The organism is Hoyosella sp. YIM 151337 (assembly GCF_026041215.1).
In the GTDB taxonomy this organism is placed as follows: Bacteria; Actinomycetota; Actinomycetes; order Mycobacteriales; family Mycobacteriaceae; genus Hoyosella.
In genome coordinates, this window is the sequence record NZ_JAPEIQ010000048.1 from 1 (window position 1) to 57671 (window position 57671).

A 57671-nucleotide genomic window follows, 5' to 3' on the forward strand; every position below is an offset into this window, starting at 1 on the left:
TGCGGAGCTTGACGGCGACGAGGCCCCGCCGAGAATCGGCGTGTCAGGGAAAGCAACCGCGCCAATAAGCACTGCCCCGGCCGTCAGGCCGGGTCCAAACAAGCCACCACGCGCAAGCGTGATGATCCGCCTAAGGCGCCCACCAGATCACATCCTTGCGCTCCGTGGCCGTGCCCGCGCTGACTAGAGTCGCGGTCACCTGCTGCAACTGGAACCAAATTCCCGCCCTCCTCGGAACAGGTGCCGCTCCAGGCCGACGGTGCTCACCGACACGGCCGCACTGGCTGCCAAGATGCGTAAGCCGCATGAGCACGGAGACAATTTGGTTTCTCCTTCAGATGTGATGCGGAGCTTTAAGTCATCTGGCTTAGCTTCCCGACCTGACATAGTTGCGCAGTGCGAGGATAAAAATCACAAGCGGCACCGCGATGAACGCCCGTACGAGGTACTGCCACGAGTCGATTTCGGTTCCGGTTCCTGACCCGACGATGGCACCGAACGGGCTGGCAGCGCGTTCCACCCATCTGAACATGAAGTTGCCGACATCAGGCCATCCCGTAGGGAAAACTTCAGCCCATGTCGTTGGGAAGTTGGCCACGCAGACAACAACAAAGGCGAGTAACAGCCAGGTGACAAATGGCGGTCCAGGCCGCTCACCGTAGCCGAGCACGCGATACACCCAAAGTGCGGCACGCTCCGTTCTGCCTTGCGTGGTCTCGTGCCTAAGACGTTGCGCGCACCACCCCACTTTGGTTCTGGCTGCCCCTGATGCTCCCTTCTCACGAGTTAGCTCACGCATTTTTCTCATCAGCTCAGCATCATGGCGAAGTGCAGCACCCGACTGCCTCACGCGGGCTTCCGCTCTGGTCTTCCCCGATGTCAGCCACCCTGTAATTCCGAGTTCCCAGCCGGGCAATGACTTAGTCGATGGCTCGATGTGGTGCGCGTCGTCCAGGAGATTGAGCATGCTGCGGCCCCTCAGTCCGTCTGGTACACGAAACCCGCTAAGAAGGGCCCCTTTACACGGAGTATCGAGAGGCTGACCGCCGATCTTGTGAGTGTCCTTAATTTGCTTAATAAGGAATCCCCCTGGGGCACCTGATATCTGGGCGCCTTGGATTCCTGCGATGGTCAATTCACCTTCAACGCCTTCTATCACGGCACCGGGCTTCGCACTCACGGACGGTGCCTCGTTTCGATTGCTCTCAAAGATCACGCGATCACCAACAGATGTGCCGTCAAAGTCCACATTTACTGAGCCACGGAACCGAGTGTTCGCAGCTTCGTCCTTCACCGCGATGGTCATCGATGAGTCTGCAGCCACGATGATGTCTCGGATCTTGTTGACAGTAAGGGGTCGGGTGTCGCGGCGCTGGCCTACCGACTGCACACTTAACACCGCTGGGCGGTCTCCAGATGACTCGATCAGATCGAGTTTTGACTGACCGTTGTTTCCTGCCAAATTCAGGATCGCGTTGTCATTCCGGACGATGAGTTTTTCGATGGATAACACGCCACTCGATGGGAAGATCTCCCCCCGGTGTGTCAGGTGTACCGTCCTGAACTCACCTCCCGCGAGCTTCCCTCCGTTGAGTTCCACACGGAGCCCGCCGAGTCCCTTAGAACCGGCTACCAGTGCGCCGTTCTTGTGGACCAGCGTGCCTGCACAGTGTTCGTCAGCAGTCGCCTCGATCTGCCCATCGTCCAAATCAAGCTCTACACGGCCTTTGACTGACTCATCGAAATGCAGAGCACCCTTCACGCCGTATGAAGTCTTGTACAGCTTCAGATGTACTCCTGAATCCGAGCGGACATCTGAGATTGTCCACTCAGCCACGGAAGGTAAGTGAATCGATACCGACTGCCCTGCAGGAATTGCATCTGCGGAGATGTTTCCCGCCGCACCGGAGCGAACTCCGCCGGATATCTCGAAGTACACGCACACCCCATTCGGCGCGTCAGGCGCATCCTTCACCTTCGGGATAAGGCCTCTCTGGCTCTTGTTATCTCCAAGGAACGTACTTAGCCAATCAGGGCGTGCACTCGCCGCGGGCGACCTTGTCATCCTTTGTCCTCCGCAGGGAATGCACCGTGCCTAATCACGAGGACTAACTCCTTATTCCAGGACGAACACACCGACATAAAAGTCCATCTTGCTATGTTCGAACACGCGGAGCACGCTCCGACCGCACCAGTCCGCGCTGACCGTGGTCTTCGCCGGGTGGGTAGCTCACCGGTTTCTGGTTTGATTTCTGTTCAGCTGCACTAACGGGTCGCAGGTCGGCGTTGACGGTCCGGCAGGCTCGGCCGCTTCCCTCGATCACCCCTGCCGCACCGGCCCTACCGTATCGAACATAGGTTCGATAAGGGTTAGGATGGGGTGTGTGTCCCCGCTGGTTGAGTGGTCTCCACGCATGTGCGGGAACGGCCACAAACTGGGCCCGGGAACGATGCTGGTGGGCTGGCAAACCACCGAGGAACCCTACTGCCGGATATGGGTATGCCGCCGGTGCGGATGGACACTCCTCGACCGCTCCCGCTACTCACACAGGAGCCGCTGACTCGGCGCCAGTATGGGCTTAGAGTCCGGCTTCGCTGCACTTTTCTTGTTGTAGTTGTGGTGTGTGCGAGGTGTGGTGTTCGCTGAGCTGCTGGTGGTGGGTGAATTTGGGTTTCACTGCGGCAGTGTTCCCGAGACCGGCAGCGCGGAGGTCGTTTTCGAGGTTGTCCTTGTTCGGGGAGGTGTGTGTGCGCGCGGTGTAGCGGCGGAGACTTTCGCGGGTGAGGTCTGCGTGGGTCAGCTCTTTTGCGGGGGTTTTCAGTTGTCCGTGCAGTGCTGACTCGGCATTGCTGCGGGCGCGGACTTGGGTATTTGCGGCGCCTGCGGCGAGTTCTCCTTCGCTGTTCCAGGCTTGCCAGTGCCATTGGTGTGCGTGCCAGTAGGTGCGTGCGCCTGGTTTGCCGCTGTCGGGGTCGTGTCCGTAGCGCAGTTCGTGTGCGCTGGGGCTAGTGGCCTGCCATGGGCTGGTGCGTGCTCGTTGTTCACGGTCCGCTGCGTCTGCGTGCCAGCGCTTTTGTGCGTCTGCCATGCGTTGGGGGACGGAGGCGGTGAGTTGTTCACGGGTGGTGCCGCGTGCTTGTGCCCATCCTTCGGTGGGGTTGAGGTCGCGAGTCCAGCCACGGTATTGACCTTCGGAACGTCGGCGTTGTTCGTCGGCTGCTTGCCGCTCGAGGGCTTCGGGGGAGTTTTCGCGGGCGTTGACCTCGAGTCGGAGTTCGTGAGCTTGGAGTCGGGCGAGTTCGAGTTCTTCTGTTTCGGTGAACACGGCTTCGGGTTCTTTGAGTGCGGCGTCGAGTTTGGCGTTGTTTTCCTGGAGCTGGCGGTGCAGCGCTTCGGTTCGTGCGGGGACTTCTGCGGCCATGTTCCGCATAATTTTGAGCATGCCGTGTGCTGCTGCGTCGTTACGCAGGGTGTCGGTGACTTTGTCCCGGGCGAGGTAGCGGGTGCGTCCGTGGAGGGTGAGTCCGTACATCGCTGTTGCTGAGTTGTACGAGAGGGTGACCGCTGAGTCTTTGGTGATTGTTGCGACGGTCGGTTGCTGGTCGAGTGCGTGTTTGTTGCGGATTATTCCGGTGAGGGAATCGCGTAAGCCAGTGATGAGGCCGTTGGTGTCGTTGTCGGCGATGGAGCGGCCGTTGAATTGCCAGTGTTTGCGGTCGCGCTGGGAGTTGATCCATGTGTCGATGTGACCGGTCGCCTCTTGTAGTTCGGGCAGCTGGTTTTCGATTGTCTGGATGCTGCGGCGCAGTGCTGCGATGCTGGCGCGGCGGGCTGCGTTCGCGTTGTCGACGGCTTTCTGCCGGGCTTCGAGGGTTTCTGCTTTCTGGTCAGCCTCGACTTGTTTGATGTAGACCTGGTCTCCGGTTGCTGCTGCTTTGGTTTGGGCCCAGGAGAGGGTGAGGTCCGCGCCGATGTCTTCCATTGTGGGCGGGAGGTCTTCGCTGCGGATCTGGGCGACGGCGCTGGCTTTGCGTTCGACGACTTGATACATGGTGGCGTCGTAAGAGCGGCGGGCGACGAGGTTGACGATGTTGACCTCGTCGTTGACGTTGCCTTGCCGGATACCTCGCCCGATTCGCTGTTCCATGTCGGCTGCTGTCCAGGCGGAGTCCATGTTCAGCACGGTTTTTAGTAGTCGCTGCGCGTTGAGTCCGGTGCCGCCTTTTTTGGTGGAGGTGATGAGCACACGGATGCGGCCGTCGCGACATGCTTCGATCATCTGGGTCTTGGCTTTTGCGGTTTTCGCGTCGTGAAGGAACGCGATCTGTTCTTGTGTCATTCCCCTGGCGATCAGTGCGTCGCGCAGTTCGGTGTAGACGTTTTGCGCGCGGGGCCCGTCGCCGGGTTTGGGTGTGCCGCGGTCACAGAAGACCAGCTGGAAGACACCGTCGGCGGCGGGGCCGTGTTTGTCGGCGGGGGTGTGCAGGGATGCGTTGTCGCTGTGGACTTTCCATAGGTAGTCGGCTGCTGCTTCGACACGGGATTTGTCCGGCGGCGGTGGGGCGAGACCTGCGAGACGCGGGTGCATGGTGGCGTTGCGTCCGTCTGTCGCGATTTTGAGTGTGTTGTCCCATGTCGGCTGTATCGGTTCGTGCAGTTCGGGGTGGCCTTGTTTGAGGTCGGCGAGACGGTCGTCGAGGTCGGCCATGAAGTCGAGGACTTCTTGTGGCATGTCGAATTCGAGGTTGTGCGCTTGTCCGCTTGCGATTGCGGGCAGCTTTACCGGGATGTCGTCGCGGGTGACGACGTCGCGGAATTGGTCGACCATCGCGACGAGCTGGGGAACGTTGGCGTACTCGGCCATGCGTGAGACCATGCGCAGTTTTGTTCCGGTGACGTTCATTTCGGCTTTGGTGACCGATTCAGCGAATGTTTGCGCCCAGTTGTCGATGCGACCGAGCCCAGTGTCGGTGAGCAGGTCGGGGCGGAGGAATTTGTTCATGACCCACAGTTCGGACAGGGAGTTGCTGACGGGGGTTCCGGTGGCGAACGCGAGGGCTTTAACTGGTGCGCCGGGACGGCCCAGTGCTTCGTTGCGGCGGGCACCTTCGGCGCGCAGGTAGCGGGCTTTCATCTCGAGGTCGGAGGCGCGCTGGCTGCCGTCGTTGACGGCGAGGTCCCGTGAGGCTGATGCTCGTGTGAGGTTTTTGTATTCGTGTGCTTCGTCCACCCACAGCGCGTCGCAGCCGGATTGTTCGAAGGTGAGGCCCTCATCGCTGCGGGTCTGCTCGATGATCTTTCTGATGCGGTCCTCAGTGGCTCGGATCGAGCGTTCGATTTGTTTGACGGTGAAGTCGGCGCCGTTCTGGTTAGCGGAATCGAGGGCCTGGCGCATGTCGGAGATCTCGTTTTCGAGGTACTCGATTTGCGCTTCTCGTTTCATGCCGATGAGGGTGAACACGCTCTGGGGGACGATGACGAGGTCCCAGTCCGCTGCTGCGGTCTGGCCGATGAATCGCTGTCGGTCTTCGGGGCCGGACATGTCTGTTCCGATGAGAATCTTGGCGTTGGGGTATGCGTCTCGGGCTTCGTTGGCCCATTGGCCCAGCAGGTGGTTCGGGACAACTACCCAGGGCTGGCGGACCTGTCCGAGTCTTTTTGCTTCCATCGCGCTGACGGTGATGGTGAGGGTTTTCCCGGCACCGACCACGTGGTCGAGCAGGATGGTTTCGTCGTTGAGGTATCTCTGCACGGCGCGGGCCTGATAGTCATAGAGCCGGTACTTCGGGTTCAGTCCCGGGTATGTCTTGTGGGCGCCGCTGTAGACGGGCTTGACGAAGCTGTTGAACTTCTCGTTGAAGATGTGTTTCAACCGCAGGTAGCGGTCGCCGTCCGCCCACATCCAGTCCGCGAATTTTTGCTGTAGCCCGGTCGCGGAGGCGCGGGCGGCGGCGGTGTGCTCGGGATGGTAGGAGGGGTTTGGGTTCGCTTCGAGTTCCTCGGCGGTTTTGTTGACGACGACGGGTTTGTTGTTGGCGATCATGTTGAAGATGTCGATCCCGCTGATGCGGCGGCTGCCGTACGGGTCGGGGTAGCCGCGGATGTCGTCGACGTGCCGGTTGTTCTGCTCGGTGGAAAAGGACCACTGTCCGGTGACCGGGTCAAGCTCTGTGGTGAGCCGGTCGGCGTCGAGTGTGAACTCTTGGGTGAGGAACTGGCGGTAGTACTCGACTGGTACCCAGGTCGCGCCCGGCCGGATGTGAATATTGGCGGGTTCCACGTCGGGCGGGATGACAGCTTCGAGCGCCTCAACTACTCCGTCGTAGCGAGCAGGGTTGTGCTGTGCTCGCTGCCGCGCGAGCGCGAGTTTGTCGCGGATATGCCCGGAGAGGAACGTCGCCGCGAATTCCCAGCGGTGGTCGTCGTCGAGGGAAGGGTATATCGCCCCTTTTGCTGCGGTGAGGGTGTCTTCAGCGCTGCGGCCGAGCAGCTCGGCCATTCGTTCGGGCCTGATCTCGCCGGTCTCGTCGAAACTGATCGCGGCGGCTTCTTCGACTGTTTCCGCGCTGACGGCGGGGTCGGTGAAGGGTGTGACGTCCTCGGTGAAGATGGGGCCTTTGCTGGCGGTGGCGTTGCTGCCGTCGTAGTCGGAGGTGAAGTCTTCGGCGCCGAGCACCATTCCCAGCCGGGGATCGCGGGCGATCGCGCCTTCGAGGTGACTGCGTACTTTTCTCGGCGTGCGGGGTGTTGATGCTTCGTCGAACAGGCGGTCCCGTACTTCGGCTGGGATTTCTCCGGTGTACGGCCTGGCGGTGGTGGGGTCAAGCCCGTTTTCGCGGGCTTCGGCTTTGCCTGCGTCGGTGCGCCACTTGGCGATCTTTTCTTCGAATGCTCTGTTGATCGCGTCAGCGCTGAGTGCCTGCACTGCTTGGAGTTTGAAGCGGTTTACCGGCCCGAATTCGGCAGTGTATTGGTCATGCAGTGTGTTCAGTTGCTGGCGGAGGGCGTCGCGGTCAGCGCGCAGCGAATGGGGATCGCGGCTGGCTTCGTTTAGGTCAAGGATGGTCTGGCCCATATCCGTGATGAGCCGCCACTGCTGCTGCTTGGCTGCGCCGCGGCAGGTGACGGTGTTCCATCCGCTGCCGATGCTGAACTGTTCGAAGGTGTCAGTGACTTCGTTGTAGCGCAGTGTGCCCGGCAGGGTGTCGGTATCTCGTTCGGTTGCGGACGTATCCAGCAGCCCCGGCTCCCGCAGTGTGTCCTTGCCGGGGCCTGGCTGTGCGGTTAACGCAAGTCCCGTGTTACGGGCCTGCGCGATCAGTGGATCAAGCTGGGTGCGCAGTTGCGCGGACAGTGGCGTGTCTGTGCGGGGTGTGACAGTCAGCCCGGTCCGGCCGTGCAGGCCGCTGCCGAGTGCGAGTTCCCCGAGCACACGCTGTGGGTGTTCGGTGAAGTACCGGTTGATTCGCAGTGGTTCGAGATGGCCGGATCGTTCATTGCGGACTTCTGTCTCATCGATAGGACCTGCCCATAGAAGAGTGTCCGCGCTGGCCTGACGATCGTGCTCGCGGCGGCGGAAGATCAGAACATCGGTGACGACATCGGTTTTGGCTTGCCGGTCGAACGCTCCGGTTGGCAGCCGGACCGCGGCGATCAGGTCACCGAGTCCGGCCATCCGCGCGCGTGCCTCCGGGCGGACCGCGTCGCTGGTGTGTGCTGAGGTGATCATCGCGACGTAACCGCCCGGGGCGGTCAATGCCAGGCTTTTGACGATGAACTGGTTGTGCAGGGAAAACCCGTCAGGGTTGTGGACCGGGTCGTAGACACCGGTTTTCGCGAAGGGCACGTTGCCGATGGCGCCGCTGAATGCGCCGTCGGGGGCGAAGCTACGTTCAAAGCCGTGGTTCCGGATCTGTGCTGAGGGATACAGGTGATGCGCGATGTGCGCGCTGATTTCTTCGATCTCGACGCCCACCATGTGCACACCGGCAGGTGCGGTGCCGATGAAATTTCCGCTGCCGCAGCCCGGCTCGAGGATAAGGGCACCCTCTGGCAGGCCCGCCCGCTGCAGGGCCCGCCACATTTCGTGCACAACAGCCGGGTCGGTGTAGTGGGCGTTAAGAGTGGTGGCTCGTGCTGCCCCGAAACCTTTGTCTCCGAGCAGCTCACGCAGTTCAGCTTGTTCGGCTTCCCATTCCTGCGCGAATCGCTGCCGGTTATCGAATACCTCTGGGGTGGCGCCCCAGCCTGACCACTGCGCGAGGATGGATTGTTCCTGCGCGGTTGCGGCGCGGCCTTGTTCATCGAGGAGACGGATCAGGCGGACAGCTTCGATGTTCGCGCGTACTCGCGCTTTAGCCCCTGACGGGACAACGACCTCAGCGCCCAGGGCGAAGTTACGCCCGGCTGGCGCGCCCTGGCCCAATGCGGCGTGATGTTGCGGGGCGGCTGCCGGATCTGGGGTGGGCTGGTTCTGTGATGTGTGTTGTCCGGATGGTTTCTCAGCCTGGCCCGGCTGGTGTTCTGCGGCTGTTTCCCGGTACTGCGCGGCCTGCTCGGGGGTGAGGTAACGGATTGACCCGGATTCTGTGATCGCGGGCACGAGGGTGCGCTCGCGCCAGGCCGGGTGCGTGAGCGGCGGGCCCCACACGTCGTCCGGGATGACAATCTCCGGCCGTGGCGCGGCTATGCCCTCAGCTGGCTGCTGTGTGTTCTCCGCGGCGGCGATATCGATGGCGTCTTGCTGTTGTTCCACCTGTTCAGAGCGCTGCGCAGCGGCGGCTCTGAACGCGTCGGTGTCGTCGCTGATCTCCGCTTCCGCAGCCACGGACTCAGCCTCTGGCGGCGCGGTGGTATCGATGATGTCCTGGAGTGCGGACAGGAGCGGCTCGCCTGGTTCGCGTTGCTGCTCAACTCGTTCACGCAGCTGCGTAATCGCGGGGTCAGGCTCTGCGGCTCCGCGGCGCTGCTCCCAGTACGCGGCGGCGGCACGCTCACCAGTTTTCTGCCATCTCGTCTGGTCGTTGAGGAATGCGTGCAGCTCGTCGCGCAGCGCCAGAGTCGTGCCAGGATCGAGCGCGAGTTCCCCGGCCTCAAGGACTGCACGCTGGGTGAAATGTGCGTGAGCGATTGCAGCGTACTGATCGAACGTGTTTGCCGGAGACGCTGCGACAGCGTCGATCTCCGGGTCATGCTTGCAGAGACGCTGGATAAGCAGGGTTTCCGCCTTAACCGGTGGTTCGTGCCCGGTCTCACTGGCTGGCCCCACGGATTCGCTGCGTGCGGTAATCGTGTGTGACTCGGCCGGGGCCTGGCGGGGCGCTGGGGTGGTGAGGGCATGGATTAGATCGCTGGCTTCACCTTTCGTCAGATCTAGCTCAGGGGCGTAGTCCTGGCCAGCTTCACCGCTGAGGCGCTTGAGTGTCCGTAACTGGAGATCGGTTGCGGGCTCGGCCCGCCAGTCACGTCCCCGCTTGCGCCGCGGGGCCTGGATAGCGAGGGACTGCGAGACCTCAGCGGGGTCAATTCCGGCTTCGCGCAGCTGGTGTGCAAGCTGGGCGTCACGGTCAGCAAGTGCGCGCCATTCGTGACGCAGCCGCTCCAATTCACTGCGGAGCTGTTCGGCGCGGGCCGCATTGGTGGCAACGCCCTCGCTGAGGCCGCGAGCTTCAGCGGCTTCTAACGCCCGCTTAGCTGAGGCGAGACGCTTCGCGACTGTGCGCCCGCGCTCAACAATTCCCAGAACGTCGCGGTGCGCAACGGCCCACGCGTGCTGCAGGTCTAGAACGGAAGATCGGGATTCTCGGGCGGGTTCGCCTGCAGTTCGTCCAGGATCATCTCCTCCAGCTCGTCCGCGAGCGGATCGTGCGGTGTCGCCGGGACCGGCTGATTGTCCTCGATCCGCTGCGCTATAAGCGCTTCCGCTAACGCTTTGAACGCCCCTGGCTTGTGCATCCAGACCCGGTCCACGACCTTCGCTGCGACCGGATTCGGCTGAACGTTCTGCGTCTTCCACCGGTCGGGCTCGCGGGCTTTGAGCGCCCGGTCGTACTCCCGCTGGATCTGCTGCTCCATTGCCGCGAGATACGTTTGCTTGTCCTGCTTCATTTCCGGCGTCACCAGGGAATACAACTCCTGGGCGAGCACCATTTCCCGCGCTTGCCTCCACGCGCTCTCCCGCGCCTGGATTTTCGTGCGGAAGCTCGGTGTCTGTCCCGGCGGAGTCCACTCCTGCAGCGCCTGATGCTCGAACGCCTCGGCCGCGTCCTCGGTCATCTGCTGCAGCCGCAGCGCTTCCCGATCGATCTGGTCCTGCTTCTCGGACGGACTCAGCGCCGGGTCTAGCCCGACCCATTCGGTCAGAATCCGGTGCGTCTCGCTCGCTATCTGCGGATCGATTCCCTCGATCTGGTCCCTGTCCACCATCCCCGTCGCTCCCCTCGCCGTAATAAAACTCGAATGCGCCCTGGCTCTCGCTGCGCTGCGCCACCCGGCCCCCTCGTACTCACCCCTGCACTCCGGTTGCATCCCCCTCGCGAGCACTGGAGGGGCACGACACGCTCCAGACCCTACCAGCCGGTAACATGAAAAATCGCTTTGACCAGGGTTAACCCTCGACGAGGGGGTGAAGGTTGTCAGAACCCGGTTTCTAGTAGTACATCGTCTGGTAGCGCACCGGCCGAGATGCGGAATAGACGACCAGCATGATGATCGCGGGAATGATGAAAACCCCCGCGAAGGCTCCGAGTACAGCGCTTGTGGCTGTTCCGTGCCTGCGGTATGCGAGGAACGCAAGCCCACCAGAGCACAGTCCGATAACCGCGTGGCCGGCAAGCAGAAACAACAGCCCTATCAGTAGGTCCATTCAGGTGCCCCTTTATGTAGGTGGTCTGCCTGCCCCTAAAACTGGGGGCAGGGTTCGCGGCCCTCTCTCAGTGCCAGGGTGTGGTGTCCCAGCTATGGCGACCGCCCCCGTAGCGACGTGAGACGAGATCTTTAACCGAGGTCTTGACTCGGTCAATGTCGTGAATGGCCCGGAGCTGAACCGGGGCCGGTTCCGATGGGTCATACAGGACCAGCGTTCCAGTTCCGAACACACGGTCAATGAGGGTTCTTTCAGACTCCACACTGGTGATCCTTCCCATCGGAAGCGTCCGTTCGGTACGCCGCAGTATCCCGGATCGGATCACGATCCGGTCCGGGTAGATGGTGAAAGTAGTTGCTAGCCAAGCAATGATCGCCAGGACACCGTTCGCGAGCCCAACGAGAACCAGAACTACCGTGAGGGCTCCGGGCACGTACTTCATGACAGGGATGTCTATCCCGATTTCCTCCGGGGCCAGCAGCGCGGGCATCAAGAATCCTGTCATACCCGCGAGAATCAGAAGTACCACCGTAGCGGCAGCTGGACCTGCCAGGGTGCGGGCGTGCGGGCGCCCACGGAATAAGACTCCCCCCGCTAATGGCGAAGTCGGTGGTTGCCCCCAGTTCATTCGATGGTCTCCTTTTCGCATTGATGCACCGCCATCTGTCCTGGCAGCAGCTTTTCTATCAGCTCGGACTGACACCATTCCGGGAATGTAGCATCGCTACATAACTAGCGCTACTTGCACGATTATGCTAGCAGCGCTAGATCACTGAAGGATGCACGCACACGACGCATTCACTACGCCAATGAAGCCGCGGTACCGGCTCAACCAACTTGTTTGAAGCCGGGGGGCATCCGACGGGCCCCACCGGGTCACCCATAATGTCGGTGCCTGCTGGTTTACTGAACGGGAGCGTGCGAACTACCGCAGCCGTTCGTCACGGACCGCACCGCACCACCCCATCTATGCAAGTCAACAAGGGAGCGCGTCGTGGACGATGTGACAGAGCTCGAGTCGCTGCCGGTCGAGCAGCTGATCGAGATGATTCGAGAGAGGACTGGGGCGGGGGTGAACCTCTCGTTCCCCGGCAAGGTACTGGCGCGCCAGCTCGGCCGCCGGGTGCGACCGCGGAACCAGCGGACGGTGAAGACCCACAGTGCAGGTGACGAGCACGGCCGCTCGCGCAACCTGGTGATCGAGGGCGACAACCTCCAGGCGCTGGCATCTCTCTACCGGGAACGCGGCCAGATCGACATGATCCTTACGGACCCGCCGTACAACACGGGCGGCGACTTCCGGTACAACGACAAGTGGGACAAGGACCCCAACGACCCAGACATGGGTGAGTTCGTGGGCAGCGACGACCCCGCGAAGCACACCAAGTGGATGAAGTTCATGTACCCGCGTCTCCAGATGATGCGGGCCATGCTCAAGCCCTCCGGAGTGCTCGCGATCTGCATCGACAGCCGCGAGCTGTTCCACCTCGGCCAGATGCTCGACGAGCTGTTCGGCGAGGAGAACCGGCTGGCGATCATCAATTGGCAGAAGTCGTACTCGCCGCGCTCCGACAACAGGCACGTCTCCACAGCGACCGAGTACGTCCTTGTGTACGCCAAGAACGAGAAGGTCGGAAAGACCGGGCTCGAGCCCAGGACGGCCTCGATGGATGCCCGCTACCAGAACAGGGACGGAGACCTTCGGCTCTGGAAGCCCGGAGATTTCTCCGGCCCCAAGGCGTCGACGCACCAGGGCATGGTTTACGGCGTCCAGTCGCCGTTCACTGGCGAGGTCCACTACCCGCCTGCGGGCAAGTGCTGGCGGTCTCCGCAGCGAGAGGCCGAACGCTGGCTCGAGGAGTGGGGTGTGTCCTACGTCCTCAAAGCGATCGACGACGCGTCAGTGCGCGCTCGAATAATCGGGGTGGACGCGTCGGACGTCCGTCCCGTCAAGGCGCTGATGCTCGCGACGCCGCTTGCAGAGGCAAAGGAGAAAGCGACCAAGCGGTGGAAGGATGGCCCGTGGCCAAAGATTTTCTTCGGCGTCAAGGGGACTGGTCGCCCGCAGCAGAAGAACTACCTCGAAGACGTCAAACAGGGCCGCGTGCCGATGACGTACTGGGCCGACGAAGACCTCAATGATCCCGAGATCCTCGGCGACGTTTCGTGGGACCACGAGGAGTCGGGGCACAGCCAGACCGGTGTGGACGAGCTCACGGCGGTCGTAGGCGAGGGTCACGGGTTCGAGACCGTGAAGCCGATGAAGCTCATGACCAAGCTCATCCAGATCTGGTGCCCTCCAAGCGGGACGGTACTCGACCCCTTCGCGGGCTCCGGCTCCACCGGTCACGCGGTGCTCAAGCTCAACCGTGACCAGGGGGCCGACCGGCGCTTCATCCTCATCGAGCAGGGTCGTCCGGACAACGGGGACTCGTACGCGAAGACCTTGACTGTCGACCGCCTCCGCCGCGTGATCGACGGGAGCTGGAGCAAGAAGAAGCACGCACCGCTCGGCGGCGGCTTCACCTTCAAGAGGCTCGAGAAGAAGGTTGACGCCAAGACTCTTCTGCTGATGGAGCGCGACGAGATGATCGACACGGTCATCGCGTCGCACTCCAGCACCGGCAGCCGGCGGAACGCCGTCCTCATCCCGCTGGGCGACGACGACGAGCCGTACACATACCTCGTGGCCAAGAACGCGAGCAACGAGGGCATCTACCTCGTCTGGTCAGGCGCGGGCTCGAACACCGATCTCACGGAGGAGGCGTATGAGGAGATCACAGAGGAGGCGGAGGCCGCGGGGCTGGCCGACGTTTATCACGTGTACAGCAGGCGGAACCTCATCGTCACCGACGACGTGATCTGGTACCAGATCCCCGACCGCATCCTGTCCGACTTCGGTCTGGACATCCGCACCGAGTCGTTCACCGAGGAGGGATGACCATGGCGATCGAGCTCTTCCAGTTTCAGCAGGACGCGGCCTCGCAGATGGCCGACCGCTTTATCGAGTACTCTGCGGAGCCCATCGTGATGGGGCGGCGGGCGAGCGTGCGCGACGTGCCGTTCTACCAGGCGCTCTCGTCGATCACCGGGTCCGGCAAGACCGCTATCCTGGCGCAGGCCGCCAGCGAAATCGTCGCGATGTCGGAGATACCGCCGGTCATCCTGTGGCTGTCCAAGGGCAAAGTAGTCGTCCAACAGAGCTACGCGAACTTGGCCGACGGCGGCAAGTACGACCACCTGCTGCCGGACATCAATGTGCGGCTGCTCAGCGAGTACACCCCGGAGGACGTCGCCAACTCGAAGGAGGCACTGCTCTACTTCGCGACGGTCGGCACCTTCAACCAGAAAGACCGCGAGAACAGCAACCTCCGGATTTTCGCGTTCGACACCGACGACATCGAGTCGACGCGGTGGGAGGCACTGAAGGTCCGCGAGACTGCGGACGGCAAGCGCCGTCCGCTCGTGGTGGTCTACGACGAGGCGCAGAACCTCAGCGACCAGCAGACGAACCTGTTGCTCGAGCAGCAGCCTGCGGTGTTCCTCCTCGCGAGCGCGACTCTTCAGTTCCCCGCCCAGTTCGAAGCGGAGGTCATACAGCCGCTGAGGCAGCAGGGTGAGTACCGGGACGAAGACCTCATCACCTCGGTGAAGTCCTCCACAGTAGTCGCGTCTGGCCTGGTGAAGGGGATGATCTCCCTGGATGGCCTCAACGCACCGATGGAGGAGACCGTCTCTGAGATGCTATCGGACATGCGCGAAGCAGAGGACGATGCGCGGATCGAAGGGTTGAATTTCTCGCCCAAGGCGATCTACGTCTGCAACACGAACATCCTCGCTCATGACGCCAGCCAAACGGACGACCCGAAGCAGCCGTTCGACCAGAGGCAGGCGCCGCCGATCCTAATCTGGCGATACCTTACTGAGCAGTGCGGCGTCCCCGCCGACGAGGTAGCGGTGTACGCGGACCTAAAGACACACAAGGACTTCCCACTACCGTCGGACTTCAAGTTCTTCAGCGGAGGAGAACGAGACTATGAAGACTTCGTGGCTGGCGACTATCGGCACATCATCTTCAATCAAACCCTCCAGGAAGGCTGGGACGACCCGAGCGTCTACTTTGCCTACGTCGACCGGACCATGGAATCGTCGGTGCAGATCACACAGGTGGTCGGGCGCGTGCTTCGCCAGCCCGGCGCGATACACTACGAGTCTGATCGCCTGAACACCGCGCACTTCTACGTGCGGGTGGACCGGAATGACTCTTTCGCGCAGGTCGTGGACGACGTGCGGCGAGGCCTGGGAGGGGACGCGCCGGAGGTGCGCATCCTGACCTCACCGCCCGGGACGGAAGAGCCCGAAAGCCTCGCTCCGAAGCAGTCCCGGACAGTGCCCCGAACCGCGATCGATAATCAGCCGACGCTGGGCCCTGTCGAGAAGGTACTGGCCAAGATCCACGACTACTCGCATGACGAGTTGAACACGCGAGGTAAGGGCCGCCGTCGCACGGTCCAGCAGACCATCGGTTCGGGCGACGCGGTGGACTCGGAATGGGTCGACTTCGAGCAATCGAACCGTGTCAACGCTCGCTGGGTCTTCCGGCGCGAGGTCGCTCGGAGGTACCGGCCCGCATTGATGGTGATGAACACCGACACGGAGAAGTTCGACGCGAAGGTCGGCGTAGGCAGCTGTGCCTATGCAAGCCTGACCGACAACGCCGCCGAGGCAGTCGACGAGTACCTCCGTCACGCTGTGATCAAGCAGCTCATGCCGAAGCCGTACGCAATCGGAAGCACGCTGGTGCGCCGCAGCAGCATGGAGACCTTCAAGAATGCCCTGCATGAGGGCTACGACGGTCTCAACGACCTCGAGCGGCGCTTCGCCAGGGCGCTCGACGATACTGGCCTGCCGTGGGCGCGGAACAGATCTCAGACGGGGTACAAGATCCCGCTGGTGTCCCTCGGCCAGACAGTGTGGTTCTTCCCCGACTTCCTCGTATGGGCGGGCGAGACCGTGATCTGCGTCGACACCAAGAGCGAGCACATAGTGGTGGGCGACGCTCGCCGCAAGTTGCTGGCGATCAAACCGCACAAGAAGGTGCCGACCACCGTCGGGGTGAAGTTCGTGACCGAGGGGACATGGAAGGCCGACGGCACGCCCGACGGCAGGGAGGGGTTCTCGGTGTGGGAACTCGGCAGCGGACGGGACCTCCGAGCGCTGCCCCACGACGATCTGGAGTCGCTTGTAAAGACGTTCATACCGGAGGCTGATTCTGACGACTGAACGATGACTGGCGCTAGGCGCGCCGTAGATCGTTCAAGGACGTCGATCTGACAGTCATACGCCGTTCCGGCAAAGATGTCCACTGGAACTGCCGCCAGCCTGCTGGCCTGTTCTGGGCGGTTGGGCCCGGCACTTAGCTAGCGCGTTCGTAGGTCAGCGGCTCGCAGGTAGCTGTATACGGTTTCGCGGCTGATACCGAATTCTCTAGCGAGAGCAGCCTTGCCTTCACCTGCACTGACGCGTTCACGTAACTCGCGGACCTTCTCAGCAGTGAGTGCAGGTTTACGGCCGGTGTAGACACCACGAGTTTTCGCCTTGGCGATGCCCTCGCGCTGGCGCTCACGGATAAGCGCCCTTTCGAATTCAGCGAAGGCGCCCATGACTGAGAGCATCAAGTTCGCCATCGGTGAGTCCTCCCCCGTAAAGGTAAGGCTCTCTTTGACGAATTCAACCCGCACACCCTTCCCCGTCAGGGTGCGTACGATTCGGCGCAAGTCATCGAGGTTACGCGCGAGCCGATCCATCGAGTGAACGATGACGGTGTCGCCTTCCCGGACAAAGTTCAGCAGTTCCTCGAGCCTTGGGCGTGCGATGTCTTTCCCGGAGGCTTTGTCGGTGAACGTCTTTTCCACGTCGATGCCATCGAGCTGGCGGACGGTGTTCTGATCGAGGGTGCTGACTCTGATGTAACCAACCCGCACTGTCCCGGACCGCCTCTCTCCCAGCAAACCGTCAGAATGAACTCTCAGAACCTATCAGACACGAGTCAATAAATGCTGATTTAGACCCTAACTTGACGCTCTTTGCTTTGAGTGCGACATGTGATCCTAGGGTGCACCCTAACACCACATTGGTGTTAGGCGGCGGGGTATTTCCCATTCGCAGCTGGGATCTCCGCCATGGCTCAGAACAAGTGATAAAGGAGGGAGGCACACTAACCTGCCGACGGAGAAGAGCCCATGCAGCATCGGCGGCCTGTTGCGGATCGCACCGCCTCAGCAGGAAGGGTGATGCACAATCGTCGACATGGCTCGCAGGACCGGTTGGATCAGGTGGGTGGTAGTGGCCGCGTTGCCGGTCGTGTTCGTCTTCATCGTGGTTGGAGCGTACTGGTATGGCGAAATGCAGGAGCAAGGTAAGGGCCTGCCGTATGCGGTTGGGGCTGCGACCATTCTCGGCGGTTTCGGCGGCGCCGTTGGCTGGAGTGTGAACCACGCACGCCGCCGGTCTGCTGGTAGTGACGTCGGGCTCCCTCCGCTGGCCTCAGCCACCGATGAGAAGATCCGGTTCGGGGACGCTGACCCGGTGACGTCGCTCGGAGTGCACCAGGCAGTCCTGGCAGCTGATCAGAGTGACCATGATCCGTTCATCCCGCATGTGACCCACGGACTCGATGCGTTGACCCCGTATATGCCACGTGGCCACGACAAGAGGATTCAGGAGGCAATAAGGCCAGCGGCGACAGGCAATGCGTCCGTGCTGGTGATGGTGACCGGCGATTCCTCTACCGGCAAGACACGGGCTCTGTACGAGGCACTGCGCTATCTCGCGCCCGACCGTGTTGTGCTGCGCCCTTCGGATGCAGCGAGCCTCCTTGAGCAGTTGCGGGCGGGGCGAGTGAACGATCAGACCGTGTTGTGGCTCAACGAAGCTCAGCGGTTCTTCGACCGTTCCCACTCTGAAGAGGCCGCAGTGTGCCTGCGAGAGCTCCTGGTCAAGCAGATCGGCATTATCGCAGTGGGGACACTATGGCCCCAGCCTTGGGAGAAACTGACCCGGCCCGGCTCGGAAGGTGATCCGCACAGCCACGTCCGCGACGTGCTTACGCTGCCCCAAGTCACCGTACATGTGCGCGTTCCAGATCACCTCTCCGAGGACGAGCAAAAGAAATGGCGGGCGCTCGCCGAAAAGCAGGGTGATCAGCGGATGATCGACGCCCTCAATGCTGCAAAATCCGACGGGCGAATAGTGCAGCACCTTAGCGGCGGGCCAGAGCTCCTACAAGCCTTCCTCGACGGTCCCAATCAGCACTTCACTTACGTTGAACACGCCCTACTCACCGCCGCAATTGATGCGCGCCGTCTGGGACACCGCACTCCCCTTTCGGCCAAATTGCTGGCAGATGCAGCCGATGGCACAATCATCTCCAAAAAGCGCCTGGCCGAGCGGGACTGGGCACGCAAAGCCCTGACCGCCCTAAGCACTGGGGAACGCGATAACCAGCAGCGCACTGATATCCGGTGTACCCTCACCGCCCTCACCACCGTGCGCACTGCTTCCGGCGCCGAAGCGTTGTACGAGCCAGCCGACTATTTGGACCAGCGCTTACGTACGATCCGCGCGGACCAGCTCGGCAGCGCATCCCTGTGGCAGGCCCTGCTTGACCACACCACCGATCCCGACGACCTCTCTTCCCTGGCGGACGCAGCTAAGCACCGTGGCCTGCTCCAGCACGCGGCACGGCTGTATCACCGGGCGATCCTCGCCCAACACCCCCACGCTGCTTGCGAACTTGTCGGACTGTTGTCATCGGACACTGACCCGCACCAGCACGGTTCCTGCTGGGCCGCCGCCCACACATCCCTCACAGACCCGGTAAGCGTCACCTGGCTACTGATGAGTCTGCATGAGAAGGGGCAAAAGGATGCCACTGACCTGCTTCTCGCCCGCGATTTCGCCGTCGACGTGAACCTCTCTGATCTGTGGGCTGTTAGCAGGCAGCTGCTGATACTGGATGCGGCGAGACAGTCGCAAGCCGTCGCTGAGCTTGCCGCCCGCGCCGCCAACGATGCACCCCTCACCGACGCGGGGGACGTCGCCAGGCTGCTGAAGGCGTTGCACGAGGTGGAGCAAAACGACGCCGTCGCTGAGCTTGCCGCCCGCGCCGCCAACGATGCACCCCTCACCGACCCGTGGAATGTCGTCTTGCTGCTGAAGGCGTTGCACGAGGTGGAGCAAAACGACGCCATCGCCCAGGTGTTAGCCCGGAATCCTGCTGCCGAGGTCGCCGTTACCGACGCGGGGGACGTCGCCAGGCTGCTGAAGGCGTTGCACGAGGTGGAGCAAAACGACGCCGTCGCTGAGCTTGCCGCCCGCGCCGCCAACGATGCACCCCTCACCGACCCGTGGAATGTCGTCTTGCTGCTGGAGGCGTTGTGTTGATGTGGACCAGGGCGGACTGGAGCAGGTGAAGGGCAAGCATCGATACTTCGGTGTGTTCGCGGTCGGGGCCAGTCAGGTCGCCGTCTTTGCCGTAAAAGATGACGGTATTGCCGGAGTTCCAGTTCTCGACGACTTGCAGGCCGCCGTGGATCTCCCGCCGCAACTCTGGTGAGGCGAGAAAGTCGCAGGCGAAGATCGTGCGTACCGCGCGACCCAATTCTTCGAGGGCCTGGTAGGTGGGGTGTTTTGGTCCGCCTCGAGTGAACCGGCGCAGGATCGACTCGGATTCGGCGGTACCGAGCCGTAGTGCGGTGGCGTAGCGGACCATTTGGTCGTACTGCTGAGTGATCATGTCCCAGCGGATCGGGCGCGTGAGGACTGGGCTGAGTTGCCCGTATGCTGAGGTGTCGTCGGGACGGTAGAGCCGGATCGAGCCAATGCTTTTCAACCGGGGCAACAGCCGGAACCCCAGTAGTTCGGTGAATGCGAAGCCGACGACTGATGCGCCGTGGGTGTCGACGTAGCTGGTGTAGATGTCCGCGTCGGTGCAGTGCCGCAGCAGCCCTTCAATCATCGCTGCAACCTCAGACGACGAGCACGATTTCAGCTGGGAGTAGATGCAGGTGGAGCGGCGTTCGACGTGCCAGTAGATCATCACCCCGGCGCCGCCGTAGCGTTGATGCCATTCAGTCATCAGGTTCGATTCCCACGACCCGAACTTCTTCGAATCGCTCGCACAGGTGGTGCCGTTGCCCCACCATGCTGGGTCACGCGCCTCGAATGTCGAGTTCACCAGTTTGGCGATCGCTCGGCGCAGGTTGTCGCGGGTGATGAAGTGCCGCCGCACATGCCGCAGCGCGGCTTCTGATTCACCGTGTTCACCGGTGGCCACGATCGCGCGGATACCCATGTTCGTACCAAGGGCGAAAAGGCACAGCAGCAGGCGCCGCCGCAGCGTGTCGCGGTCGATCACTTCACGGGAGGCGACTGAGGTGAATTCGCCGGTGAACTCGGCAAGGAAGTCGGCTTCCTTGAGCACATCGAGAAGGTCCAGGGTGCCCCATCGTCGCTGTACTTCGTCTTTTACCGCGGCGAGGTTCACTGGTTCGGGCAGTGGTTCGAGTCGGGGCATGGTGATCCACGGCTGCCCGGCTCGCGTGGTGAGGCTGACACCAGCGCTGCGGTCGGTCAACGCGGCATCCAGTCGCGACAGGGCATCGCTCATCCGTTGCTGCAGGCTAGTGATGAATTCGCTGGCGTCGAGCGGCTTCCGCAACGCGGCGTAGTGGATCTCGCGTGCAGTGTCGAAATCGCGAGGGAGATCCTCGTCAGGGTTGCGCCACCGGTTCCCGCCACCGGCGTAGATTTCTCGGCGTCGCAATGCATCCCGCAACGCGATCAATACGCACAGCTCATAGGGGATGCGTTCGATCCGACCCCGGTCATCAAGCACCGCGTCACGCCATGCTCGCGGAACAACCCCGTCGAGTGGCACCAGATCATCGGGTGCATAGAACCGGGCCTTCCCATCAGTGTTCGCGTAGCGGGCCAGCAGATCCAACGCTTGCATGACAGGCCGGTAGGCAGTGTTGTTGCAGCGGAAATCCAAGGCAACCAACAGTGCTGGGAGCATCCGCCGGTAGTAGCTGCTGTACGAGCCCCTCAGCACAGTGCGGACCCGGGCTTGGAACGATTGCTCGTTGGCGCGGGCTTCCCGGACCAAATCATGCAGCTTCTTCTCACCGACCACCGGGAACAACACGTCACGAACCGTGTCATCAGGGTGGTCCACCGCTGCTTCAGCGATCCGGAACAGGATCGACTCCTTGCCCCGAACTCGCCGCAGGTCGTCGATCAACTCGCGTTCGACGCGACGGTCGGCGCGGGCGTTGATCCGATGCACCAACCCGATCAACAGATCCACCAGCGCGTCGATGATCTCTGCCGACCGAACCCAGCACAACGCAGCCAGCAAGGTCAGTCGAATCGCTCGCGGTGCTGCCTTCAAATCCGATGGATACGAGCGGGCTGCGCGAGCACGCCACGCATGCACCAACTTGTCCGAGGCATCGGCGAACAAACCTTCCGGCAGCTGAAGACTACGGACCGAATCGAGCTTGCCGATCTCACGCAACAGTGTTTCGAGCCCGAGCTGGCCGGGATCGGCCTTCAACTCCGCCAGCAGCGGCGAACCGGCCAGTTCTTCCAGCCGCGCCACACAGTCTTCACCGAGACGATCCACCGTCGTGCTACAGAAACGCTGGTCGAAACCCGCTCGCGCCGACCGGATGATCCGCTCGATCCTGCCCGGTGGCTCGATCCGTTCAACCCGGCACCGAACCAGCAAAGCCTCCCGCAATTGTTCATCGCGCAGCTCGACCGGACACACCTCAAGCGACAGCCAATCCGCGAGTTTGTCCTCGTCAGCACGGGTGAACTCCCGGAACCCGAACACCGCCCTAATCTGGGCGCGGTGGTACTCGATCGTCCTGCCCGCCCACCGATAGTTTGGGAACTCCGTCGGGTCGACCTTTACCTGTTCGGCGACGTAAGCCACCGCATCGGTAGGGATTTCGCTGGCCTGGCTCGGGAACCGGGCCTCGATCTCGAAGAATTTCAGCATCACCGCGAACGCCAGACGGGTAGCCCCAGTCTTGTTCCCGACAAGACGCCAGTCCTCTCCGATCAGCGTCCACGACGCGACCAGATCCTCAACCGACCAATCCTGGCGCATGAGCCGAACAGTAGACCAGGTCAAAGCCGACCGCTGACCGAGACGGGGTTCCGGTAGTAATCGCGCGGAAAACAACACATATGGCTGGACCAGCGGCGATGGTGTTGTGATCGGTTCGGGCTGCGGGCGGGTGCGGTAGGTGCTTGGCTTGGCTGCCGATGAGGTTGGTCGGTGTGCTGGAGGTCGGGTTTCATGGCGACGCAGGTATTCGCGGCTGAGGAGTTGGCGCGTCTGCGGGAGTTTCCAGAAGTCAGCCGCGAGGAGCTGTTCCGGTTCTTCACGCTGACGTCGGCCGATATCGCGTTCGTCGCGCCGGGGCGGGGGCGTGGTCCGGAGGATCAGCTCGGTCTGGCGGTGGCGTTGTGCACGCTGCCGTGGCTGGGGTTCGTGCCGGACAAGGTCGCCGCCGCGCCGCCGGTGGTGGTGGCACGGTTGGCGGATCAGCTGAAAGTCGATGCGTCGCAGATCCGTTCGTACGGCCGCCGGGCGCAGACCCGCACCGCGCATCTGCACCTGGTGGCCCAGTATCTGAGCTGGCAGAGCGCGGGTGCGATGGAGTTGAAAGAACTCGACGAGTTCCTGTTGGCGCGGGCGATGGAGCACGATTCCCCGACCCTGCTGTTTCGGTTGGGGTGTGAGTATCTGATCTCGGCGCGGGTGATCCGGCCCAGCCCCGACACCGTGGTCCGCCGCGTCGTGCACGCGCGTGAGCAGGCCCAACGAGAGACCTACGACCGGTTGGCGCATGAGCTGACGCCGCAACGCTGCGCGGAGTTGGACGGCTTGCTGGTCACCGATGTCTCGATCCGGATGTCTCGGTTGCGGTGGCTGTCGACGCCTCCGGTGGAGGCGTCGACAGCCGCTGTGCGCAACGAGGTCGAGAAGCTGGAGTTCGTGCGCGGTTTGGGCGCGGACACTCTTGATCTGTCGGTGTTGCCGACTGAGCGTCGCCGGTTCCTGGCCATGCTGGGCCGCCGTCTGACCGGGCAGGCGTTGGAGCGTCGCGATCCGCAGCGCCGGTATCCGATCTTGTTGACGGTGCTGGCGCAGTCGGCCGCTGATGTGCTCGATGAGGTGGTGGCGTTGTTCGATCAGGCGCTGTCGGGGAAGTTCAGTGCCGCGGAGAACCGGATGCGCGAGCAACTGGCCGACCGGGCGAAGACCGGGGAGGACCGGCAAGCGCTGCTGGATGACCTCCTATCCATCCTCATCGACCCGCAGATCCCTGATGAGGATGTGGGCGGGTTGATCCGGGGCGGAAGCATCGGGTTGGAGCGGTTGCGTGCGGCGATTGCGCAGGCCCAGCCGCGGTTGCCGCGTGATCACGGGCATCTGGCCGCTCTCGATAGTTCGTATTCGTATCTGAGGAAGTTCACTCCGGCGGTGTTGTCGGCGGTCCGGTTCTCCGGTGGTACGGCGGCGACGGAGTTGCTGATCGCGGTGGACATGCTGCGCGAACTCAACGCGACCGGTCGCCGCAAGGTGTTCGACGACGCACCGGCGGGGTTCGTGCCGACCAAGTGGCGCGGTTATCTCGAGGAGGCCCGCAAGACCGGCAATACCGTTGCCTATCGTCACTTTTGGGAGCTGTGCGTGCTGCTCGGGTTGCGGGACGGGCTGCGTACCGGGGACGTGTTCGTGCCCGGATCACGCCGCTACGCCGACCCGGCCGCCTACCTGCTCACCCCGACCCAATGGGAGCCGCAGCGAGCCGAATTCTGCCGCCTGGTCGACAAACCCGCCGACCCGGCCGCCGCGTTGGCCGCGCTCACCGACGAGTGGTTGACGGCGGTCGGTGAGCTGGAGCAGATGCTCGCCGCCGGTGACGGGCCGGTGCGCTTGGACGAGACCGGTGATCTGGTGATCTCCCCGCTGAGCGCCGAGGACATTCCGACCGAGGCCATCGAGTTGAAGGCCGAGCTGACCGAGATGCTGCCGTTCGCGCCGATCGTGTCGGTGCTGATCGAGATGGACAAGCGCACCGGCTACCTGGATTGTTTCACCCACGCGGGCGGCAAGCAGACGCGGAGCCCGGAGTTGAAACGCAATCTGATCGCGGTGCTGCTGGCGTACTCGACGAACCTCGGTCTCACCAATATGGCTGCGGCGTCGGGGATCTCCTACGACATTCTGTCCTGGACCGCGGAGTGGTATGTGCGGGAGGAGACGCTGCGCGCGGCGAACCTGGCGATCATCGGCTACCACCAGAGACTGCCACTGACCACGGTGTTCGGCACCGGCACACTCTCGTCATCGGACGGGCAGAGGTTCCCGACGCGCGGCAAATCGGTCACCGCCCGTGCGGTGAATCACTTCTTCGCCGAGGAGGGCCTGTCGACCTATACCCACGTCACCGATCAGCACACCACCTACGGCACCAAGGTCATCGTTACCACCCGCCGCGAAGCCCACTACGTCCTGGACGAAATCCTCGGCAACGCAACGGATCTGCCAGTCACCGAGCATGCGACCGATACTCACGGGGTCACCCTGGTGAACTTCGCGCTGTTCGATCTGCTGGGGATGCAGCTGTCCCCGCGTATCCGGGATCTGGGCAAGATCACCCTGTACCGGCCGGTGCCGCGCGCCGAGGCCGACACCCTGTTCCCGCACGCCGGCGCTCTGCTGACACGGAAGTTGAACCTGGACCTGATCGCCGAGCATTACGACGACCTGCTGCGGCTGGCCGGATCGCTGAAGTTCGGGCACGCCACCGCCTCGCTGCTGGTCGGCAAGCTCTCGGCGTCGGGAAGACAGAACGCCCTCGCCGCAGCATTGAAAGAGTACGGGGCGATGCGCCGCACCATCTATGCCTGCCGGTATCTGACCGACCCTGACTACCGGCGCAAGATCTCGCGCCAGCTCAACAAGGGCGAATCCATCCACGCCCTCAAACGTGGCCTCCTCTATGCCCACGAAGGAGCCTTCCGCGCCCGTCACTTGGAAGCCCAGACCGAGCAGGCATGGTGTCTGACCCTGGTCACCAACGCCCTCATCACCTGGACCACCGAGTATTACGGGCTGGCGGTCGAGCAGATGCGCCGGGCTGGGCGGCGCATCGACGAGGAGGTCTTGGCCCACATCTCGCCCGCGCACAGCGCCAACATCAACTTCTTCGGCGCGATCGAGGTCGACATCGACGCCGAGTTGGCTCAGCTCGGACCCACCGGCTACCGGCCGTTGCGGGTCCGCGACACCCTGTTCTGAATCCGAACCGACCGCGCGCCGGGGTGCGCAGACGAGGCGATCGGGCAGCGTGGCAGGGCTTTTGCCGACTACCCGCGGTGGGCGGTGAGGAAGTCGTCGACCAGGCGCGCGCAGTCGTCGTGATCGATGCTGTACAGCCCGGTCAGGCGGGCGAAGACGATCGGGCCCAGGAGTTGGATGATGGCGAAGCTGGTGTCGAGGTCGCCGAGGTGGGCGCGGGCCTCAGGGCTGGTGAGGATGTGGTCGAACGGTTCGCGGTAGCGGCGGATGACCTGGGCGCGCAGGGAGGTGACCGCGCCCGAGTCAGGGGGTGCGCCGGGGTCGGGGGTAATGGATCCCATGGCCAGCCAGGACAGGGTGGTCAGCTGGAGGGGAGCGTTCTCGATCAGGTCGGCTTGGGCGGTGAGCAACGCGATCAACTGCTCGCGCACGGGCCCGTCGTCGGGTGGGGTGTCCACGCGTGGGAGTAGGCGTTCGAAGGTGGCCGCGAGCAGGTGGGTGCTGCTGCCGAAGTGCCGGTAGAGGGTGGTGCGCGCGACTTTCGAGGTGCGGGTGACCGCGCCCGTCCCGGGCTTCTTCGGCGAGGTCGATGCTGAACATGCGGTTGCCCAGGTCCGCGCCTTGCAGGGCGAGGATACGGAGGATCCAGCCGTCGCTGGAACACGGCCGTGTGTTAGGAACGCGTTTCGAGTAGCACGGTTCTGACGATCGGGTAGCGCGAGTATGAGCATCCGGTAGCGGTAGCCGAGGCGATGTGCTCGTCTCGGGTTCACGCGTGGCAATTCGGCTGCGCGTGAACCCGAAACAGGAGGCACGGGTGACTGATTACCGATTGGTGATGTCACAGTTGCTGCAAGGCAGGTCGTACCGGGAGATCGAAGCGATCGCAGGATGCTCGCACCGCACGATCGCCAAAGCGAAGAAGATCTGCGGTGAACGGGAGCTGACCACCGAGGACCAGATCGAGGCGTTGACCGCCGAGGAGATCGACGCCTTGTTCACCGATGGGCGAAAGAACGCCTCAATCGATTTCGTGATGTTCGATGTCGCCGCCGCGGTGAAGAAGCGCTCAGGCAAGAAGAAGCTCCCACTGCGGGTGCTGTGGGCCAACTACCTGGAAACCGAAGGGGCGCCGGGGCAGCGGCACTACAGCTACCAGCGGTTCTGCCAGATCATCGGTGAGTACGTCGAGGTCAACGATCTGACGATGCGGATCGCGCACGTACCCGGGCACACGATGCAGGTCGACTGGGCCGGCACCACGATGGCGATCTTCGACCCGGTCACCGGCAGCAGGACCCGGGTGTCGGTGTTCGTGGCATCGCTGCCGTACTCGGGCATGGTCTTCGCCTGCGGATGCCTGGACGAGAAGGCAGCGAACTGGCTCGATGCCCACGTGCAGGCATTCGAGTACTTCGGCGGCGTCACGCAAGTGGTCGTGCCCGATAACACCTCGACCGCGTCGAACCAGATCACACGCGGGGACAGGGCCCGCGAGGTCAACCACGCCTACCGGGACTTCCTCGAGTACCACCGCACCGCCGCGGTGCCCACCAGAGCGGTGCGGCCCCGCGACAAGGGGCACGTCGAGTCCGGGGTCAAGATCGTGACGAACTGGGTGATCGGCCGACTCGCCGACCGCCGGTTCGCCAGCCTGGACGACCTGGGCGAGGCCATCAACGTCCAGGTCGATCAGATCAATGACCGCATCCCGTTCCGCGGACAGAAGATCAGCCGGCGGGAGTTGTTCGCCGAGCACGAGCAGCCACAACTGCTGGCGCTGCCCGACGCACGGTGGCAGCCGGTGACCTGGAGGAAATCCAAGGTCAACAGGGATTACCACGTCGAGATCGCGACGGTGAAGTATTCGGTGCCCCACACCTTCGCCGGTCAGCTCGTCGATGTGAAGATCACCGGCGAAACACTCGCAATCATGTGCGACGGAGAAGTCATCGCCTCCCATGCCGTCTCCGGGCGCCGGCACTCGTACGTCACCGACCCCGAGCACGTGCCCGCCCAGCATCTGCAATCCTCGGATCTGTGGTCCCGGGCGTACTTCGTGCGCCAGGCCCACAAGGTCGGTCCGTGCACCGTGGCCGCGATCAGCGACCTGCTCGACCGGCAACGCATCGAGGCCCAGGGCTACCGCTCGTGCCAGAACATCCTCGCCCTGGGGAAGAGCGACAAACAACTCCTCGAGCGGGCTTGCGGGCAACTTGTCTCCGAACAGACCCGACGGGCGATCTCCTACACCGCGGTCAAGCAACGCCTGGCGGCGCTGCGGGCCCAGGCCGCCGCACGACCGACCACCGCGGCGGAACCAGCGACTGCTGCGTCGGTAGCGCCACCGGCGGGACAGCGCGACACCACCGGGGCGCATCTGGCCGGGCCCGAGCAGTTCAGCCTTTCTGCCTTGACCGGAGCCACCGGAGCCGACTTGACGGATGAGGGAGGGGCCAAGTGATCGATCGTCACCTCACCGACGCGGACATGCCGTTGTTCACGCAGCTGCGTATGACCGCGTTCGGGCAGACCGTCATCGAGCTGGCCAACGATCCCGCCTGCGACGAGTGGACCTTCTCCCAGAAGATCTTCCACGCGCTGGATAAGGAGATCACGGCCAGACAGGAACGTCGGACCCAGAAACTACTCAAGGCCTCCAGAACGCCAAACCCTGATGCCTGCGTAGAAGAGATCCGTTATCTGGCTGACCGCAACCTCAATCGGGAGCTAATCGCACGGCTTTCCAGCTGTCAATGGATCGAGTCGACCCGCAATCTTGTCGTGCTCGGTCAGTCCAGCGTGGGCAAGACCTATGTGGCTCTGGCACTGCTCAATACCGCGTGCCGAAAGTACTACAGCGCGAGGTTCTTCCGGCTCGACGATCTGGCCAACCGGCTCGCCGTGTTGGAACCGACCTCGCAGCGGCGGTTGGATTTCCTGACGGATCTGCACAACTGTGACCTGCTGGTCCTGGATGACTTCCTGACGACGCCGGTGGCTGCGCACACCGCGGCCGAGTTGCTCAACATCCTGGCCGCTCGTGAAGGTCGAGGTTCGACTCTGGTGACCTCGCAGTTCGATCCGCCGGACTGGTACAAGTCGCTCCAGGACGCGGTCATCGCCGAATCGATCCTCAACCGGATCGTCGCCGGCGCCGAGATCATCGCCCTGGACGGGCCGAACATGCGCCGACATCTGGCGGACAGCCGATAGTTGGGCGCCGCGGTCGGGCAAGCTAGTATTCATCAATATGACTCGCTGATCACTGTGCATGTTCGAGGCTGATCCGAAGTCCACCACTTCGCGCAGCCTTTTTTATACCAGCGGCGGGACGGGTAGGTTATTCGTGCCGAAATTCGCGTGGAGAGCGACCAGTCCACCGCTTGAAGGCGTGAGAGAAGTTGGCGAGGTCGCTGTATCCGAGATCCGCAGCGATCTCACTCACCGACATCGATCGGTCGAGCAGCCGCAGCATCGCACGATCACGCAGGAATGATTCGCGCAACTCGCGAAAGGTGGTCCCCTCCTCGGACAGGCGCCGCTTGAGTGTGCTACGGGATATCGAGAGCTCGTGTGCGACCCAGTCGTTACTTCGTTTGCCGGGATCCTCCTCCAGGAGCCGTCGCACCTTCTCCGAGAAAGACGTGGTTCTGCTTCGCTGTTCGAGGGTTTGCTGCAGATCAACGATGGCGAGGCGATAGGCGACGGGATCGGAGAACCTACATACCTCGTTGAGGGTATCCGCGGGGACACGAAGGAATGACGTCGGAGCGTCGAAGTACAGGCGCCCAGCTAGGGCGTCCTCATGATTGGCCAGAAAGTTCGGCGCCGACCAGCTCAGATGGAGGGTGACGGTCGGCACATCGCCAGCGAGCATGTCAAGCAGGCGCAGGAGCGCCGACCCGCTGTACGCGACGACCAGGCAGTTCAGGGCCGGATCGCCTGTATGTGCGCTGAGCCCCACAGTAAGCCCCTCGTCTCTTGGGTGGAACTGTGGGCTGAGGGCCGTCGAGATCAAAGGCAGATAGGTGAGCAGCTCGACGATCTCGGCTACCGAACCTGCACTGACCAGAGGAAAGCTCAACGGGCCAAAGGACGTCAACTGAGCCTGCTCGGCGAACGCGAAGCCGAGCGTAGTTGCCTGGTCGACATCGAGTGCGGGGTACACCTCGCGAAACCACCGTATCGGGGCCTGGATGTTCCGCTGGATCAACGTCGTCTCGTCGATTCCTTCGCGAGCCATGATGTTGCGAAGCCGCGCGACAGCGTCTGAGTCGAGTGCTTGGCTCTCGAGCAATTGCGCGAACATGAGTGGAGGCACACCCTCGTCGTTGAGGTTCACCCTGGTCCCCTTTGAGCCGAATTCACAAGTTTCTGACTCTGCCGAACATAGCCGCCGCGCTCGTCTTCGACAACACTTTGACCAAGTTCACATTGAGGACGACGTATCCAGGAGTTGGCTATGGCAGTTGTCACCTTTGTCTCCCACGATGGCCAGAAGCACGAGGCGCCCATCGAGGAAGGGCAGTCGCTGATGCAGGTCGCGACCAACAACGCGGTGCCCGGCATCGACGGCGACTGCGGAGGCGAAGCCGCGTGCGGTACCTGTCATGTGATCGTCGATCCGCAATGGTCCGAGCAGGTCGGCCTCTCGGGTCCCGAGGAGGAGGAGATGCTCGCGATGAACCCCGAGCGCCAGCCGACCTCCCGGCTGTCCTGCCAGATGGCGGCGTCGGCGGCGTGGGACGGCTTGATCGTCGAACTACCCGAATTCCAGATGTGACGGCGAGAAACGGTTAAGACCTGATGAAGATTCCTGAAGCAATCACCGCCAAGGTTCAGTCGACCATCCCGATGGATCTGCAGATCCAGGGCGCGCATCTGTATGACAAGACCCGGCGATGGGTGACCGGGACGAACGGAGAGAAGCTCTTCGTCGAGAGTCCTATCCCGCCGGTCGAGGACGTCGAGCTCGCCGACATCGACCTCAGCAACCCTTTTCTCTATCGCCAGGGGCGCTGGCAGTCCTACTTCGAGCGCTTGCGCAACGAGGCGCCGGTCCACTACCAGCCCAACAGTGCGTTCGGTCCGTTCTGGTCTGTCACGCGGCATGCCGACATCGTGGCCGTGGACAAGAACCACGAGCTCTTCTCCGCCGAGCCGTTCATTGTCATCGGGGCCCCGCCTCGTTTCCTTGATATCGCGATGTTCATCGCGATGGATCCGCCACGCCACGACGCGCAGCGGGCCGCTGTCCAAGGCGTTGTTGCGCCGAAGAACCTGCGTGAGATGGAGGGGCTGATTCGATCGCGTGTGCAGGAGGTGCTGGACGACCTGCCCGTGGATCAGCCGTTCGACTGGGTGCAGAACGTCTCGATCGAGTTGACCGCTCGGATGCTTGCCACCCTTCTGGACTTCCCGTACGAGCAGCGTCGCAAGCTCGTCTACTGGTCAGATCTCGCGACGTCGCTGGAGCAAGCCAACGGCGGGCCCTCGGACAACGACGAGGTGTTCCCCGGCATGCGCGACATGGCGCGAGGTCTCAGCGCTCTCTGGCACGACAAGGCAGCGCGGATGGCTGCCGGGGAGGAACCCGGCTTCGATCTGATCACCATGTTGCAGAGCAACGAGAACACCAAGGACCTGATCGACCGCCCGATGGAATTCTTGGGCAACCTCGTGCTGCTGATCGTCGGAGGCAACGACACGACCCGCAACTCGATGAGCGGCGGTGTTCTTGCGCTGAACCGCTTCCCCGATCAGTTCGAGAAGCTGAAGGCAAACCCCGACCTGATCCCCAACATGGGCTCGGAGATCATCCGGTGGCAAACCCCGCTGGCTTATATGCGCCGGGTCGCCAAGGCCGACACCATTCTGAACGGGCAGTTCATCCGCAAGGGCGACAAAGTAGTGATGTGGTACGCCTCGGGCAACCGCGACGAGCGCGTGTTCGAACGGCCCGATGAGTTCATCATCGACCGGGCCAACGCCCGCAACCACATCTCCTTCGGCTTCGGCGTCCATCGTTGTATGGGCAACCGGCTGGCCGAGCTCCAGCTGCGGATCCTGTGGGAGGAGTTGCTTCCCCGTTTCGACAATATCGAGGTCGTCGGCGAGCCAGAGTACGTGCAGTCCAATTTCGTGAGGGGCATCAGCAAGATGATGGTCCGCCTCACCCCGAAATCCAGCGCATGACCTCGCAGCGGGCCCTCATCGTCGGGGCCGGCCATGCCGGGGCCCAACTCGCGGCCAGTCTGCGCCAGGAAGGGTGGACCGGTGAGATCGTCCTCATCGGCGAGGAGTCGGCGCTGCCCTATCAACGCCCGCCGCTGTCGAAGGGTTACCTGGCGGGGAAGAGCACGCTCGACGAACTCGCGATCCGCAGCGCCAAATTCTACACCGAGCAGGGGATCCAACTCCTGAATGCGAAGGTGGAGGCGATCGACCGCTCGGCTGGTCATCTCGTGTTGAGCACCGGCGACGCGCTGCCCTACGACAAGCTCGCGCTGTGCACTGGGGCCCGCCCTCGACGGCTTTCCATCCCGGGGGCCGACCTGGTCGGCGTCTACTACCTACGCACCGCTGCGGACGTCGAGATGATCCGAGAGGCCACCAGCCCCGGGTGTCGGGCTGTGATCATCGGCGGCGGCTACATCGGACTGGAGACGGCCGCCTCATTGCGTGCGCTCGGTCTGGAGGTCACTGTACTCGAGGCGACCGAGCGCGTCCTCGAACGGGTCACCGCCCCCGCTGTATCGGCGTTCTTCGACCGGATCCACCGGGAGGAGGGCGTGAACATCCGGACGGGCGCGCTGGTCGAAGCTCTATCAGGTGACGGCAGGGTCCGCGAGGTGTTCCTGTCCAGTGGCGAATCAATTCCCACCGACCTCGTCATTGTCGGTATCGGCGTTGAGCCGAACACCGAGCTCGCCGCCGCCGCGGGTCTGGTCGTCGACAACGGCGTCGTGATCGACGACCAGACCCGGACCAGCGACCCCGACATCGTGGCGGCTGGGGACTGCGCCAGCCATGACATGGCCCGTTACGGCCGTCGCATACGCCTGGAGTCCGTGCCGAGTGCGGGTGAGCAGGCCAAGGTGGCGGCCGCGACCGTCTGCGGCAAGTCCAAGATGATCGCGGCGCTTCCATGGTTCTGGTCGGATCAATACGATCTCAAGCTCCAGATCGCCGGTCTCAACACCGGGTACGACGAAGTCGTCCTCAGCGGCGACCCGACCCGGGACCGCGACTTCACCTGCTTCTACCTGCGTGCGGGCGAGCTCATCGCCGCCGACTGCATCAACCGGCCCCGTCACTTCATGTTCAGCAAGCGGGTCATCACGCAGCGACTCCCCATTGGCCGGACCGAACTGGTGCTCGCAGGCTCTGTCTGAGGTGATCGGTCCCTTGGCGGCGATGGTACGACAACAGCGAGTACGGGCCCACATTTCGGAAAGGAACGTCAGTGACGAACATCATCCAGCTCCCGCTGGCGAAGGGTCGTGAGCGGCTCTCGTCGGTATTCCTGGCACCATTGCCGAGTCGGGCCGACGCGACCCTGCTAGGGGTCAGCGACCAGTGGCCTGTTCGTGAGCTCGCCCCGCCCCCGGCGGGGTCGGGGCTCGAGCCCGTCCGAGGGACCGCGGGCATGCCTCTGCTCGGTCACACCCTGGACTACATCAGGTTCGGCTCCAACTTCACCCGGGCCAGGTACCAACGCTTCGGACCGGTCTGGTGGATGGGCGCCTTCGGCACGAGAATCGTGATGGTGGCGGGCGCGGATGCCACACAGGAGGCGCTGACGACCAAGGCGAAGTCGTTCTCCCAGGACGGGTGGACCTATCTCATCGATGCTTTCTTTCACCGGGGCCTGATGCTGATGAGCTTCGACGAGCACAGGATGCATCGGCGGATCATGCAGGAGGCGTTCACCCGCGACCGGCTCGCCGGCTACGTCGACCAGCTCGGCCCGACGCTGGAGACCAGCATCCGCAGGTGGACAGCGGGCCGGTCCACGCGCATCTACCCACTGTTGAAGGCCCTGACTCTCGACGTCGCAACGGAGGTCTTCATGGCAGGTCGGGGAGGGAGCGAGGACACTGACGCCATCAACGACGCCTTCGTGGCCACCGTGCGCGCAGCCAGCTCGATCATCCGTTTCCCGCTGCCGGGGACTCGGTGGCGCGCCGGAGTCCATGGGCGCACGCTCCTGGAGGACTACTTCACCCGGCATCTGCCGACGGCTCGAAGTGCCCAGGGAGACGACCTCTTTGCGGGGCTGTGCCATGCGCGCACGGCCGACGGTGAGGCGTTCACTGATGAGGACGTCGTCAACCACATGATCTTCTTGATGATGGCGGCCCACGATACCTCGACCATCACCACCACCGCTGCCGCCTACTTCCTCGCCAAGCACCCAGCCTGGCAGGAACGGGCTCGGGCCGAGTCCGACCGACTCGGTGAACGCCGCCCCGACATCGACGACCTGGACTCGATGGCGACTCTCGACCTGGTGATCAAGGAGACGCTGCGCCTCGTGGCGCCCGTGCCGATCGTGATGCGCAAGACGATCGAGAACGTGGAGATTGCCGGACGCCACATCCCGGCGGACACCCTGGTGGCCGTGGCTCCTGCGGTGAACCACTTCGACGAGTCGTGCTGGACCGAGCCCGACACCTTCGACCCCGACCGTTTCAGCGAGCCGCGCCATGAGGACCAGAATCACCGTTTCGGGTGGATCCCCTTCGGCGGAGGAGTGCACAAGTGCATTGGTCTGCACTTCGGCACCCTCGAGGTCAAGGCGATCCTGCACCACATGCTGCGCACTTACACCTGGTCGGTCCCCGACCAGTATGAAGTGAGATGGGACAACACCTCGCTCCCCATTCCTGTCGACGGGTTGCCGATCACCCTGGAGCGCAGATGAATCCGGCACCGGTGGCGTTCTTGGGGGCGACCGACTTCCTCGACATCGAGCACGAGTCCGTCCGGGCATTCACCGCCGCCGCGGTTGGGGATGCGAGCACCGACCGGGACAAGGCCAATCGCCTCTTCACCGCCGTCCGTGACCAGATCTGGTACGACCCCTACACGGTGTCGGACAATCCCGCCCACTATCGAGCCAGCTTCGTCCTCGAGTCCGGGCGCGCCTATTGCGTCCCGAAGGCGGTGCTCTTGACCGCGGTGTGCCGAGCGGCAGGGATTCCGGCGCTGCTGGGTTTCGCTGACGTCCGCAATCACCTGCAGACCGAAGCGCTGCGAGCGCTCATGGGCGGCACAGACCTGTTCGTCTATCACGGCTACAGCCGTCTCTACATCGACGGCCGGTGGTTGAAGGCGACGCCTGCGTTCAACACCGAGTTGTGTGCGCGTTTCGGTGTGCCGCCGGTGGATTTCGACGGTGATCGCGACGCACTCCTGCACGCCTTCACCGCCGACGGAGCCCAGCATATGGAGTACGTCCGCGAGCGCGGCATCTTCGACGATCTGCCTTTGAACGCGATCCTGACCGAGCTTCGGCATACCTATGGACCGTTGATGTTCAAGCGCGCTGACGTGATCGCTGACGCTTTCACCGACACACCCACCAGCCGCACCCAGCCCGACGGGATCTCCGGTGGGTTCCACTCACCCCTGGAGGACCGATGAGCACGGCGACCGCAGCGGACGCCTTGGACGTGTGCAACCCAGCCGATGGCCGGCTGATCGCAACCGTCCCTGTGGATGATCGCGAGACCGTGAACGGTGTCGCGGCTGACCTCCGCTGCGCCCAGGTCGGGTGGGTCGAGGCTGGCCCGCGGCAACGCGCCAGATGGTTGCATCGCTGGCGGGACTGGATCCTGGCTCACACCGACGAGCTCACCGATCTGCTGCAAGCCGAAACGGGCAAGGTGCGCCCAGATGCCCTCGTGGAGACGACCGCGTCGTGCGAATTCATCACCTACTACGCTGACAACGCCGAGAGGTTTCTCGCTGGCGAGCAGGTCAGGTCCTCGAGTCTGTTGAGTCTGCCGAAGCGGCTGTCCAAGACCTACCACCCATATCCGGTTGTCGGGCTCATCACGCCCTGGAACTTCCCGATCACCCTCTTCCTCATGGATGCAGCGCCCGCGTTGGCTGCCGGATGCGCGGTCCTGGCGAAGTCCTCGGAGGAGACGCCACTGACGTGTGCGCGGGTCGTCGAGGGCTGGCACGAGATCGGCGCCCCTCCGGTCTTGGCCCATGTTGTGGGTGCCGGCGAAGCGGGTGCGTCGGTGGTGGACGCCGCTGACTTCGTGCAGTTCACCGGCTCGACAGCCACCGGGCGTGCGGTCGCGATCCGCTGCGCCGAGCACCTGAAGCCGGTGAGCCTGGAGCTGGGCGGTAAGGATCCGGCGATAGTGCTGGAGGACGCCGACCTTGCTCGTGCGGTGGAGGGGATCGCGTGGGGCGGTCTGTTCAACGCAGGGCAGGTCTGCATCTCCGTCGAGCGGGTATACGTGGTAGCTGAGATCTACGACGAGTTCGTGGCCCGGCTGACGCAGAGGGTGCGCTCCCTGGCCCAGGGTGCGGCGACAGGTGACGACGTGGGTGCGATGGTCACTGCGAGGCAGGTCGAGATCGCCGATCGCCACGTCAGCCAGGCGGTGGCGGCGGGTGCGCGGGTCCTGGCCGGCGGAACCCGGAGTGCGGTCGGGAACTACTACGCTCCGACCGTCCTGGTCGGTGTCGACCACACGATGGCTTGCATGACCGAGGAGACCTTCGGCCCCACGATCCCGGTGATGCTGGTCGCGGATGAAGACGAGGCCATCCGTCTGGCCAACGACTCGGCGTACGGCCTGTCTGCGACGGTGTGGACCCGCGACCACGCTCGGGCACAGCGCATTGCGAAACGCCTGGACGCGGGTGCGGTCAACATCAACGACGTCTTCAGCAACCTCTTCGCCACCACACTGCCGCACAGTGGATGGAAGGCATCGGGTATCGGTGCGCGGCTCGGCGGTGCCTACGGGCTGCACAAGTACTGCCGGGTCCAGGCGGTGACCGAGCCGCGGATTCCTGTCCCGGCACGAGAACTCACGTGGTACCCGTACACCTCCCGGCGTGCGGCCATCGCCGAAAGAGTATTGCGCGCGGCAGCCGGCCGCGGCCTGTGGCAACGCCTCGGCCTGAACAAGGAGAACAGCAAGTGACGACGCACATCCCCCACACTGCCGCCAAGACTGTGGCGATCACCGGCGGAGCCCGCGGCATCGGCTACCAGACCGCGAAGGAGCTGATCCGACGAGGCCACCGCGTCGCCATCGGCGACGTCGACGAGGCACGTGCCAAAGAGGCCGCCGTCGAGCTCGGGGTGAAGGTCGTCACCCGCCTCGATGTCACCGATCCCGACTCGTTCCGCGAATTTCTCGACCTGGTCGAGGGGGGCCTCGGCCCCCTCGACGTGCTGATCAACAACGCGGGCATCATGCCCACCGGGCACGCCCACGAGGAAGCCGACGCGGTGACCCGGCGGCAGGTCGAGATCAACGTCCTGGGAGTCATCTTCGGGACCAAACTCGCCCTCCAACGGATGCTGCCGCGGCGTGCCGGGCACATCATCAACACCGCATCACTGGCCGGTGAGCTCGCCGTACCCGGTCTGGCGACCTATTGCGGCACCAAGTTCGCGGTCATCGGGTTCACTGAGGCAGCACGACAGGAATACCGCAAGTCCGGGGTCCAGCTGTCCACGGTCCGGCCTACGTTCACCAACACCGAGCTCGTCGCTGGGACGGCTGGGGCCAAGGGACTGCGCAACGCCGAGCCCGAGGAGATCGCTCGAGCGACAGCCGATCTGATCGAGAATCCGCGTTCTTTCGTGCGTGTCACCCGCCTCGCCGGCGGCATGGTCGCCGCGATGAAGTTCGTCCCCGGTCGGTTGGCTACCTGGCTCGGATCGGCCCTGGGCACGGACTCGGTGTTCCTCGACGACGTCGACATGAGGATACGCCAGGCCTACCTGGACAGAATCCGGAGCAACTGATCCAGTCTTCGAACCCCGTCGTGCGCCGATCCACCGAAGAGGAACTCCTATGCCCCGCAGAACCCTGATCAAGGACTACCCGCATCGGATGGCGGGGCATTGCGGCTCTGGCGCGATGCGCGATCTTCTGCACTGGCATGGTCTGGGGTGGGATGGACCGCCCGACGAAGGTCTGGTGTTCGCGCTCGGTGGCGCGGTGGGGCTATCCTACCTCCGGTCGAGCGACCTCGTCCCACCGCTGTACCTGGTGGGACGAGGTGCCGACTTCGAAGTCGATCTACCCCGCCGACTCGGCGGACAGGTCCACGTTCTCACGACCGACGATCCTCGCGAGGGATGGTCATGGGTTCTCGACGAGATCGAAGCAGGCAGACCCAGTCTGGTGTGGGGCGACATCGGTGAGTTGCCGTACCTGCGGGTCCAGTTGCGGATGAGTCGCCACGATATCGTCGTGATCGGTCACGACGAGGCCGAGGGGATCGCTTTTGTCGTGGACAATGACCGCGCCGAGGTGCAGGAGGTCCCGCTCGATGCGCTGGCTCGGGCGCGGTCCTCGAAGTCTTTCCCGGAACCGACGCGCCACTGCACCTACCGCATCATCTGGCCGGACGCGCTGCCAGACGTGGCGGAAGTAGCGGCAGAGGCATTTCGCCAGTCCGCGGCCAGTATGCGCCGCCCGTCGCAGCCCGGGATCGTCGATCTCACGACAGCGGCGGCCGGGGCCGAGGGCCTAGCTGCGGTCGTACAGCTGGCGGCCGACGTTCGGACCTGGGCCGATCTTCCGATAGACGACCTCGAGATCCTCCTGTTCAGCCTGAGCGCTTTTATCGAGAAGGCAGGTACCGGCGGCGGGCTGTTCCGCCGATTGCTCGCCGATGGCTGCGCGGATGTCGCACGCCTGACCGGCGACTTCGCCACCGCTCAACTCGCCGTCTCCGCCAGCCGTTGTGCGCAGGCATGGACCGAGACTGCACGTGCCGGTATCCGGCGCGACGTTGATGTGCGAGCGCGCGCGGCCGGGATGTCTTTGGCGGCTAGCCGGCTGCCAGAGCTGGAGTTGGACCTGGTCGAGTCCCTGGAGTCTGCTTCAAGCTCGCTTATGGCTGCAGATCGCTGACAGCCCCACTTTTCCCCGGACGCTCGGTCTCCGGATCGCTGTGTTCGAAGGCAACTCTCTCAACAAGGAATGCTATGCAGAGCACGATGATGAACGTCCCGTTGACAACTGCGGCGATTCTGCGCCACGGCTCGAGTGTGCATGGCTCGGCAACCGTGCGGACCTTGCAGCCCGACGGGAGCGTGAAGGTCGCCTCGTTCGCCGAGATCGGACGGCGGTCCGCCCAGTTGGCCAACGCGTTGCGCGGTTGCGGGATCACAGGCGATGAGCGCGTCGCAACCTTTATGTGGAACAACCAGGAACATGTGGAAGCCTACTGTGCGGTGCCCTCGATGGGCGCGGTACTGCACACTCTCAATCTACGCCTCGCCTCAGATCAACTCGTCTACATAGGCAACCACGCCGAGGACCGGGTCGTGATTCTCGACGGAAGCCTGGTCCCGCTGCTGGCCCCCGTGCTGCCGCACATCACCAGTGTGCACACCGTCGTCGTGACCGGGGGGGTGGACCTCACCCCGCTGCACCGTGACGGGCTCACAGTCGTGGGTTACGAGGAGTTCATCTCCGCTCAGCCCGAGACGTTCGACTGGCCTGACCTCGATGAGCAGTCAGCAGCCGCCATGTGTTACACCTCCGGTACCACCGGGACCCCCAAAGGCGTCGCCTACAGCCACCGGTCGACCTACCTGCATTCGATGGCGGCCTGCGCCGCCGACGGACTGCGAGTCGGCTGCGATGACCGGATCCTCGCTATTGTGCCGATGTTCCATGCCAACGCCTGGGGACTGGTCTATGCCGCCCTCATGGCAGGTGCCGACCTTCTCATGCCTGACCGGTTCCTGCAGGCCGAGCCGCTGGTACGGCTCATCGATGCCCAGAAGCCAACCGTCGCAGGCGCGGTCCCGACGATCTGGAACGACGTGCTGAACTTCGTGGAGGCCAACCCCAGCTACGACATCTCCTCTCTCGGCCTGGTTGCCTGCGGTGGCTCCGCCGTGCCCGTTCACCTGATGGAGATCTTCGAGGAGAAGTACGGCGTACAGGTTGTCCAGGCGTGGGGAATGACCGAGACCTCGCCGCTGGCCACCGTCGCGCGTCCGCCGGCATCGCTCGACACGCAGGAGCGGTGGCGCCTGCGAGCCACTCAAGGCCGTCCGGTTCCAGGTGTGGAATTGAGGATCGTCGGCGACGCGGGCAATGAGCTCCCGCACGACGGCGAAGCCGTCGGCGAGCTGCAGGTGCGCGGACCTTGGATCACCGGCTCGTACATCGGCGAAGAGGATGACGGGGAGAAGTTTCAGGACGGTTGGTTGCGCACCGGCGACGTCGGTCGGATCGATGAACGCAGTTTCGTCACGCTGACCGACCGCACAAAGGACGTGATCAAGTCTGGCGGGGAGTGGATCTCCTCGGTCGAGCTCGAACTGCTGCTCGCCGGACACCCCGATGTGCTCGAGGCATCTGTGATCGGGGTGCCGGACGAGAAGTGGCAGGAACGTCCCCTCGCGGTGATCGTCGTACGTGACGGGCGCGAGCCCACACCTGCCCATCTGCGTGACTTCCTCGTTGGCAAGGTCGCCAAATGGTGGCTGCCCGAGCGTTGGTGCTTCGTCTCCGAGGTGCCCAAGACCTCGGTCGGCAAGTTCGACAAGAAGCGCCTGCGCTCCCTGCATGCCGAAGGAGAGCTTGCCGTCGTCGAAATCTAGGAATCCTCTCTAGATCATCGAGCACGGGTCCCTGCTCACATCGTGGGGTTAGGATCCGCGGCGGACAGTCCGACTTCGAGTACCTTGCCCGGCCTTAGTGGTCACGCCTCTCTTCAGTCACGCCGCGAACGCAGACCGGGTGGTGCGACATACCCCACGCTGAGTCAGCCGAGAACCTCGCAGGCCAAACCTCGACTGCCGCGCGATCACGGCCACTTGGCGGCCCTGGATACTTCCTGCTGGTACCTGCGAAAATTCCCACCTGCAGTGCTGGCGGCGGTCCGGTTCGACCATCGCAAGGTGTGGGCGATGTGCCGTTGCGACGGGCACCCGGTGTCGCAGGCGACCGTGCTGCGGTGCCTGCGAGACGAGGGTCTGCTGCCGCCAGCCGCAAGGCTGCGTTCGCCGCCGAGCCCACCGGCCCGAATCAGGTGTAGCGTTTGGACTTCAGTGAGTTCGAGACCACCGCTGGCGGGACGTGGCGTATCGCGGATTGCCGGGACTACTGGAGCAAATACGAGCATCCCTGGCATGTGTCGCCGACGGCGAACCAGCACGAACGCGATCACCGCGATCGAGCGCGCTTTGGCCGACTACGAGCAGTCGTACGACCACCCGCTGGCCGAAACGTGCCCACGCGAGCCCGGCCGTGGTCTCGAGCCCGCGGCGACGATCGTGACCTACAACGGCGGCCCGTTCCGGTCGTTCCGCTTCGAGGCGTTCGTCACCGCACACCCCGAACTGCGCCACGTCGGTACCCGAGTCAGGTCGCCGGGCCAGAACGGCTCGCGCGAACGCGGTTTCGGGTCGCTGAAGTACGAGCGACTGTTCCTCGAGGAGATCGATGACGTCTTGGCCGTGGTGAAGCACGCTGACGCCTACCGGGTCGAGCACAACACCGTCCGGCCGCACGAAGCCATCGCTTGGAACCGGCCGATCCAGATCCACCCTGGCCTGGTCGGCCCTCGGATCCCCAACTTTCCCCGAGACCGAAAACCTGCCAACTACTTGACACGGGACACGACGACGCAGCAGCGGCCTCGTCCAGGAGTGTTCGATCAACGGCTCTGGTATCCCTCACACCCGAATTGAGCCAGAGCCGTTGACCCGACCTCCGTACGTGCGGGCTTTTGTCGGTTTTACTTGCGGGTGTTGTGGTTGTGGTGGGCGGTGAGGAAATCGTCGACCAGGCGTGCGCAGTCGTGGTGGTCGATGCTGTGCAGCCCGGTGAGGCGAGCGAAGACGATCGGGCCCAGCAGCTGGATGATGACGAAGGTGGTGTCGAGGTCGCCGAGGTGGGCGCGGGCCTCAGGGCTGGTGAGGATGTGGTCGAACGGTTCGCGGTAGCGGCGGATGACCTGGGCGCGCAGGGAGGTGACCGCGCCCGAGTCAGGGGGTGCGCCGGGGTCGGGGGTAATGGATCCCATGGCCAGCCAGGACAGGGTGGTCAGCTGGAGGGGAGCGTTCTCGATCAGGTCGGCTTGGGCGGTGAGCAACGCGATCAACTGCTCGCGCACGGGCCCGTCGTCGGGTGGGGTGTCCACGCGTGGGAGTAGGCGTTCGAAGGTGGCCGCGAGCAGGTGGGTGCTGCTGCCGAAGTGCCGGTAGAGGGTGGTGCGCGCGACTTTCGAGGTGCGGGTGACCGCGTCGATGGTGACCGCGTCGATACCGCCGGTGGCCAGCAGATGGGTGGCCGCGTCGAGCAACCGTGCCCGCGAGCGCGCCAACCGCGGATCGGCCTGATCGAGATCCGCGTCCTGCTCGCCGGTGGCGGAGTGGGGCGCGGCGGGTCCGGTGCGGGTGTCGGCCTGGTCGCGGGTGGTCATGGTCGGGAAGACCTCCAAGGAAACGGGCGGCGGTGAATGTGTCCGATTTCGACTCTATCGCAACCACTCTCGCCTGTGATACTCATGGTAGCGAAGCGATACCGATGGTTTCGTCGGGTGGGAGGTGCCGGTGAACGCACCGGAAACGACTGACGGTCACAGTGTGCTGGCGCGGGCCGAATGGTGGATGCTGACGGTGTCGTGCCTGGCGGTGGCGCTGGTCGTCGCGGCGATGGCTGCACTGTATTCGGCGTTGCCGCTGATCGCGGTCGCGACCGGGGCGACCCAATCGCAGCTGACCTGGATCGTCGACGGCTACACCCTGATCCTGGCGTGCCTGGTCCTGCCCGCCGGCGCGGTGGGTGACCGCTACGGGCGCCGCGTCGTGCTGATCGCGGGCCTGGCGGTGTTCTCCGTGGCCTCGGCGCTGCCGCTGCTCATGTCGGGGCCGGTGTGGCTGATCGCGGCCCGCGCGGCGGCGGGCGCGGGCGCGGCACTGGTGATGCCCTCGACCCTGTCGATCCTGACCGCGGGGCTGCCCGAAGCGCATCGCGGGCGCGCGGTCGGGGTGTGGGCTGGGGTCGCCGGGTCCGGTGCGGTGCTCGGGATCCTCGGCTCGGGACTGCTGCTGGCGCGGTGGTCGTGGGAATCGGTGTTCGTGGGACTGACCGTGGCCGGGGTGGTGCTGGCCGCGCTGGCGTGCACCATCGCCGAATCCCGCGAGCGGGAACACCCGCCGGTGGACTGGGTGGGCGCGGTGGCGGTGGCGATCGCGATCGCGGCGATCGTGTTCGCCTGCGTCGAGATCCCCGCGCGCGGCTGGCTCGACCCGCTCGTGACCCCCACCCTCGCGCTCGGTGTCGCCGCGGCGGTGGTGTTCGTGATCATGGAGTTGCGGGTCGCCGCGCCGCTGCTGGATGTGCGGTTGTTCGCCCGGCGGGGGTTCGGGGCCGGGTCACTGTCGGTGACCATCCAGTTCCTGGTCACCTTCGGGGTGTTCCTGCTGCTGGTGCAATACCTGCAATTGATCCTCGGGTACGGGCCGCTCGGTTCGGCGCTGGGCCTGGTGCCGATGGCGGTGCCGCTGGTGGCGATCTCGGTGATCGCGCCGTGGCTGTCGAGCCGGGTCGGGCTGCGGGCGATGACCGTCACCGGGCTGCTCGCCATCGCGACCGGACTCTTCCTGGTGAGCCGGTTGACCCTGGCCGCCGACTACCCAGACCTGTTGTGGCCGTTGCTGATCCTGAGCGCCGGGCTGGGATTGTGCACCGCCCCGGCCACCTACGCCATCGTCGCCGACACCCCCGTGGCCAAACACGGTGTCGCCGCCGCCGTCAACGACGCCGCCCGCGAGATCGGCGCGGCCATCGGAATCGCCGTATCCGGCAGCGTGCTCGCCGCCGGATACACCCACCACATCCAACCCGCCCTGCCCCAGCTGCCCGAACCCGCTCGCGGCCCGGTCGCCGACTCCCTCGCCGCCGCCCTGCAGGTCGCCGACCGCGCCGGACCCGCCGCCCAGCCACTGGCCGAATTCGCCAAGACCGCGTTCGTACACGGCAGCACCCAGGCCGCGCTCGCGCTGGCGGCCATCACCGCGGCCGGAGCACTCGCGCTGGCCATCCTCGCCCCCGGACGCACACCCCGGCCCACCCCCACCACGACCACGACCACGACCACGACCACGGTGCGCGAACCGGCATCCACACTGCAGGACCCCCACAGCTGATACTCACCGTGAAAGGGAGGTCGTCATGACGGCCTACCACACCATCCTCGTCGACACCGACGGCTCCGACCGCTCCTACCGGGTGATCGACCACGCCGCCGAACTCGCCCGCGCCAGCCACGCCCGCCTGCTCATCCTGTGCGCCCGCCACGACATCGACGCCCACACCCTCGGCCCCGACCTCGACCGGCTCGGACCCGACGCCTACCAACTCCGCGGCACCACCCCCACCGACACGATCCTGCGCACCGCCCGCCACCACGCCACCGCCCACGGCGCCACCGACATCACCACCCACATCCTGGCCCCACCCACCCTGCACGCCCTGCTGCACCTGGCCGCCACCACCGGCACCGACCTCATCGTCACCGGCCACCCCCACCGCCACCCGCTGCTGGCCCGCTGGCTACCCACCCTGCCCATCGAACTCGCCCGCCACGCCCACTGCGACATCCTCATCGTCCACGCCCCGCCCGACAATCCACCCCACCTGCCACCGAACCCCGCAGACCGGCACTCGACGACTGTCCCGTAAGCCGATCGGCCACCGGAACACCACGATCCGCGGACTGCCGCCCAGCTCGCAGGTGTTCCGTAGAGGTGTTCCGCGTACCGTCCCGCTCAACCCCCGCTATCCGGAACAATTCCGGGTATGGGTGAACCGTTCCGCGTCGGATACTGCCGTTGCTCCACCGATGAACAAGACGTCGAGATCCAAACCGACCAACTCCTCACTCTCGGCGTTCCACGCGACCGGATCTTCATCGACACCGGGTTCTCCGGCACCACCCGCCGCAACCGCACGGGCCTCGACAACGCGCTCGCCGCAGTGACCTCGGCAGCGGCGGCCGTCAGCGGGCGGCAGGTCGTGCTGACCACAACGAAATTCGACCGATTCGCCCGCAACATGGCCGAAGCCGGAGAAATCCTCACCGACCTGCGCAAGCGCGATGTCCTGTTCGGGCTCGGCAGCTCCGTCTACGACTGGAACGACCCGTTCGGCAAACTCTTCCTGCAAACCCTGGCCATGGTCGCCGAATTCGAGGCCAACCTGGGCCACCTGCGCACCCGTGAAGGCATGGCCAAGGCCCGCGCCAAGGGCCGCCTCAAGGGCAAACAGCCGAAACTGCCTCTCGCAGCACGCAAAACGATCCACCGCCGCTACCACGACCCCGGCGACGACGCCAGCCTGGCCGACCTCGCCGAGGAATACAGCGTCGGTCGCTCCACCATCCACCGCATCATCAGCAGCCCCGCCCCACCCCGCATCTGACGCAAACCAGCGCACCGCCCGAGCCGATCACGACGGCATCGTCGCTGGTCCAGCCATATGTGTTGTTTTCCGCGCGATTACTACCGGAACCCCGAGACAGCGCTACCTTGCGGCTCAGGCCAGCTTCGGGAGTTCCGGGCCTAATCGTGTCATCAACAATGATGCCCCTGCTGCCACTCCTCGCTGACGAAGAATCGTCAGCCTCGGCCGTTGGCTAGCCACCTCGTCGAGGTGTGTGATGTCGATCCAGGAGTAGTCTTCGTCGCAGCCTCTGGATCGCGTGCAGTTTGATGTCAGTGTCGGACGTGTGTACACGAATCGCCTGTAGTCGGCTACACGCATGTGCGGGCTTCTGATGTGTGGCGCTCAACCACACATGAGCTTGGCGCTGCCGATTGAACAAATGAAAAGGGCTCGAATCAACTCTGAACGTAAGGAAGCCATGGAGCGGCTGCGGCGAGAATCAAAAGCTCGTGGAGACCGAGGGGTTGGTAGACAGGACAACCGCAACAGCACTGTGGCCCTGGGAACAACACCCAGAGCCACACTAAACCTCCGTCGGTTCGAGCATCGCTAGCGTACAAGCGCTAGGACGTTAGCTATGCTAGTAGCCTAGCTCTTTGAGGTAGCTCTCAAAGGCTGCCTCAACGAATGAGGCTTTGGATATCCTGCGTTTTTGCTTGTAGGAGATGGCCAGGATTGCTTCGTCGATCCGCTCGGCGATGGAGTGGTCGATTCGCAGATTGACTTGCACCTTCTGACTGATCTTCCGGCCTTCCGGCACTGCTGGCAGTTCGGGTTCAGTCGGCGGCTTGGGCGGAATGTCGTCCGCGGGGTTTCCCCTTCCCCCCTCAGGGAGTGCTGATCTGCGCGCCATTGTTCTTCCTTCCATCCACTTTGAGGCCGAGCTCATCGAGCAGTCCGTCGTAAGCCACCCGCAGCGACACCGCTTTGCCCCTAGTCCAGGCGTAGGGTGACTGCTGCGATTCATGGGCGTCCGCGCGGGCAGTGAGATGCGGGACGATCGTGCGAGCGACGAGATCGCCGTAGTAGCGCCGTAGTTCCCCTTCGTGGAAATCGTGGGAACTCCAGCGACTGTCTTTGTCCGAAATGATGATCTTCTGGAGTTCGGGACCTCCAGTGATGGCCTGAACCTTTTCGAGTATTGTCTCGACGTCACGGAAGCCCTTGACGGAGTCGACTTCAGGCTTAATGACCCCGACTACACCGTCCGCGGCCATTAGCGCCGCGAACAGTAGACGTCCAACTGAAGGCGGGCAGTCAATCAGCACTGCCGTGTATTGGGAAAGATCCGCCCCTTCCAGCGCGAGCTTCAGCCTCCATGGAATGTCCTCGTCACCGGACTTTGCTATGTGCGACAGGTCCAATCCCGCTGGAATGATGTCGACCCCATCCCAGGACGTAGGTGTGATGCACTCTCCCGCTCCGCCGCGGTTCAGCTGACCGAGGATATGCGCGACGTTAGGTTTCGAGTCGTCACAAACGACTCCGACCCCCGTGGTCGCGTTTCCCTGAGGGTCCATGTCTATAAGAAGCGCGCGACCACCTTTAGCGGCAATCGCCGCCGCGAGCCCCGTGGTCGTTGCCGTCTTCCCTACGCCGCCTTTGTGATTCGCAAAGGCCATCACCCGTGGTGACATAGAAGCTACCCTTCAAACGAGTGTTGTATAGAGAAGATAGTAGCGCTACACAGGAAGCAACCACGGTGCCGTTGCGGGCCTGTCTTCATCCCGAAATGCGCTTGATATGTAGCGCTACATATCAAGCTTTGCAACTACAGTAGCAACTACGTATGCGCTGCTGGGCCTCTGAGATGGGTGTTATAGAGGACGCGAAGTGGAGTGTTGCTGCGCGGTTGGCCTCTAAGGTTTTCCCTGTAGCCAGTGATGGATTATTTTCGCGGTGATTCGGCCTTCTTCGCTGACGGCCAGTGCTGTGAGGAGGTCGCCCCATCCGGCAGCGTTCCAGGTCTCTTGCGCTTGCTGGTAGGGCTGTAGGTTGCCGTTAACGTAGTCAGCGTCGATGATGCCGCCACGTCCCCATGGGCCCAGTGGGTGCCGGAGAGCTTTGTCGAGGGTTAACCACACGAACGCTGTGTCATCGAGAGGAGCGTTGGTCCAGCAGCCTGTCGGGTAGGCCAGAACCTGGTTGTTGTATCGGCCAGGAAGATGCGTGCAATACCCGTGCCTCCCATTTATGTGAGCGTTTCCCTTCACTTCGACAACGACTCGTGGCACTGGGGGATCGGACGGGTCGCTCGCCGGAGTTGTCAGTATCAAGTCCGGTTCGTGGGGGCAGCAGTTTGCTGGCGGATAGTAGTGAGCGAAGTCGCTTGCATATGTACGAATCCGGGTTCCGGCAGGAGGCGTGCCAGCGACGTTCGCCGCTTTCCAGAAGAAGTCCACTAGGAGACTCTCGAGGTCTCCGGTCGCGGCGGCAAGCAACTCGGTGATGTCACTCTCCGTGGGCCGCCGGGCGCTTCCGTCGAAGGCTGCGTTGAGGCTCTTCTTACGCCGGTCAGTCCAGGTGCGGGTGTATCCGGTGTAGAGATGCGTGAGCAGCAGCCGGTGGAGGGTCATCGGCGAGCCTCTCTGCAGTGCGGAGGTACGGGGCAAGCGCCACATGGGTGCACTTGTTACTACATTTGTAGCGCTAGCAATGTTGCTTTGCTAGCAAGTAGGAGTCTCTCAGCTGAGGCTCACGCCGTACACTAAGGCGAGACGACACGATGCGGCAGGAGGTGAGCAACTTGCTGGAGCTGGAAACACGTAAGGCTGTCCGGCAGAAGCTCATGCAGACTGCCGTTCTGGAGAAGATTGAGCGGAACCATCTGCGGATGGACACGCCTGCTATTCGCGAGCTGCTGACTCTGACTCGGAAAAGGGTGCAGGGTACCGCCATGATTGACCGTGTGCAGCGGTGGGAGAGAATCGTCCGCACCGGTGACCTGGAGTCGGTACGCCGGATTGTGGAGTCAGATGACGAGGATTCGCTGGAGATGCGGAATCTCTCTCCGCTGTCGGTTCTCCTTGAGGAGAATGAGCGTCGGGACGTTATCCGCGCCACGCGGCGGCGTTTCGAGCGGTGAAGCGCGAGGAGATCGCGAGAGCGGTGCGCGCGGCGTGCGCACATCTCGAGGAGCCTTACGTCGTCGTCTTCGGCTCCCAGGCGATTCACGCCAGCTTTGAAGAATCCAGGCTTCCGGAGGAGGCCCTGATGTCGCGAGAAGTCGACATCACTCCCGGAACTGCTTTTGCGGCACAGTCACAATCGGTGGTCGAGGAAAAGATCGAGATTCTCAACGCGCTGGTGGGGGAGGCATCCCCCTTCCACCGGACCTATGGATACTACGTAGAGGGCATCCATAAGGATGTGGTGGTGCTTCCGCATGGCTGGGCGAACCGGCTTGTAAAGCTCGATGCCTCAGACGGTGTCGGTGGCGAGTACGGCCGTACAGGGTATTGTCTTGACGCCGTCGACTTGTGTGCTGCGAAAGCGCTCGCAGGCAGGGGCAAGGACCATGACTTTGTTTCCGCCCTTTTCCGCACGGGTTTGGTGTCCCCTGAAGCGGTACTGGAACGTATCGCGGAAAGCGGAATCGAGTGGCCTCCTACCTACTCTGGGGATTGTGCGGTCGCGCTCTCGCGCGCTACAGATTGGCTGAAAGCCCAGGTCACCTCGCCGCCGGCCGACCTTACTGATGCCCTTCAGGCTGTTCGCCAGGCGCACCCGCATTCACTCGCTGACATGACAGTGGAAAACGTCGGCGACGTTTCGAAGAGCGAGCAGCGAAAAGGCAGCACACCTGAGCGCGGTCTCGATATCTAGCAGCGCGATCAAGCAGGGAGGACATCGTGACCTTCCGTTTGCGCTGTGTGAGTACACCGTTTGACAGCTCCCTCAGATGCTTCGATCCATCCGAGTTCATCGCAATGCGGGCACGCCGCGATCGCTGCTTTGCGCGCAGCGGCCCGATCGCGGCGCTCGGTTTGCTCTGCGGCTGGCCGGTGTGTGAGGTCAGCCGATTTGAGAATCCGTGCGAGTAGCCCGATCGGGCGGTGAGGGGCGTCGGGTATCCAGGTCTCACATGCCCACCGTGAGATTTGATGCACCACATCGTCAGCGGTCCACCCAGCTGCAGCCGCTGCCTGCAGACTTGCTGCCCATGCAGCAGGGGAGTGGCGGTGCACCCAGCGCGGAGTGCGGGGGTGAGCGCGGAGCGCGAGACTGAGCGCCAGCCCTTTCCGGGGGGGCGTATGAGCCACGCGGCGGTAGCCGCGCAGGGTAGTAACTTCTTTCATAACAGAGGATTTCGCGCTTACGCGCTTACCCTTCGGGTGGGGTGACAATTTCTGTCTACCAGTGGATTCCGCGTGTGATTTATCCACAAGTGGTCGCCGGGGGTGCAGGTGCCACACTGACGCCCATCCGCGGGAACTGTCGCCGCGCCGCCACCGCAGCTCTATGCGCTCAGTGCGTGTACATAGCCGTCCCCGCGCTATTTCGCTCGCTACGCCGAGGGCTCGCAGCACACATCGGGCGCGTTGCACGGTGCGTTCGCAGCAGCCCGCACGGGCGGCGAGGGTGTGATTACTTAGCCGCATTTCGCGGCCTGTGCTGTGGTCGGCTGCCATCGCCATTGCAGCGGCAATGGCGAAGAGTGTCCGGGCGCGGATGCTGAGTCCCCGCCGCCGTAGTTCTCTCTGGTGAACAAGGAAGGCGGTTTGCACTGCCATGAGCCACTGCGCGCGGTGATTCCAGCAAGGCACTGCGTGTGGCCGCGACCTTACAGATTCTGCGAAGGCGGCTAGTCCAGAGCCGAGCAGTGTCGGCACATCATCTGAGATTGTCCGGTGGACATTCTGCGGAAATTCTTGGTACTGACGAGGGTGTGCGCTACCCTCATAAGTGCCTGGAAGCACTTATGTTCCTCTCTATGGGAGGAACACCCGATCAGGATTGAGCTGCCAACCCGACCCTGATCACCAACAACATGATCCGAGAACCCCGGCCGCTAACCGGGGTTTTCTGCTGTTGTAGGCGTTCCGTGTTTGTTTTTGCTACGCGGTTTCGCGGAAGGCCAATACCTCCTGGTTGTCCTCGTCTAGCCCTGTGTGCTGAATGATGAGTTCAGCGATCAGGTCATTCGCGGTCATGCCGCGCGCGCGCGCCGCTTGATGCAGAGCATCTTTGATATCGGGGCGCAGCCTCGTGAGAAACGGAGTCCGTGGTCCTTTATGGGGCATAGCCATGCGTCCCATTCTGATATCCGCCCGCCGCAGACTGGTGTCCGACACGCCGGCCATATCTCATAATAATGGTAGAGGTTGTTGCTTCTGCCCGGTCTGTGTGGCGCAGATTGCACTGAGAACAGTGGAAACTGGCCTAAGCTCTGCAGGTCGCTTGTTTGGAGGAGGTTTGCGTGCGTGAGGTGGTTGTCGATACTGACTGCGGCATCGACGATGCGCTCGCGCTGCTAACGCTCCTTTGTGATCCTGGCATTAAGGTCGCGGCCGTGACGTCGGCGGCAGGGAATTGCGCTGCTGCGCAGGCGGCACGTAACGCTGCAGCGGTGTTAGCTGTTGCTGAGCGTTCTGATATCACGATTGCTGTGGGGATCGAGCCTAAGGGCAAGGACTACAGCGGGTCTCCTCACGGCAGTGACGGCTTAGGCGATACGGAGCTGGGGGTCGCGGCACCGGCTGAGTTGTCTGCTCTCTCAGCCCCAGCGTTGATTAGTGATCTCGCTGAGCCGTCTCGTGACTTGCTCTGTCTGGCGCCGCTGACGAATGTCGCGGCCGCCCTCCGGGAAGATCCGGGGGTTCTGCAGCGCTACGGCCGAGTCATAATTATGGGCGGAATGGGGCCACAGGCGAATACGAGCCAGGTTCTCGCTGGTTACCCACAGTTCCTCATGAAGGGGGACACGAACACGAACCATGACCCGGCCGCGTCTGCGGCTGTCGCTTCGGCCGGGGATTCGCTGCTGTGGGTAGGCATGAACGTGACTGCCCCGCTGCATGTGCCGTTCACTCTCTTTGAGAGTGCGACAGGGAGCCGGGGCGCGTTTGTGCGCTCGGTTTCGGCGGGGTATGCCGAATACGCGACCCGCATGTACGAGAGCCCAGAACTGATTGTCACAGCGCATGATTCGGTAGCTGCAGCTGTCTTGGCGCAGCCGGATGCTGTGATCAAGTCGGAAAAGGGGACTGGCGAGGTTATCCAGACAGACGGCCGCTCGGTGCTGTGGGCTGTCGGGGACGGTCCGCATGAGTTTGTGACTGAGGTGGACTACGAAGCGGTGCTGGCCCGTATTCACAGCGCGATCGGGGCTGGCTAATGGTTGGCGGCGACTGGTGAGTATCGGTGATAAGCGGGCCGCTGAGCGCCGGGTCCGTGACGTCTTGTCGCGACTGAGAATGCCTGAGCCGTGGAGCATTGACGCACTTATTGATGACGTCAGTGAGGTTTTGGGACTTGAAATTCAGGTTCAGGAGGTACCGCATCAGGCACTTGCCGACTCGCCGTGCGGCATGACGTTCATCTGCTCAGGGCTGGCGATTCTGGTTGTCGCGGAGGGTAGCCCGAAATGGCACCGTGAACTCGTGATCTGTCACGAGCTCGCACATATGCTGCTTGGGCATCAGTCGGGAGAAAAGCCGCCCTGGGAGCTTCTCAGAGAGTGGTTTCCTTCGTTTGAGCCTGATGCTGTTGAGATGATGTTCGGCCGTACCACCTTCGACACTCGCGATGAGCGGGAAGCCGAGCTTCTGGCCACGTTGATGGTGGATCAGGGGACGGCGAAAAGGTCGGCTCGCATGTTCGGCACATTTCTGGGGTGAGCCCGTGATTAACAGTCTTCCTGCGGTGCCGCACCTGCTGCTCGTGGTGTTCGTCTGGTGCATCATCGTTGCCCGGTTTTTGTTTCTGCCGCGTTCACTCGATACCAGCCGGTTGACCGCAGCGCTGGCCTTCGGTGGTGGTGCACTAGTGCTGAAAGATCCCTCGGTGGGTCAGCTGGTCGCTGAGGTAATTGGTCCGGTGAATATGCGCGTGGTCGTGCACGTGACGGTGATGCTGTCAGTAACTGCGTTGTCTGGCTTGCACAATGCGTGGCAAATCAACCCGGGCGGTCGGGTGATGGCTTTCCGGTACGCTGCCGTGCTCGCGATGGGGGCGGTGATGTTCGTATTGGCCCGCCCCGCCAGCGAAGCTGGCATCACGGTGGAGTCGCTGGCGAGCTGGCGATCAGTCACCTATTTTGCGCTTTTCGCGTTCCCGGTAAGCGCTGGGCTGTTCAGCGTGACGGGCGCGTATTTTCGGTCGATAGTAAGACGCGGCCGTTCAGCGGGTAACGCGACGGTGCTCGGCGTGATTGTGGTGCTGGGCCTGATGTTCCTTGACGCTGTGACAATGCTAGTGGCGGCTGTGATGAAGGCACTTGACTCCGCTTCAGCGGTGGTGTCCGCGAAGGAATCGGCGAATACATGGGTTTTCGCCGTACTGATGACTGCGGCTGCAGGAGTGTGTGCGCGTGCTCTGATCACACGAGTCAAGGGCCGAAAAGTCGATGGAGTCGCCACGGTGTGGTCAGTGGTGACAGCAAAGGTACCGGAAGTCGTTCTGCGGCCGGGCAATGCGCTTTCCTCGAGACAGGCCCGCTTGCGGATGGCAGCTGAAATCTACGACGGGTTGCGCGCTCTGGGAGCTTGCGAGGCCCCAGGAGTCGAGCATCATGTGGACCCGCGCGAAGTAGCGCGACTGGTAATGGGCAGTCTGCGGGACCAGGTGCTATCTAGCGAGGTTTTCTACGTGCCCAAGTGCGAGACAGCCGATGAGTGGCTGGGTTTCGTGGATTCGGTAGGCCGGGAGTTAGCGCTGATGCTTCCCGAGAAGCTGGCTGAGCAGGCGCCTCGTAGCTGAGGTAGGGGCTCCTCGCAGATAGAGCTGTGTAACTCCGCCATCTTTCATTCTGCGAATGAGGGTTGCCTCGGCGTGGATCGGGCCGTACACCGCGGAATCGCTGCTTGTGAGGTACTCAGGCTGGGCTCGGAAGTGTCTGGCGAGCGCAGCGAGGATCTCCGCTGATAACTCCTGCCCTCCGGCCGCTGCGGCTTCGAGTTCGCTGGCTGTGACCGCTGTTCCTGCGGACGTGAGTGCTGCCGCTACGTCATCTAATGCGGTCGGCATGGAATCCACGCCCTCCCACAGTCGGATGAGAGTGTGGATTCTTTCTGCTGTGGAGATCTGCGGGTATATCACTGCGCGGTCGATGCCTTCCATCGGGCATGAAAACGCTCGGCGGTTGCCTCGTCAGGGTTGAACATACCTGCCAGCCACCGCCGGTATTGCCTCTCTTCGTCGTCCTCTGGGCTGTTGCTGGTTTTCAGCAGATGCTCGAATATCGGGACCAGCGGATTGAGGTCCGCTGCTGGCTCTCGCCGGTTTCTTTCGAGCAGGTGGGTGACGTACGACCCGTAGATGGGCTGCAGTATTGCGGCCAGATCACGGTGCACGCGATTTAGCCTTTTCCGCAGTTCAGCAAGGTTCAGAGTGGTGTCGTCAGCTAACTGACCGATCCGGTCGGCGACGCCGATTAAGTCAGTGACAACCGCAATCGGGACTGTGCTCGATCCCCGTCCCGGAATCCAGGACTGCTGTTCAGCGAGGCTAGGTTCAGTCCCGTCCTCCACAAGCGCCTTCGCTGCTCCTGGCTTCCATCCAAGGGCGCGGTCCAGCTTTGCGAGGGTCACGCTGCTGGGAAGAGGCACTTCTGCATGCTCGATGCGCACGATTGTGGGGCCTGATGGCCCGCCACGGCCCCGGAGCTGAGATTGGCTGAGCCCGAGCTCTTTTCGCCTGCCACGGACTGCGTTGGCCAAGCGATCTGCAGCAGCGTCCATCCCACTCCAAGACAAATTTAAGGGCACATTGATTAAGCGTAGCGGTCCATCAGTTTCGCAGAGGCCCTGTTTACGTAGCCATTCTTATATGTAACCCAACTCACAACTACAAGGAAACGACGACGCTTGTGTTGCAACACTGACTTCGAGTGCTTAAATTTAACGCATGCCATCAGGGTGGGGTGCCAGGCGGGCGGGAGCGCACAGCTTCATGTGCAGCTACGACCGTCTCTACAGGGAAGGCGAGCACGTCAGCGAGCCGTTGCGCGATTTCAGGCCGCAAGCGGCGCTGCCCGCGTTCAAGTTCGGCGAGTGTGGCGGTGTTGATTCCGAGGCGAGCGGCGAGCGCGGGCTGGGTCAGCCCGCGCAGAATACGCAGGTCGCCGAGGAAGCGGTCATCCGGCGATATCTCAACGAAGTGTTCAATGGGCTCCCCGAGAACCTCGGCCACACGCGCGAGAAGGTCGATCTGGGGCGTCCGTTCACCGTTTTCCCAGCGGCCGACAACAAGCCCAGCGCTCAAGTCCGCCATGCGGGCAAGATCTTGCTGCGATATACCACGCGCTTCGCGTAGCTCGCGCAGCCGCTCCCCGCGGAAGCCCCGCATGACACGCCTGCTCACAGTTTCAGTTCTCCCGCGTTGTAGGTCACGAGCGTCACGGGATTTCATAGTTCCCCCAGTCCATCGGCAAGTCACAACGGTTATGAATAGAGGTAGTGTGCATTTTTCTAAAATAGCGGTAGAGTAGTGGCGTGAAATAAACCTCGCCGTCAGCAGATCAAGTTTGGCGACATGGCTGCTGACGGGAGGCTCAAGGTCCCCGCCCGGGTAATTGCCGCCCGGCGGACAGCAAACCGGCAGCAGGGGCATCTCCGATTGTAGGTGCCCCCGCTGCCCGCAGAAACGTGGCAGCGAAGGAGGTCACTGATCGTGATCTCGGCGTAATGGACGTTGGGATTCTCATTTTTGCAGTCGTCTCGGCGCACCCCCTGGCCGAGTTCGGTGCGGGGGCCAGGTTCAGCATCGATTTCCTCCCTTGACCTGGTCCCCGCAGTTCCCTCTTCCACGTCTCGTGGAGGACTGCCGCTTGTCCGGTTCCATCCCTGGTGTTCCGGACGCTGGAGTAGGAGAAGGATCGGAGATGTATCTTTTGCGCCGGGTGAGTGCTGCGGGCGTTGCTGCTGTCGCGGCTGCCGCGGTTTCTGCGGTCCCTGCTCATGCGACACCCGACTGGCGTGACCAGCTTGTTGATTCGTGTCCTGCGCTGTATGTGCTGGCGATGCAGGGGACGGGGCAGTCTTCACCGAATGCGCCGGTCAAGACTGATACGGGCGCGCTGAGTGAGGTTTTGTCGCCGTTTCTGGACCGGACGCGTCAGGCCGGAGTGAAGGTTGATCGCGCCTATGTTCCGTATCCGGCAGGGTTCGGAAGCATGGTGCCCGGTGGCCCGGAGCCTTACATCGAGTCGGTGGCAAAGGGTGTTGAGAATCTGAGGTCCGCGGCCGAGCGTGTTCTTGCGGAATGCCCGCAGACGAAGCTGGCAGCGGTGGGGTACTCGCAGGGGGGACACGTCGCCTCGAGGTTCCTCTCGGAGATAGGTGCGGGCGCGAGTTCGATTCCTGCTTCGTCGGTCGCGGCTGGCGCGGTCCTTGGTTCCCCGACCCGCGGTGCCGGTGCGGGACCCTTTCCCGGCACCCAGGCAGTGTCGCCTGCCCCGGTCCCTGGCACGGCGGGGGAGGCTGTCCGCTCGCTGCCGGAGCCTTCCTACGTTGCCCCGGAGGGTGCTGGGATCGGGCCAGACGAAGACATCGCGCTTGATTACGGTCAGCTCACAGGCCGGGTCGCGGAGTTTTGCACACCGGGCGACTTGGCGTGTGATGCCCCGGTAAAGGCGCCGATCGCCCGTGCGGTGGTGCAGGTTGCAGGTCAGACCGCGATCGGCGGGGACCCGATCGTGGCTCTTGAAACGATTGGCCGGTCTTTGTCGGAATCAGCGTTCGCCGTTGCGGTCGACACGCTTAACGAGGACATTCAGGTCCCCGGTAATGCCCTGGAAAACCTGTCGATTGAACCGCGGAAAACGATCTCTGAGCGTGTGGCTGAAGCAACCGCGCCTAACGCAAGCATCCCTTCCCCGGACGATGCGCTCGCGGCGCTGACCAAGGTGGGCCTGGTCGCGGCGAGTGCGGTGATCTCGGTCGCGCAGAAGGTGATTACTCCCGACACGATCGCGCAGATGGCTGCGGTCGGGTTATCGCATCCGCCAGCTGCTTTCGCCGTGCTGGCCGCGAAGGTCGCTGATGCTGTGGTTGAGGTGATTCCCCCGGCGACTGTCTCCCGTGTTGTGCAGCAGACTTTCGACATTGTCTCGGCGGAGCTCGAAGCAAATGAGGATCTGTTCGATTTGCAGGCGCTGTCGACGTATGCGCGCAATCCCGCCGCCCACGGATCGTATGGCTCGGTACCGATCACCGCTTCTGGATGGTCACCCACGAAATTCGTGGCGGAGTGGCTGACTGCGGCGGCTTCGGATATCGCCGCGCAGGGGGAGGGAAAACAGGCGAGTTCGGCGTCAGCGGCGACCACTGCCGTAACACCGTCTCCCGCACGTGATACGCCGCCCTCCTCGCTCCCGCCGGTCGTTTCTTCCGGAACTACTGTGCCGGTCTCTCCTTCATCCTCCGCACCGCCGGGACGGCTCCCGATCGGCGCTGCCCAGGCGGCTGTGCCAGATGAACAGGACACGCAGTCATGAGGATTTCCCTGGACGAGGTCCGTGACCAGCTCGCTGCGGCAACAGAATGCGACCCCCACGTGGACTACGAAGAGACAGCCTGCGCGTATCTGCAGCTGTACGGCGAGAAGCCGCCGTGTGAGGTCAGTCCTGCGGTGATCCGTCAGCTGGTCGGCGCGTTCAGAGGGACCCGGATTCGGCGTGAGGACACATATGCCGCGCCACCCACTGTCTCTGTACCCCCGGAGGGCTCCAGTTTTCGCCATCACCACATCACGGAGAGGAAATCGAGGAAGTCAATGAAACAATTGGGAAGGCGAGTGACCGCCACATCTGTCGCGGCACTGGTCGCCACGGGTTCTTTCGGGGCCGCGATCGCGGCGGCGAATCCGCTTGAGCGTCAGGGAGGTGTGACCGAAGCTCCGTCGCAGGCACCTTCCGGACAGGGAGGAACAGCAGCACCTGCGCCCGCTCCCGCTCCTGCTCCGGCGCCGCAGCGGCAGGTATGGGTTGAAGTCCCGCAGCAGCAGCGGTACGAGAACGTGCAGTGGCGCCAGTATGACGCGCCCGCGCAGACCGCTCCCGCTCCGGTGCAGAACACCGCCCCCGTGCAGAACGCTGCGCCTGCGCAGGCCGCTCCTGCTCTGGTGGAGGATTCCGCGCCGGTTGCTGAGACGGTTCCGCAGAGCGGGGTGATTGCTCCGATCGCTGCGCCGGAGGGCCGTTTGCGCATTGGTGATTTCATCACTGATCGGCCGGACTGGATGAGTGAAGACGATCTGGAGAAGACCAACAACCAGAGCGCGCTGATTGAGGCAGACATCGCCAATGCGTGGGTTGACGCTGGTTTGGGTGATGTGGACCGTGCTGACCGGGTGGCTGCGGCCACGATGGCTGGCGGTGCGACAGGCGTGCTGGTCGCGGGCGGTGCTGGCGCCCTGGTTGGTGGCGCTGCGGGTGCTGCTATCGGTACGCCGATCGGCGCCGCGGGCGGGTCGGTGGTCGTGCCGGGTGTGGGCACGGTGGCCGGCGGTACCGCAGGCGCAGTCACGGGCGGTGCGATCGGTGCGGCCGCGGCCGGTATCCCGGCTGCGATCGCA

44 protein-coding genes (1 of these 44 running past the window's edge) are annotated in these 57671 nt (G+C 63.4%); 26 read left to right on the forward strand and 18 right to left on the reverse strand.

Annotation, left to right across the window (positions count from 1 at the left end):
* Nucleotides 1-367 precede the first annotated feature (367 nt).
* The 5 genes from ONR57_RS22630 to ONR57_RS22650 form a co-directional block, all read right to left on the reverse strand.
* Nucleotides 368-2065: a hypothetical protein gene (locus ONR57_RS22630; RefSeq protein WP_265125975.1), complete on the reverse strand. Its 1698-nt coding sequence runs from the start codon at nt 2063-2065 to the stop codon at nt 368-370.
* A 514-nt stretch (nt 2066-2579) separates the two neighbouring features.
* Nucleotides 2580-9605, reverse strand: a complete 7026-nt coding sequence (locus ONR57_RS22635; protein WP_265125976.1) for a helicase-related protein — start codon at nt 9603-9605, stop codon at nt 2580-2582.
* Between the two features lie 176 nt (nt 9606-9781).
* Nucleotides 9782-10426 (reverse strand): hypothetical protein, encoded by a 645-nt coding sequence (locus ONR57_RS22640; protein WP_265125977.1) that lies wholly within the window; start codon nt 10424-10426, stop codon nt 9782-9784.
* Nucleotides 10427-10649: 223 nt separating this feature from the next.
* Complete coding sequence (locus ONR57_RS22645; protein ID WP_265125978.1) at nt 10650-10865, reverse strand: hypothetical protein; 216 nt, start codon at nt 10863-10865, stop codon at nt 10650-10652.
* Nucleotides 10866-10932: 67 nt separating this feature from the next.
* Nucleotides 10933-11370, reverse strand: coding sequence for a PH domain-containing protein (locus ONR57_RS22650; RefSeq protein ID WP_265125979.1), 438 nt, complete (start codon nt 11368-11370; stop codon nt 10933-10935).
* A 489-nt stretch (nt 11371-11859) separates the two neighbouring features.
* Between ONR57_RS22650 and ONR57_RS22655 the strand changes: the two genes are divergently transcribed.
* Together ONR57_RS22655 and ONR57_RS22660 are read left to right on the forward strand one after the other, a co-directional pair.
* The gene (locus tag ONR57_RS22655) at nt 11860-13806 is read left to right on the forward strand and encodes a site-specific DNA-methyltransferase (protein ID WP_265125980.1); all 1947 of its coding nucleotides are present in this window, start codon (nt 11860-11862) and stop codon (nt 13804-13806) included.
* 2 nt (nt 13807-13808) lie between these two features.
* Nucleotides 13809-16148: a DEAD/DEAH box helicase family protein gene (locus ONR57_RS22660; RefSeq protein WP_265125981.1), complete on the forward strand. Its 2340-nt coding sequence runs from the start codon at nt 13809-13811 to the stop codon at nt 16146-16148.
* Nucleotides 16149-16285: 137 nt separating this feature from the next.
* Here ONR57_RS22660 and ONR57_RS22665 read toward each other — a convergent pair whose 3' ends face one another.
* Nucleotides 16286-16849 (reverse strand): recombinase family protein, encoded by a 564-nt coding sequence (locus tag ONR57_RS22665; RefSeq protein WP_308198740.1) that lies wholly within the window; start codon nt 16847-16849, stop codon nt 16286-16288.
* 325 nt (nt 16850-17174) lie between these two features.
* On the opposite strand from ONR57_RS22665, the gene ONR57_RS22670 reads away from it, so the two are divergent.
* A complete protein-coding gene (locus tag ONR57_RS22670) occupies nt 17175-19310 on the forward strand; it encodes a hypothetical protein (protein WP_265125982.1) in 2136 nt (711 codons plus the stop codon).
* Here ONR57_RS22670 and ONR57_RS22675 read toward each other — a convergent pair.
* Complete coding sequence (locus ONR57_RS22675) at nt 19264-22044, reverse strand: Tn3 family transposase (RefSeq protein ID WP_265125983.1); 2781 nt, start codon at nt 22042-22044, stop codon at nt 19264-19266. The two genes, ONR57_RS22670 and ONR57_RS22675, sit on opposite strands and share 47 nt — an antisense overlap.
* 192 nt (nt 22045-22236) lie before the next feature.
* Here ONR57_RS22675 and ONR57_RS22680 point away from each other — a divergent pair, with 192 nt between their 5' ends.
* Nucleotides 22237-25251 carry a Tn3 family transposase gene (locus ONR57_RS22680; protein WP_071935988.1) on the forward strand — a complete coding sequence of 1005 codons (3015 nt, stop codon included), beginning with the start codon at nt 22237-22239 and terminating at the stop codon, nt 25249-25251.
* A 68-nt stretch (nt 25252-25319) separates the two neighbouring features.
* On the opposite strand, the gene ONR57_RS22685 is transcribed toward ONR57_RS22680, so the two are convergent.
* Nucleotides 25320-26024: a TetR/AcrR family transcriptional regulator gene (locus ONR57_RS22685; RefSeq protein ID WP_265125984.1), complete on the reverse strand. Its 705-nt coding sequence runs from the start codon at nt 26022-26024 to the stop codon at nt 25320-25322.
* A 65-nt stretch (nt 26025-26089) separates the two neighbouring features.
* Between ONR57_RS22685 and istA the strand changes: the two genes are divergently transcribed.
* Both istA and ONR57_RS22695 read left to right on the forward strand, forming a co-directional pair.
* The gene (gene istA, locus ONR57_RS22690) at nt 26090-27715 is read left to right on the forward strand and encodes an IS21 family transposase (RefSeq protein WP_003937310.1); all 1626 of its coding nucleotides are present in this window, start codon (nt 26090-26092) and stop codon (nt 27713-27715) included.
* Nucleotides 27712-28467, forward strand: a complete 756-nt coding sequence (locus ONR57_RS22695) for an ATP-binding protein (protein WP_265125985.1) — start codon at nt 27712-27714, stop codon at nt 28465-28467. The genes istA and ONR57_RS22695 overlap by 4 nt, the downstream gene beginning before the upstream one ends.
* A gap of 127 nt (nt 28468-28594) precedes the next feature.
* Here the strand turns inward: ONR57_RS22695 and ONR57_RS22700 are convergent, their stop codons facing one another.
* The gene (locus ONR57_RS22700) at nt 28595-29596 is read right to left on the reverse strand and encodes an AraC family transcriptional regulator (RefSeq protein WP_029540275.1); all 1002 of its coding nucleotides are present in this window, start codon (nt 29594-29596) and stop codon (nt 28595-28597) included.
* A gap of 120 nt (nt 29597-29716) precedes the next feature.
* Here ONR57_RS22700 and ONR57_RS22705 point away from each other — a divergent pair, with 120 nt between their 5' ends.
* The 10 genes from ONR57_RS22705 to ONR57_RS22750 all read left to right on the forward strand — a co-directional run bounded on the left by ONR57_RS22705 (nt 29717) and on the right by ONR57_RS22750 (nt 41176).
* Complete coding sequence (locus ONR57_RS22705) at nt 29717-30037, forward strand: 2Fe-2S iron-sulfur cluster-binding protein (RefSeq protein ID WP_003937313.1); 321 nt, start codon at nt 29717-29719, stop codon at nt 30035-30037.
* A gap of 23 nt (nt 30038-30060) precedes the next feature.
* Nucleotides 30061-31449, forward strand: a complete 1389-nt coding sequence (locus ONR57_RS22710; protein WP_003937314.1) for a cytochrome P450 — start codon at nt 30061-30063, stop codon at nt 31447-31449.
* Nucleotides 31446-32648, forward strand: a complete 1203-nt coding sequence (locus ONR57_RS22715; protein WP_003937315.1) for an NAD(P)/FAD-dependent oxidoreductase — start codon at nt 31446-31448, stop codon at nt 32646-32648. The genes ONR57_RS22710 and ONR57_RS22715 overlap by 4 nt, the downstream gene beginning before the upstream one ends.
* A gap of 71 nt (nt 32649-32719) precedes the next feature.
* The gene (locus ONR57_RS22720) at nt 32720-34180 is read left to right on the forward strand and encodes a cytochrome P450 (protein ID WP_003937316.1); all 1461 of its coding nucleotides are present in this window, start codon (nt 32720-32722) and stop codon (nt 34178-34180) included.
* The gene (locus ONR57_RS22725; protein ID WP_003937317.1) at nt 34177-34902 is read left to right on the forward strand and encodes a transglutaminase family protein; all 726 of its coding nucleotides are present in this window, start codon (nt 34177-34179) and stop codon (nt 34900-34902) included. Before ONR57_RS22720 ends, ONR57_RS22725 begins: the two co-directional genes overlap by 4 nt.
* Nucleotides 34899-36428 carry an aldehyde dehydrogenase family protein gene (locus ONR57_RS22730; protein WP_003937318.1) on the forward strand — a complete coding sequence of 510 codons (1530 nt, stop codon included), beginning with the start codon at nt 34899-34901 and terminating at the stop codon, nt 36426-36428. Before ONR57_RS22725 ends, ONR57_RS22730 begins: the two co-directional genes overlap by 4 nt.
* Nucleotides 36425-37261: an SDR family oxidoreductase gene (locus tag ONR57_RS22735; protein ID WP_003937319.1), complete on the forward strand. Its 837-nt coding sequence runs from the start codon at nt 36425-36427 to the stop codon at nt 37259-37261. Before ONR57_RS22730 ends, ONR57_RS22735 begins: the two co-directional genes overlap by 4 nt.
* A 49-nt stretch (nt 37262-37310) precedes the next feature.
* Complete coding sequence (locus tag ONR57_RS22740; protein ID WP_003937320.1) at nt 37311-38378, forward strand: BtrH N-terminal domain-containing protein; 1068 nt, start codon at nt 37311-37313, stop codon at nt 38376-38378.
* Nucleotides 38379-38452: 74 nt separating this feature from the next.
* Complete coding sequence (locus ONR57_RS22745; RefSeq protein ID WP_003937321.1) at nt 38453-40084, forward strand: long-chain fatty acid--CoA ligase; 1632 nt, start codon at nt 38453-38455, stop codon at nt 40082-40084.
* Nucleotides 40085-40534: 450 nt separating this feature from the next.
* Nucleotides 40535-41176, forward strand: coding sequence for an integrase core domain-containing protein (locus ONR57_RS22750; RefSeq protein WP_234353672.1), 642 nt, complete (start codon nt 40535-40537; stop codon nt 41174-41176).
* 47 nt (nt 41177-41223) lie between these two features.
* Here ONR57_RS22750 and ONR57_RS22755 read toward each other — a convergent pair whose 3' ends face one another.
* Entirely contained in the window at nt 41224-41910 is a 687-nt protein-coding gene (locus ONR57_RS22755) for a TetR/AcrR family transcriptional regulator (RefSeq protein ID WP_008382024.1), read from the reverse strand.
* 187 nt (nt 41911-42097) lie between these two features.
* On the opposite strand from ONR57_RS22755, the gene ONR57_RS22760 reads away from it, so the two are divergent.
* The 3 genes from ONR57_RS22760 (at nt 42098) to ONR57_RS22770 (ending at nt 44912) form a co-directional block, all read left to right on the forward strand.
* A complete protein-coding gene (locus ONR57_RS22760) occupies nt 42098-43639 on the forward strand; it encodes an MFS transporter (protein WP_064257765.1) in 1542 nt (513 codons plus the stop codon).
* A gap of 25 nt (nt 43640-43664) precedes the next feature.
* Complete coding sequence (locus ONR57_RS22765) at nt 43665-44174, forward strand: universal stress protein (protein WP_010596699.1); 510 nt, start codon at nt 43665-43667, stop codon at nt 44172-44174.
* Between the two features lie 117 nt (nt 44175-44291).
* Nucleotides 44292-44912 carry a recombinase family protein gene (locus tag ONR57_RS22770; protein ID WP_010596700.1) on the forward strand — a complete coding sequence of 207 codons (621 nt, stop codon included), beginning with the start codon at nt 44292-44294 and terminating at the stop codon, nt 44910-44912.
* 604 nt (nt 44913-45516) lie between these two features.
* On the opposite strand, the gene ONR57_RS22775 is transcribed toward ONR57_RS22770, so the two are convergent.
* From ONR57_RS22775 to ONR57_RS22785, 3 genes are all read right to left on the reverse strand, one after another.
* Nucleotides 45517-45789, reverse strand: a complete 273-nt coding sequence (locus tag ONR57_RS22775; protein ID WP_265125986.1) for a hypothetical protein — start codon at nt 45787-45789, stop codon at nt 45517-45519.
* The gene (locus ONR57_RS22780; protein WP_265125987.1) at nt 45764-46573 is read right to left on the reverse strand and encodes a ParA family protein; all 810 of its coding nucleotides are present in this window, start codon (nt 46571-46573) and stop codon (nt 45764-45766) included. Before ONR57_RS22780 ends, ONR57_RS22775 begins: the two co-directional genes overlap by 26 nt.
* A gap of 222 nt (nt 46574-46795) precedes the next feature.
* Entirely contained in the window at nt 46796-47512 is a 717-nt protein-coding gene (locus tag ONR57_RS22785; protein ID WP_265125988.1) for a hypothetical protein, read from the reverse strand.
* A gap of 149 nt (nt 47513-47661) precedes the next feature.
* Between ONR57_RS22785 and ONR57_RS22790 the strand changes: the two genes are divergently transcribed.
* Both ONR57_RS22790 and ONR57_RS22795 read left to right on the forward strand, forming a co-directional pair.
* Nucleotides 47662-48021 carry a hypothetical protein gene (locus tag ONR57_RS22790; RefSeq protein WP_265125989.1) on the forward strand — a complete coding sequence of 120 codons (360 nt, stop codon included), beginning with the start codon at nt 47662-47664 and terminating at the stop codon, nt 48019-48021.
* Nucleotides 48018-48761 (forward strand): hypothetical protein, encoded by a 744-nt coding sequence (locus ONR57_RS22795; protein ID WP_265125990.1) that lies wholly within the window; start codon nt 48018-48020, stop codon nt 48759-48761. The genes ONR57_RS22790 and ONR57_RS22795 overlap by 4 nt, the downstream gene beginning before the upstream one ends.
* Before the next feature lie 8 nt (nt 48762-48769).
* On the opposite strand, the gene ONR57_RS22800 is transcribed toward ONR57_RS22795, so the two are convergent.
* Nucleotides 48770-49234 carry a hypothetical protein gene (locus ONR57_RS22800; protein ID WP_265125991.1) on the reverse strand — a complete coding sequence of 155 codons (465 nt, stop codon included), beginning with the start codon at nt 49232-49234 and terminating at the stop codon, nt 48770-48772.
* A 759-nt stretch (nt 49235-49993) separates the two neighbouring features.
* On the reverse strand, nt 49994-50185 hold the full coding sequence (locus ONR57_RS22805) for a hypothetical protein (RefSeq protein WP_265125992.1): 192 nt from the start codon (nt 50183-50185) through the stop codon (nt 49994-49996).
* A 170-nt stretch (nt 50186-50355) separates the two neighbouring features.
* Here ONR57_RS22805 and ONR57_RS22810 point away from each other — a divergent pair, with 170 nt between their 5' ends.
* The 3 genes from ONR57_RS22810 to ONR57_RS22820 are packed head-to-tail and all read left to right on the forward strand — an operon-like array spanning nt 50356 to nt 52856.
* Nucleotides 50356-51273 (forward strand): nucleoside hydrolase, encoded by a 918-nt coding sequence (locus tag ONR57_RS22810; protein ID WP_265125993.1) that lies wholly within the window; start codon nt 50356-50358, stop codon nt 51271-51273.
* 16 nt (nt 51274-51289) lie between these two features.
* On the forward strand, nt 51290-51775 hold the full coding sequence (locus ONR57_RS22815; protein ID WP_265125994.1) for a hypothetical protein: 486 nt from the start codon (nt 51290-51292) through the stop codon (nt 51773-51775).
* 4 nt (nt 51776-51779) lie between these two features.
* Nucleotides 51780-52856, forward strand: coding sequence for a hypothetical protein (locus tag ONR57_RS22820; RefSeq protein WP_265125995.1), 1077 nt, complete (start codon nt 51780-51782; stop codon nt 52854-52856).
* Here the strand turns inward: ONR57_RS22820 and ONR57_RS22825 are convergent.
* The 3 genes from ONR57_RS22825 to ONR57_RS22835 all read right to left on the reverse strand — a co-directional run bounded on the left by ONR57_RS22825 (nt 52806) and on the right by ONR57_RS22835 (nt 54458).
* Entirely contained in the window at nt 52806-53123 is a 318-nt protein-coding gene (locus ONR57_RS22825) for a hypothetical protein (RefSeq protein WP_265125996.1), read from the reverse strand. The genes ONR57_RS22820 and ONR57_RS22825 overlap by 51 nt on opposite strands.
* Nucleotides 53124-53191: 68 nt before the next feature.
* On the reverse strand, nt 53192-53836 hold the full coding sequence (locus tag ONR57_RS22830; RefSeq protein ID WP_265125997.1) for a helix-turn-helix domain-containing protein: 645 nt from the start codon (nt 53834-53836) through the stop codon (nt 53192-53194).
* A gap of 172 nt (nt 53837-54008) precedes the next feature.
* Nucleotides 54009-54458, reverse strand: coding sequence for a helix-turn-helix transcriptional regulator (locus ONR57_RS22835; protein WP_265125998.1), 450 nt, complete (start codon nt 54456-54458; stop codon nt 54009-54011).
* A gap of 466 nt (nt 54459-54924) precedes the next feature.
* Here ONR57_RS22835 and ONR57_RS22840 point away from each other — a divergent pair, with 466 nt between their 5' ends.
* On the forward strand, nt 54925-56592 hold the full coding sequence (locus ONR57_RS22840) for a cutinase family protein (protein WP_265125999.1): 1668 nt from the start codon (nt 54925-54927) through the stop codon (nt 56590-56592).
* A protein-coding gene (locus tag ONR57_RS22845) for a hypothetical protein (protein ID WP_265126000.1) crosses the window boundary here: on the forward strand, nt 56589-57671 show its 5' portion. Its footprint extends 381 nt past the window's final position; the window shows 1083 of its 1464 coding nt (coding positions 1-1083); the start codon lies at nt 56589-56591; its stop codon lies beyond the right edge, outside the window. Before ONR57_RS22840 ends, ONR57_RS22845 begins: the two co-directional genes overlap by 4 nt.

Excerpts from the sequence above, each read along its gene's own strand:
- ONR57_RS22630 (WP_265125975.1), bottom strand. The coding sequence starts at position 2,065 with ATGACAAGGTCGCCCGCGGCGAGTGCACGCCCTGATTGGCTAAGTACG.
- ONR57_RS22640 (WP_265125977.1), bottom strand. The coding sequence starts at position 10,426 with ATGGTGGACAGGGACCAGATCGAGGGAATCGATCCGCAGATAGCGAGC.
- ONR57_RS22645 (WP_265125978.1), bottom strand. The coding sequence starts at position 10,865 with ATGGACCTACTGATAGGGCTGTTGTTTCTGCTTGCCGGCCACGCGGTT.
- ONR57_RS22650 (WP_265125979.1), bottom strand. The coding sequence starts at position 11,370 with ATGACAGGATTCTTGATGCCCGCGCTGCTGGCCCCGGAGGAAATCGGG.
- ONR57_RS22660 (WP_265125981.1), top strand. The coding sequence starts at position 13,809 with ATGGCGATCGAGCTCTTCCAGTTTCAGCAGGACGCGGCCTCGCAGATG.
- ONR57_RS22670 (WP_265125982.1), top strand. The coding sequence starts at position 17,175 with ATGGCTCGCAGGACCGGTTGGATCAGGTGGGTGGTAGTGGCCGCGTTG.
- ONR57_RS22675 (WP_265125983.1), bottom strand. The coding sequence starts at position 22,044 with ATGCGCCAGGATTGGTCGGTTGAGGATCTGGTCGCGTCGTGGACGCTG.
- ONR57_RS22680 (WP_071935988.1), top strand. The coding sequence starts at position 22,237 with ATGGCGACGCAGGTATTCGCGGCTGAGGAGTTGGCGCGTCTGCGGGAG.
- istA (WP_003937310.1), top strand. The coding sequence starts at position 26,090 with ATGTCACAGTTGCTGCAAGGCAGGTCGTACCGGGAGATCGAAGCGATC.
- ONR57_RS22705 (WP_003937313.1), top strand. The coding sequence starts at position 29,717 with ATGGCAGTTGTCACCTTTGTCTCCCACGATGGCCAGAAGCACGAGGCG.
- ONR57_RS22710 (WP_003937314.1), top strand. The coding sequence starts at position 30,061 with ATGAAGATTCCTGAAGCAATCACCGCCAAGGTTCAGTCGACCATCCCG.
- ONR57_RS22715 (WP_003937315.1), top strand. The coding sequence starts at position 31,446 with ATGACCTCGCAGCGGGCCCTCATCGTCGGGGCCGGCCATGCCGGGGCC.
- ONR57_RS22725 (WP_003937317.1), top strand. The coding sequence starts at position 34,177 with ATGAATCCGGCACCGGTGGCGTTCTTGGGGGCGACCGACTTCCTCGAC.
- ONR57_RS22730 (WP_003937318.1), top strand. The coding sequence starts at position 34,899 with ATGAGCACGGCGACCGCAGCGGACGCCTTGGACGTGTGCAACCCAGCC.
- ONR57_RS22740 (WP_003937320.1), top strand. The coding sequence starts at position 37,311 with ATGCCCCGCAGAACCCTGATCAAGGACTACCCGCATCGGATGGCGGGG.
- ONR57_RS22745 (WP_003937321.1), top strand. The coding sequence starts at position 38,453 with ATGCAGAGCACGATGATGAACGTCCCGTTGACAACTGCGGCGATTCTG.
- ONR57_RS22755 (WP_008382024.1), bottom strand. The coding sequence starts at position 41,910 with ATGACCACCCGCGACCAGGCCGACACCCGCACCGGACCCGCCGCGCCC.
- ONR57_RS22760 (WP_064257765.1), top strand. The coding sequence starts at position 42,098 with ATGCTGACGGTGTCGTGCCTGGCGGTGGCGCTGGTCGTCGCGGCGATG.
- ONR57_RS22765 (WP_010596699.1), top strand. The coding sequence starts at position 43,665 with ATGACGGCCTACCACACCATCCTCGTCGACACCGACGGCTCCGACCGC.
- ONR57_RS22770 (WP_010596700.1), top strand. The coding sequence starts at position 44,292 with ATGGGTGAACCGTTCCGCGTCGGATACTGCCGTTGCTCCACCGATGAA.
- ONR57_RS22775 (WP_265125986.1), bottom strand. The coding sequence starts at position 45,789 with ATGGCGCGCAGATCAGCACTCCCTGAGGGGGGAAGGGGAAACCCCGCG.
- ONR57_RS22780 (WP_265125987.1), bottom strand. The coding sequence starts at position 46,573 with ATGTCACCACGGGTGATGGCCTTTGCGAATCACAAAGGCGGCGTAGGG.
- ONR57_RS22785 (WP_265125988.1), bottom strand. The coding sequence starts at position 47,512 with ATGACCCTCCACCGGCTGCTGCTCACGCATCTCTACACCGGATACACC.
- ONR57_RS22790 (WP_265125989.1), top strand. The coding sequence starts at position 47,662 with ATGCGGCAGGAGGTGAGCAACTTGCTGGAGCTGGAAACACGTAAGGCT.
- ONR57_RS22800 (WP_265125991.1), bottom strand. The coding sequence starts at position 49,234 with ATGAAAGAAGTTACTACCCTGCGCGGCTACCGCCGCGTGGCTCATACG.
- ONR57_RS22805 (WP_265125992.1), bottom strand. The coding sequence starts at position 50,185 with ATGGCTATGCCCCATAAAGGACCACGGACTCCGTTTCTCACGAGGCTG.
- ONR57_RS22825 (WP_265125996.1), bottom strand. The coding sequence starts at position 53,123 with ATGCCGACCGCATTAGATGACGTAGCGGCAGCACTCACGTCCGCAGGA.
- ONR57_RS22830 (WP_265125997.1), bottom strand. The coding sequence starts at position 53,836 with ATGGACGCTGCTGCAGATCGCTTGGCCAACGCAGTCCGTGGCAGGCGA.